The sequence below is a fragment of the Vibrio clamense genome (assembly GCF_050337905.1).
Taxonomy (GTDB): domain Bacteria; phylum Pseudomonadota; class Gammaproteobacteria; order Enterobacterales; family Vibrionaceae; genus Vibrio; species Vibrio cortegadensis.
Genome location: NZ_JAKJTJ010000019.1, coordinates 57,672 through 115,342, shown reverse-complemented (window position 1 = coordinate 115,342; position 57,671 = coordinate 57,672). Strand labels below are relative to the sequence as shown.

Sequence of the window (57,671 nt, the reverse complement as noted above, 5' to 3'; positions counted from 1 at the left end):
GTTCGTTTGCTTATTAACGTATTGACGCTGCTGAGATTGTACTCAAGTCTAATCGCCCCTAACACTTCACCTTCTGGGGCCATATGACAGGCGACACAATTGGTGCCTCTGTAGTTTTCACTTGATTTCATTGGTAAGGCAACGACTAAACCTTTTCCCCAGCTGGCGTTAAAAGGTTCAATAACCATTTCACCTTCGAGCGCTCTACGGTCAATATCATCGATAGGTTGCTGGTTACTTTGCCCCGGTCCATAAAGCTTGCTGACATGCTCGGCTCTCAGTACTCGAACTACTTCAATACCATCTTGAGCGAGTGCCTTTTGGCGTAATGTCTCTTTTTGAGCCATTGTTCCTGTCAGCATCATCATATTAAGGCTATCGAAATAGTTACTCGCCTTATCGTGTAGCTGCTGACTTAATACCGAATTGATCAATTCTCTTTGTTGGAAATACTGATAAGAGGTTGAAACCGCAAGGACACAAGTGAAGACGGTCACTAAAGTAACCAGTATTTTAGAGGTTATGGTCGAGAATATTGGATTAGAGAGCATTAGGTTCTTTAATTATTAGTATGAATAGACGATGTGAATATAAGGTTAAACATAAGTAACACCAAAGAGGTATCGCTAGTAATGTGACCACACACAAACTACGGTTAATGTAAATGTGATGTAGCTAACTTGTGATGTTAATTTGACGTGCAGATGTCATTTGTCTGGCGCATTATTGTGTAAAGAATCGCATTTAGAGCCCCGTTAAGATCTGCGTTCATAGCGATATGGAGAGCTTCGCAACATTCGATGGAAATTCAAAAGCTTGTCTATAGGCGTTGTTTTAAGTAGCATTGCGCGTCTTTTAAAATCCTGAGAATCGAAATGAAAACTGAACTGTACAAAGACTTTATGTTTGAAGCTGCACATCACTTACCACATGTTCCAGAAGGTCATAAATGTGGACGCTTACATGGACACTCTTTCATGGTTCGCTTATATGTTGAAGGTGAAGTCGATCCTCATACTGGCTGGATCATCGACTTCTCAGAAATTAAAGCTGCATTCAAACCGATTTATGATCGCTTAGACCATTACTACTTAAATGATATCGAAGGATTAGAGAATCCAACGAGCGAAGTTCTGTCTAAGTGGATTTGGCAGCAGTTAAAACCAGCACTTCCATTATTAAGCAAGGTTGAGATAAAAGAGACTTGCACGGCGGGTTGCACTTATATCGGTTAACCTGCGCTAATTAGAATAAGCTGTAATTTTAAGTTACAGCTTCCTTTATTGTTATTAACATCGTTTAAATCTATTTTTAACCTCTTATATTCCCCCGTATTATATCCATTCTCAGTTTTATTTATTTACTAATGTTCTTGTTGAGCATTGTTCATTTTTTCATATTTAATATTATTTATTTTCATGATGTGGGGTAAAATTGTGCTTGAGAAATCGTGTGCTATGCTGCTTGACGATATATACTAATATTATTATCAGTATGAACTTTATGGAATGTTACAGATATGTTTAATAAAAATAAGAAAAAAGTTTTAGAGTTAACTGAGCAATTAAAAGCGATGCAAAGCCAACTGGATGCTATTCACCATTCCGTACCGACCATTGAATTTACACCGAGTGGAGACATATTGGCGGCTAATGAACTGTTTTTAGATATTGTTGGATATTCAATGGAAGAGGTTAGAGGTAAGAATCACTCTAGTGTCTGTTTTCCGGAATATACCCGTACTCCAGAATATGCTCAGTTTTGGAGAGATCTTGCGAATGGTGTTATGCAAACAGGGCGTTTCCAACGAGTTCATAAATCTGGTCATGAAATTTGGCTTGAAGCGACATATTTTCCAATTATGCAGGATAATAAAGTTGTTAAAGTGATGAAAATTGCCAGTGATGTGACTGAGAAGCATCAAGAAAGTATTGCTCGTTCAAGTGTTTTACAGGCACTGAATCGCTCTTTGGCGACAATTGAGTTTACTCCTAGTGGGGAGATTATTACTGCAAATGAGAACTTCTTAAATACTGTAGGCTATCGACTTAATGACGTTGTTGGTAAACATCACCGTATATTTTGCAGCGATAAATTTTACCTTGAAAATCCGAGCTTTTGGGATGAATTAGCAAAAGGGCAAATTAAAGCAGGTCAATTCCAACGTAGAGGCTATTCTGGTCAAAATATATGGTTAGAAGCAACCTACAACCCAATTTTCGACTCCAACGGCGTTGTGACGAAAGTTATTAAGTTTGCAACAGATATTACAGCACAGATTGAACGTAACGAAGCGGTGGCTCATGCCTCTGATGTGGCGCATAGTACGTCAGTAGAAACCGCGCAAATTGCCAAGCAGGGTTCTGAACTATTGGCTGATTGTGTGAACGTGTCACTTTCAATTGATTCTAAAGTTGAAGAAGCAGTAGAACAAACGAGAGAGTTAAATTCTCGCTCTCGCGATATTGGTGAAATTGTAAGTACCATTAAAGGGATTGCCGAGCAGACGAATCTTTTAGCATTGAACGCAGCTATTGAAGCCGCTCGTGCTGGTGAAACTGGTCGAGGTTTTGCTGTTGTGGCTGATGAAGTGAGGCAACTTGCGGCGAGAACCGCACAGTCAACCAACGAAATTGAAGCGGTGGTGTCAAACAACCAGACGCTTACTGCGGGAGTGATGCAATCTATGTCTGAAGTTTCTGAAATATCCAATGAAGGAACACAGAAGATTACCGAAGTTTCATCGGTGATGGATGAAATATACAACGGCGCAGAAAATGTGACACAAACAGTAGGGCAGTTGAATAACGATTTGTAGCCTAGCTCGCTGTTGTTCATAAATTTAAGATAATAAAAAAGGCGACATAGTCGCCTTTTTTGTTTTTAAATACTTTAGTTCTTAAATAATTTAGTTTTTAAACACTTTTACTTTTAAAAACTAATGAATATTAGCTATTAGTATTTGAGTATTAGCAGATAACTTTGATTGCCAAGCCACCTTGAGAAGTCTCACGGTATTTAGCATTCATGTCTTTACCTGTTTCCAGCATTGTTTCGATAACTTTATCAAGGGAAACACGTGGTGCAGAAGCACGACGTAGAGCCATACGAGAAGAGTTAATCGCTTTTACTGCTGCAATACCGTTACGTTCGATACAAGGAACTTGTACTTGGCCTGCTACTGGGTCACAGGTTAAACCAAGGTTATGTTCCATACCGATTTCTGCTGCCATACAAACTTGTTCAGCACTGCCACCCATTAGCTCAGCAAGACCTGCCGCAGCCATTGAACATGCAACGCCAACTTCACCCTGACAACCCACTTCAGCGCCAGAGATAGAAGCATTTTGCTTGTAAAGACCGCCGATAGCGCCAGAAGCCGCGAAGTAACGAATGTAATCTTTTTCAGTTACGGTTTGGATAAATTTATCGTAGTAAGCAAGAACTGCAGGAATAATGCCACAAGCACCATTTGTAGGAGCCGTAACAACACGACCACCTGCTGCATTTTCTTCATTTACCGCAAACGCATACATGTTTACCCAATCGATAACTGTCATCGGATCGGTATTGGTTTTTTCTGAAGTTAATAGCTGTTGGCGTAATGCCGCTGCACGACGAGGTACACGTAGAGGCCCTGGAAGTAGACCTTCAGTATTCATACCACGCTCCATACATTCACGCATGGTTTTCCAGATGTTAGCGAAGTAGGTACGTACTTCTTCATCTGCGTAAAGGGCATGTTCGTTAGCCATTACCAACGTACTAATAGATAAACTGTGCTCTTGGCATAGGTTTACCAACTCTTCAGCTGTGTTGTATGCGTAAGGTACTTTAATAGCAGACTTTTGATCTTTACCAAAGTTCTCTTCGTCAACGATGAAACCGCCGCCAATAGAGTAATAAGTTTTAGAGTATGCTTTTTCGTCGTCGATCCATGCGTGAATCTGCATGCCGTTCTCATGTAAATCGAGATTGGTAGTGTGGAAGTTCATCCCACTATCTTTAGGGAACGAAACCGTATGGCAGTGCATGCCTACAGGTAAACGTTCAGTCTCTTCAACGCGAGCAATAAATCCTGGAATGGAGTCGATATCTACTTTTTCTGGGCTATTACCAGCAAGACCCATGATGATAGCGACATCTGTGTGGTGACCTTTCCCTGTCAGTGATAATGATCCATAAACGTCCACGGTAATTTTAGTGATGTCGCGCAATTTTCCCATTGAACGAAGGTCATCAATAAATTCTTTACCCGCTTTCATTGGTCCAACAGTATGTGAGCTCGAAGGACCAACACCAATTTTATAGATATCAAAAACACTAATCATAGTGATTACCTCTAAAGAAGCCTCCGGGGAGGGAGGCTTTTTATTATCATTATTATTTAATTCACCTGAAACGACTTATGGTAATAAGTGGTTGCAGATTATAGAGCGCCGTAGATTACAGAAGTAATAGCTGCGATACCACAAACTGCTGTAAATAGTTGTACAGGAGCTGAAGTTTTAAGCTTAGCCATTGCTGGTACTTTGCGCATTGCATATACAGGCATTAGGAACAGGATTGCAGCGATCATCGGTGCACCCATTGTTTCAATCATACCTAGAATGCTTGGGTTGATGATAGCAACAGCCCAAGTAGTAACAACGATAAAGATTAGAGATACTTTCTCGATTGATTTAACTGGAGCTTTAGAGCGAGACTTACCAAGACCTACTAGACCTTCGTGAGCACCAAGGAAGTGACCGAAGTAGCTAGAAGTGATAGCAGCGAAAGCAACGAATGGACCAAGAACCGAGATTAGTGGAGATTCGTGAACGTTCGCTAGGTAAGAAAGAACACTGATGTTTTGCTCTTTTGCTGTTGCTAGTTGCTCTGGAGATAGAGAAAGCACTACAGAGAAAACGAAGAACATAACGAAGCCCATAAGCATCATTGCTGCACCGCCAGTGATCATGTCTGTTTTCTTAGACGCGTCTTCACCGTAAGTTTGGCGTTGTTCTTTAGCGAACTGGCTGATAATTGGGCTGTGGTTGAAAGAGAAAACAATGATTGGAATTGCAAGCCATACAACAGAAGGCATAGTTGACCATTCTGGAGTAACAGACAGCATTGAAGTGTTCCAATCAGGGATTAGGTAGAAAGATAGTGCTAATAGAACCGCTACTAATGGGTAAACCATAATAGAAGTCGCTTTAAGCATTAATTCTTTACCAAATACTACACCAGCAGTCATTGCAGCGATAAGGCAACCAGAAAGTAACCAGCGAGGAATAGATTCCATGCCAACTTGGTTAACTAGGAAAGAATCTACAGTGTTAGTGATACCAACGCCGTAAATTAGAACGATAGGGTAAATCGCGAAAAAGTAGGCAAAAGTAATAAGGTTCGCGCCAGTTTTACCAAAATGTTCTTCAACAGTATCTGTGATATCAGCGTTAGGATTTTTAGCTGATAAAACAAAACGTGCCAAACCTTTGTGTGCAAACCAAGTCATTGGTGCTGCGATTAGAGCTAGGATAACTAATGGCCAAAAACCACCAGCGCCCGCTTTAATTGGAAGGAAAAGAACACCAGCACCAACAGCAGTACCGAATAATGATAGAGCCCAAGTGAAATCTTTGTAAGTCCACTTAGTACTTGTTTTAGCGGCCGTAGCCGAAGAAGTTGTTGTATTCATGTTAAATTTGCTCATTTTTTGGGAACAGGAAATAAGTCGAGGCGTATTTTGCAGAATTTTCGTCTGCAAAAAATAGATCTAAATCATGTATTGAATGAGCTTATTGAATGTTTTATCAAAAATGCATTTTGGATCACGAAAATGCCGTGCTACAGGTGAGGTTTAGTAATGCTTGGTATTAGTTTTTATAATGCTTGAGTGCTAATTGCTCGTCCGTATTTGTCGCAACCGTTTGCTATATTTAAAGGCAAATCAGACATGGCTTTTGAACAACACGTTAAATTAACAATTAATAAACTAGTGTGTAATTTGTTGCTGTAAAGATTGGATGATTTGAGCCGTCATTCCCCATATAAAATGCTGCTCATATGGAATGGCGAAAACTCGGTGAGGCTCATTTCGAATTGTAAATAAATGGCTAAATAGTTTAGACGTATCGAGTAAATGAGATGCCGGAACCTCAAATAGTGACTCGACTTCGTTAGGATCAATGTTAGCGGTATAACCTGAGTTAATGAAAGCGAGTACTGGAGTCACAGAAAATTGGCTTACGGTCGTAATTTCGGGCAATTGACCTAAAATATCAATATGCTCTGCTGGAATACCAATCTCTTCACTGGTTTCTCTAACGGCAGTATCGAGGAGGGAGTTGTCATATTGTTCGTGTTTTCCGCCTGGAAAGCTGATTTGTCCGGGGTGATGTTTTAAATGCTGAGCGCGCTTCGTTAACACTATATTCAGTTGATTCTCTCGTTCAACAAAGCCTATTAGTACAGCGGCTTTTCTCAGTGTACGGGTATTAAGGTGTTCGACACGCTTGGTTGAGTCAGCATCATAGTCGACCAGTTGATGAAACTGAAAGTACTGAATCAAGGTCTTTTTATTCATTGGTTCACCACTTGAAGATTTGTTTTTGAATTGGATTGAAAAAAATGGTTCTATGAATCATGCTTTTAATTGATATTAACAAGAGTAGTTCAAATTATGAAAGGAATCATATTTACCGAATTTCTTGAATTAGTAGAGGATAAGTTCGGTCTTGACACATTGGATCAAGTACTGCAACTCTCTGCCGATGAAGGCGTGTATACCTCTGTTGGAAGTTATAACCACAAAGATTTAGTGACGCTTATTATCAACCTAAGTAAAATTACAGGCGTATCGGCTGAGGAGTTACAACGCGTTTTTGGCCAATCGGTATTCACAGATCTGTTGAACACACTCCCGCCAGAGGCCAGTTTGCTTCAATGCAATACCACTTTTCAGTTCATCCATCATGTTGAAGACTATATACACGTTGAAGTAAAAAAACTGTATCCGGATGCTCAACCCCCTCAATTCAATTTTATCAGTGAGACAAGTTCTGAGATGGTCATGGATTACCGCAGCGCTCGTTGTATGTCCCATGTCTGCCTCGGTTTAATCGAAGGTTGTGCTGCTCATTTTTCTGAGACGATTATCAGCCAAATGGAACCGTTAGACCCGTCGCAAAGCGTTGTTCGGTTTCACTTACGTATTGATGAGTAGAGAACATGCCAGAAAATTCTCCAATAGAGCGTAAGCTTAAGCGTGAAATAGCATCACGAAAAGAGGCGGAAAAGCTTTTAGAAAATAAAAGCTTAGAACTTTATGAGTTGAATGAAAAATTAGAGATAGCATTAAAAAGATTAGAAGCCACATCTGAATCCAATATCAAAAAGTTAGAGTTTGAAGAGCAGATAGATGCCTTGTTGATCAGTTTTAGTCGGGTTTTTATCTCTAGTGATTTGGATGCCGTAGTTTTAGCTAACTTTTTACAGCGATTAACTAACAACGCGGTAATTGAATCAAGCTACCTGTCTTTGACCAATAACGCTATGAGCGGCTTAAGCGCTTTGGAGTACGGCGATAAATCTATTCGAGAAGTGACTCAAGAAGTCATCGCCCAAGACGTCCCCCGTCCTCAGTGGATCGATAGGCAGTTATGTATTCCACTGGTCATTGAACACAACATCGTTGGCGTGATTGGTTTTGCGGTGAATGCAGAAATCAGCGATCGTGATTTCGTCGAAAAACAACTCGTGCTTGCTGGGGATTTGCTCTGTAGTGCGATTAGTCGCTCGATGATCATGAATCGTCATATTGAATCTAGACAGCGCGCAGAAGAATCGGAACGTTCTACGCGTGATTTTGTAGCAATGATCAATCATGAACTGAGAACGCCACTCAATGGTTTACTCGGTAGTGCTGAATTACTGAGAGACACTCAGCTCGATCAAATACAAACCGACTATATTGATAACCTTAGTCAATCTGGTGAGTTGCTTCGGGCGATTATCAATGACTTGCTTGATTTCAGTAAAATTGACGCAGGCATGATGGAGTTAATTCCTAAGAAGTTTCACTGGCAGCAATTGGAATCGACAATACAAGGTATTTTTAAACCCAAAGCAGCCGAGAAAAGAATTGTACTCAATATTGGCAGTGAAGGAAGAATGCCAACATGCTTCATCGGTGACTTAGAAAGGATCACGCAAGTTCTTGTGAATTTAGTCGGTAACGCTATTAAGTTTACTCATCAAGGTGAAGTCAAACTCCTCGCGGTATGGAGTGACGACCGCATTAATATTGAAGTAAAAGACTCAGGCATTGGTATTGCTCTTCAGCAACAAGAGAAGTTATTTGAACCCTTTACTCAAGCTGATCGATCAAGCAGTCGTCACTATGAAGGAACGGGCCTTGGGTTGGCTATTTGTAAACGGCTGGTTGATTTGATGGGAGGAGACATCTCCTTTACCAGTGAAATAAAGCAGGGCACACGCTTTCAACTATCTCTTCCTTTAACGGTCGCTCAGGAAGAGGTAATTGATACGCGAAACCCAGTTAAAGAATTGTGTGAGAAAGAGTTAAGTCAGCTAAACGTTTTGGTTGTGGACGATATTCGTATCAATCAGGTCATCATCAATCAAATGTTGAAGAAAATGGGCATTAAACCAACTGCCTGCATGAATGGAGTTGAAGCATTAAAAACGGTCGCTTGCCAGTCGTTCGATGTCATTTTTATGGATTGTCGAATGCCAGAAATGGACGGCTTTGAAGCAACAAAAAGGCTGCGTGAATTGGGTTACAATCTACCAATCTTAGCCTTGACCGCAGGCACTACACTGGAAGAGCGTGAAGAGTGTATTCAGTGTGGGATGGATGACATCCTGACCAAGCCTTATACCGCTGACGATCTTAAAGCCATGTTAGAGAAGTGGGGCTAACTTAAATTGCCCCACCTTCGGAATTTGCTCTTTGAGCTTTACTGGTCGGCATTGAGCTCAGTTAAAATCGGCAGAATTCGACATAGTTTGTCTAACGTTTCTTGATATTCGGAATCGCACTGGCTGTCCGCAACCACGCCACCTCCCGCCCATGCGTAAATCATATTCTCTTCAGCGACCAAAGTTCGAATAGTAATACTGGTGTCCATTCTTCCATGGCGGCTGATATAACCAATGCTGCCGCAATACACTGAACGTCTATGAGGTTCGAGTTCTTCAATGATTTGCATGGCTCGAATTTTCGGTGCGCCAGTAATCGAACCTCCAGGGAAGCAAGCTCGTAATAGGTCAGCCGCTTGGTATTGATTATCCAAATCTGCGCGAATGGTGCTCACTAAATGGTGGACCGCCGGAAAGCTTTCAATATCAAATAACTTAGGTACATGCACCGTGCCGGGTTTGGCTACGCGACCAATGTCATTACGCAACAAGTCCACAATCATAAGGTTTTCTGCTTGGTCTTTTTCCGCATGGGCAAGATCATTCGCGTATTCACGATCAAGCTTTTCATCCTTCGAACGAGGTCGAGTTCCCTTGATTGGTTTCGTTTCTATTTTCGTTTGGTTTAATTCTAAAAATCGCTCTGGAGATACGCTGATAATCGCTGCTTCATCGGTGCGAATAAAGGCAGAAAACGGTGCTAAGTTAAACGCTTCTAAACTCTGATAAGCATTCCATTCAGAGCCTAGATAAGGGGCACAGAAACGTTGGGCTAAATTGATTTGGTAGCAATCACCCGCGAGCAAGTAATTTTGGACGTGATGGAATTTTTCACTGTAAGTCGCTTTGGTCATATTTGACTGCCACGGTGCAGTTAATTTGAACGGAGATCGGTCAGAGGAGTCAGGTACCTGTTGGTTCAACCACTGCCAATGTTGCTCGACATTCAGTCCAATAACGTAAGCTTTGCTCTCTTTGTTATCGACGATAACCGCCCATTCATATAGACCTACAGCCATATCCGCACAATCAATATCTTGTACTGCTATGCTATCGACACTTTCGACTCGTCTGCCCAAGTCGTAACTAAAGTAACCCAGCGCACCACCCACAAATGGCACATCTAGCTCACAGCTTTGTGAAGGCAATAAAAGGTTTTGATAGTGGCTAAGGAGTGAGAATGGGTCATCCGTTGATTGAATGGTTTCGTTTGAAGAATAGCCTTGGTCTAATCGCTGAATCTCAGTGATCTCACCTTTGGTTTTCAGTGTCGCAATCGGCTGGGCGACTAAGATGTCAAACCGACTATCGATATGCTCAGTTGAGGCAGAACGTAGCAGCATTGCCCAAGGTTGAGCCTCAATGAGAGAAAACAACTGCTTAGCAAGATCGGGCTGATAGGTAATCGTCTTTATTTGGATTTGGTGCGTTTCGTTATTCATTTGTTTAATTTGTGACAAAGAGTTCAATCACTGCATGGCTTGTGAAGGAAAGCAAGAGTATCATAAAATCATATTAAAGGTGCTACTTCGTTGATTCCTCATACATAAGTCAACCGTATCTATCTGTTCAGATGCATTGACAATAAATAGCTCAACATAATGAGAATTTAACAAGTGGTATTATTAGGAAGCAGAACTATTAAAAGAGGCATGCAATGACGGTTATTCGCAAGCAAGATGTGATCAGCAGTGTCGCTGACGCACTTCAATATATTTCTTATTACCACCCTCTAGACTTTGTCCAAGCACTAGAAAAAGCCTATGAGAAAGAAGAGAGCCAAGCAGCAAAGGATGCGATTGCTCAAATCTTGATTAATTCCCGTATGTCAGCAGAAGGGCACCGCCCAATTTGCCAAGATACAGGTATTGTGACTTGTTTCGTCAATATCGGCATGGACGTAACATGGGAAACCACCGATCTTACTGTCCAACAAATGGTTGATGAAGGCGTTCGTCAGGCATATCTTAACCCAGATAACCCATTGAGAGCCTCTGTCTTAATGGATCCTGCGGGTAAACGTATTAACACCAAAGACAATACTCCGGCGGTTGTTCATATCAATATGGTGCCGGGTGATACCGTTGAAATTCAAATCGCGGCAAAAGGCGGCGGTAGCGAAAATAAAACCAAAATGGTGATGCTAAACCCATCAGATGACATTGCTGAGTGGGTGGAAAAAACCTTACCTACAATGGGAGCGGGTTGGTGTCCACCGGGCATGTTAGGCATAGGTATTGGCGGTACGGCTGAAAAAGCAGCGGTATTGGCAAAAGAATCTCTGATGGAACATATCGATATTCATGAACTCATTGAACGTGGACCTCAAAATGCAGAAGAAGAGCTGCGTTTAGATATCTTCGATCGCGTGAATAAACTGGGAATTGGTGCTCAAGGCTTAGGCGGTTTAACCACCGTAGTCGATGTTAAGATCAAAACTGCCCCGACTCACGCTGCTTCAAAACCTGTGTGTTTGATTCCGAACTGTGCCGCCACTCGTCACGTTCATTTCACTCTTGATGGTTCCGGCCCTGCCGAGCTAACGCCACCAAAACTTGAAGAGTGGCCAGACATCACTTGGGAAGCAGGCGCAAATACTCGACGTGTAAATCTTGATGAAGTAACAAAAGAGGACGTACAAGAGTGGAAAACGGGTGAAACCGTGCTCTTGTCAGGCAAAATTTTAACGGGTCGAGATGCTGCTCATAAGCGCATTCAAGGCATGCTAGAGAGTGGAGAAGGTTTACCTGAAGGTGTCGACTTCAAAGGTAAGTTTATCTACTACGTAGGTCCTGTAGATGCAGTCGGTGATGAAGCTGTGGGTCCTGCTGGTCCTACAACGTCAACACGAATGGATAAATTTACCGATATGATGCTTAATGAAACGGGTATCATGGGTATGATAGGCAAAGCAGAACGCGGGCCTGCAACGGTAGAGTCGATTAAAGATCATAAAGCGGTCTATTTGATGGCAGTCGGCGGTGCGGCTTATCTGGTTGCTAAAGCGATTAAGAAAGCGCGTGTGGTTGCTTTTGAAGATTTGGGTATGGAAGCGATTTACGAATTTGAAGTTGAAGATATGCCTGTGACCGTAGCCGTTGATTCAACGGGTGCGAACGCACATCAAATTGGCCCAGATACATGGAAAGTTAAAATCGCTGAAGCCAACGCGTAACGTTTTAATTAGGAGTCGGTTTGATGTTTGAGTCTGGCTCCTAATTCGTTTTCCTCAAGGGCTATTAGCTTATTCAGCCTTTATTCACAACAAAAGTCAGGAGCTTTTATGACTCGTTTTATTCAATTCGTCCAGCTAGCAGTATTGATCACCATCAGTGCGTTTGTTGGATATGATTTGATTCTTCATGGTATTTCAATATTCAACGATAAATACATTACTATTGCTCTGGTATTGGCTGGGCTGCTTGAGATTGCACTTTTTGTGATTTATAAATTGATCGAAGAAGACTAGCGGATTTTTGCTGTAAACTGGTAGAAACGACTATAAAGCCTCTGATTTTTTCGGAGGCTTTTTCGTTCATCTAGCATTAATGTTTGATATTGCATACTCTTAGCGAATAATTACTGGAGTATGTTGAATGAAAAGATTAACCCAAGAGATGAATGATTTGATCCATCGCGGAATGGACTCCCATTTACGCATAGCGGTAACTGGCTTGTCCAGAGCGGGTAAAACGGCATTTATCACTTCAATGGTTAATCAGCTATTGCACACTTCTACGCACCAAAACCTGCCACTACTGTCTGCTGCTCGCGATGGGCGTTTAATTGGTGCTAAGCGTGTACCACAAACCAATATGATGATCCCCCGTTTTGCTTATGATGATGCGATGGAATCACTACATGCAACGCCTCCTGCATGGCCATCACCAACCCGAGATGTCAGTGAAATCCGCTTAGCGTTGAAATATGCACCAGAGAAACGCAGTAAGAAATTACTGGGTAAATCCGCGACGTTACATTTAGATATTGTCGATTATCCGGGTGAATGGCTACTGGATTTACCTTTGCTCGATATGAACTTTGAAGAGTGGAGCCAAACGCAATTTGAGGCTTTGAAAGGTCGTCGTAAAGATTTAGCCCAGAATTGGCTCACACAGCTTGAAGTGTTTTCAGCACAAGATGAAGCCAACGAAAAACAGCTTGCTGAAATATCAGAGAGTTACACCTCTTATTTGCATGCTTGTAAAGATATCGGTTTGCATTGGGTTCAACCTGGGCGGTTTGTTCTTCCAGGAGAATTAGAAGGTGCGCCAGTGCTGCAATTTTTTCCGTTGCAACTTAGCGAAGAAGAGCAGGGCAAGGTTAGCAAAACAAGTCAATATGCGATGCTTAAAGCGCGTTATGAAGAGTATCAACAGAAAGTCGTGAAAGCATTTTATAAACATCACTTTTCAACATTTGATCGTCAAATCGTTTTGGTGGATTGCTTACAACCACTAAATGCAGGGGCCGATTCATTTCATGATATGCGTCATGCGTTAGAGCAGTTAATGAAAAGCTTCCGATACGGGCGCAGCAATATACTCAAGCGTCTCTTTTCGCCAAGGATTGATAAAATATTGTTTGCCGCTACCAAGGCCGATCACGTAACACCAGAACAGCACCCTAATTTAGTGTCGTTGCTACAACAGATGGTACACCCAGCGTGGCAGAATGCAGCGTTTGAACATATTGATATGAGCTGTATGAGCATTGCATCGGTGCAAGCGACCTCGACAGGTTTTATCTCATCAGGCCAAACCAACGTTCCAGCTTTACAAGGAACCACGGTAGACGGCGTTCCAATGACCATGTTCCCGGGTGATGTTCCTAAAAAATTACCTAATAGCGTATTTTGGGACACGAATGGTTTTGAATTTACCAGCTTTAGACCAATGGAATCGAGTTCTGATGAACCCTGTAAGCATCTAAGACTGGATAAAGCTTTAGAGTATTTGATTGGAGATAAATTGAAATGATCGAGTTAAAAACGAAGCAAGTCTTTGATCAACCTTTGGGTTCAGTAGAAAAAGAGCAAGAGTCCGCGGACTCATCTTCCTCCCCAGAACTGAACGCTCAGTTGCAATTTGAATCAGCGGAAACCTTCATCCCAACAACGGTTGAGGATAATGAAAACGAGTCGCCAATAGAAAGCGAAGATCAATTAGAGCGAGTGATAAGACCAAGTAAAACACGCAGTTGGATTGCAACAACATTAGCTTCGGCATTTTCAGGGCTTGTCGCTTGGCAGGCCATTGATACGGTCATCGTCGCAATTCAAACCGCTGATTGGTTGGCATTAGGTTGGGCGTCATTCATTGCGGGTATTGCCTCTTTGGGTTTAGGAGCCATCGGCAAAGAGCTATGGAAGCTACGTAAACTTAAAGCTCATTTCAGCATTCAAGAACAGAGCGAAACTTTACTGGCCAGTGATAGTGTCGGCAAAGGTAAAAGCTTTTGTCAGTCGTTAGCGAAAGAAGGGGGGATTGCAACGGAGAGCCCAGCTTACGATAAATGGATAAATAGCATAAATCCAGCGCACAGTGATGCTGAAGTACTCGACATGTACGATGCCATGGTAGTGGCTCAACAAGATAAGCAGGCGACCAAATTAGTGTCTCAGCTCTCAGGTGAGGCGGCGTTATTGGTGGCGATCAGCCCACTGGCGGTTGCTGATATGCTACTTGTAGCGTGGCGAAACTTTAAGATGATCGACAAATTAGCGGATATCTATGGTGTTGAGCTAGGTTATTGGTCGCGAGTGAAACTGTTCAAATTGGTTCTGATCAATATGGCGGCAGCGGGCGCGAGTGAGTTGGCCGTTGATGCAAGTATGGATCTGCTGTCTATGGATTTAGCGGGAAAAGTTTCGGCACGCGCGGGTCAAGGTATCGGTGTCGGAATCTTGACTGCAAGGCTAGGGATCAAAGCAATGTCACTGCTTCGACCAATCCCATGGAAAAAAGATCGAGCTGTACGTTTATCAACCATCCGCAAGCAAATCGTGAATAAGGTGCAAACTGTTGGTATAAAATAAGAGAAAAAGCCGCCTCTGTTATGAAAACAGGGGCTTGATGGCTTGACGACACACAGAGCTTAATTCACACTACTGTCAACATTTCCTGACACCTCTACTTAGGATTACTCTGTGCGTTTAGAAGTTTCTTGTGAAGATCGACTTGGTTTAACCCGTGAGCTACTTGATATTTTAGCGACGAAAAGCATTGATTTACGAGGAATCGAAATCGATGTGACGGGAATCATCTACCTAAATTGCCCAGACATTGATTTTGATACTTTTAGTGAATTGATGACAGAAATACGCAGAATTACAGGCGTAAAAGATGTCAAAAAGATTCAATTCATGCCAAGTGAACGACATAACACTGAGCTGATCGCCTTATTGGCAAACTTACCCGATCCTGTTTTAGCGATTGATCTGAAAGGGTCCGTTGATATGGCAAACCATGCGGCATTGAAGCTGTTCGCAAAAACAGAAACGGAAATGCTTGGCGAATTTATCTCAACTCTCATCCCAAGCTTCAACTTCTCTCGTTGGATTGAAGGTAATATTGCAAGACAGCGCCAAACAATCGTTCTAGGTGGCCTGGATTACAATCTCGAAATCATGCCTGTTTATCTCAGCAGCGATTCAAATGAGTCAATGCTAGCCAGTGCGGTAATGACGATTCGCTCTGGGTTGCAGAGTCAAACGATCAATGAAACCTTACCTGAACAGAATAACTTAGGCTTTGAGCATTTCGTTGGAATTTCAAACCGTCACAAAGCCTTGATGAGTCAATCGAAAAAACTGGCGATGCTTGATCAACCTCTGCTGATCGAAGGCGAAACCGGTACCGGAAAAGAGATGCTTGCCAAAGCGTGCCATAACCGTTCTAACCGTTCTTCATGCCCATTCTTGGTATTGAGCTGCGCTTCTATGCCTGATGATGTTGCTGAAACGGAACTGTTTGGGCATGCGCCGGGCTCGTTTAACCATGAACAAGGCCATAAAGGCATCTTTGAACAGGCGAATGGCGGCACCGTATTCCTCGATGAAATTGGGGAAATGAGCCCACATTTGCAAATCAAGTTACTGCGTTTCTTGCAAGATGGTACATTCCGCCGTGTCGGTGAAGAGCTTGAGGTGCATGTTGATGTCCGCATCATCGCTTCTACAAGGCATAAATTGGCCGACTTAGCCGAAGCGGGCACTTTCCGTGAAGATCTATTCTATCGCCTGAATGTGCTTACATTATCGATACCATCGCTGCGTGAACGTTCGAATGATATTGCGCCTTTGCTGGAACTTTTTGCCGCAAAATACGCACAGCAGTTAGGAATGGTTAAACCCGACATTGCCCATGAGCTGATTGAGCAGCTTGCTAATTATCAATGGCCTGGAAACATGCGCCAACTCGATAACATGGCACTTCGAGCACTCACAGAGATGTCTGGGGATACATTAAGCATTGAGCACTTTAACCTTCCTCAAATGGATCCTGTAAGTTCCAATGTAGCGTCACTGAATATTGATGGTTCGCTTGATGACATTATGAAAGATTACGAATCACAAATTTTAGAGCGCCTGTATCAATCTTTCCCATCAAGTCGTAAGTTAGCGAAGCGTTTGAATGTATCGCATACGTCAATTGCCAATAAACTACGTGATTATGGCATTAGGAAGAGCTAATGGATGATCTCAGCTCTACGTTTCAGTTGCATAAAAATGATGGTGAGATTCTTTTAAGAACCGCTCTGCCGACCGATGCGACTTTAATCAGCAATTATTTTATTAAAAATCGAGAGCATCTTCGTGGCTGGGAACCCAAGCGAGAAGCGGCATTTTTTACTGTTCAAGGCTGGGCTCAAAAACTCATTAAGTTGCATGAACTGCATAAAATGGGCTTAGGTTATTACTGCTTAATTACCGATGCCAAAACGGAAGAGATGTTAGGGACGATCTCCTTCAGTAACCTGTCTCGATTTCCATTTCACGCATGCAATGTCGGTTACTCTCTCGATGCGAATGCTCAAGGTCGTGGGATCATGAGAAAGTCCCTAAAAATGGCTTGTGACTATATGTTCGATGTTCAAAACATGCATCGCATAATGGCAGGTTACATGCCACGCAATCAACGCAGTGAAGCGGTTTTACAACAACTGGGATTCACACGCGAAGGGTTTGCAAAAGATTATTTGTTAATTAATGACAAGTGGGAAGATCATAACCTGATGTCATTAATTAACCCTAATTGGCGCGCTGAATAATTGCTATCGCACGCCAGTATTGAACCAATTTAAAGGCCTATCTATTGGATATGGCACATAGCACATTACTTAAAGATGCTATGAATATGGCACTATAAAGCCGAATAAATGAGGAATTTTGATGTCTTACACAACTTTGGATGAATACCAAAGAAAATGGATTTTTACTCATCAATCAATGCCCGTTCCTGAAGAGGATTTAGCGTTGATCAAGCCTATGACTCAATCTAGAGCAGCGCAGTTCTGGAAAGAGAATATTAGCCCACAGAGTCCCGATGCGGAAAGGTTCAGCTCACAAGACTGGCCAAGTAAAGACTCAAACTGGTCTGATAAAGTAGATTGGATGGTTGCATGGGAATCCGATGAGGCAGATTTACCAGAAGGCGTTGAATCTCATATTGATTGGCAAGATGATGTGACCGTGTACTTCTGCTATGAAAAATACAACATCTTGGAAACCAAGTGGTTAATATTCAAGAAGCATTGGAAAAACTTTTTATTCTATGATGATGGCCCAATTCTCCTCGGTCGCCGAAGAAATGAAGCCTTGTGGTTCGATTCTAAAGGTAAAGTAAGATTAGGTGAACGTACGTAATTTTGTGACTCAAATGACCAACAGTTGAATGATATTAATATGCCGAGCCCATTGTGGTTCGGTTTTTTTTGGATTCATTTTTAAGCGTTAACCCTCCCTTAACTCTCCCTTAACCCCCCAATTGGTAATCTTATCCCCATCAAATCTGGAACAAACAACAAATTGGAATACTGCTCAACACTCTAACCAAGAGATCGTCGGCGGTCGTGAGGTTTTCTTAAATTTCAATGTCAAAGACAAGAGTGATCAAAACTGCGATCAAAGTTGAAGATTTTCTCGTTTGACTGCAAATAGAATTATCATAGGTTGCCAATATGTTTCCCTTGAGTTGATTTTGTGTAACCTGCTGTTTTTGCTGAGAACATCGACGAGTTGCAACGTCACATACTGAATAAATATTGTTACCGAAACTTATATTATTTGATCTCACGCTAAACATCTTTCATATGGACTGCAACATAATAGAGATATTGGATGTCATGAGCCTCCCATAATTGTGAGTGAGCTTGGCATCTAAATCTATTAATCTCAGGAAGAGCAGCCGTATTATGCGCCAATACACCAAGTATATAATCCCACTTTTAATTCCTTTTATTATTCTAGTGTTACCGCTTTCCGCATTCCCTTTTGAGGGGATGACGATCATTCAGCAACGAGTCATAGCAATATTTTTGCTCGCGGCTTTATGTTGGGTATTCGAGCCAATTCCCATTTACGCCACATCGGTTGTGATCATTGTGCTTGAGCTTTTGATGCTATCGAACAAAGGCATTTTCTTTTTTAGGCTCGAAGAAGGGCAACCCCATTTCGGTGAATTGCTAAAGTACAACGAAATAATGGCAACCTTTGCCAGCCCCATTATCATGCTTTTCTTAGGTGGTTTCTTCTTGGCGATGGCGGCAACCAAATACCGTTTGGATGTGAACTTAGCGCGTGTGTTACTGCGTCCGTTTGGTCACGACCCCAAGTTCGTGATGCTTGGACTCATGTTGATTACTGGCATTTTCTCTATGTTTATGTCGAATACCGCCACAACGGCAATGATGCTCTCAATTTTAACACCGGTCATCGCGTTGTTTGGGCCAAAAGATCCAGGAAGAATTGCGTTTGCTCTCTGTATTCCTGTCGCTGCCAATATTGGTGGTATCGGAACGCCGATCGGAACGCCTCCAAATGCGATTGCCCTGAAATATCTAGTCGGCGATAACCTGATCACCTTCGGAGAGTGGATGGTGTTTGGGGTTCCATTCGTGGTGATTATGATGGCTCTTGCATGGTTTCTGATTTGCCACTTGTTTAAAGCAGAGCAACAAAGCATTGAGCTGAACATTAAGGGTAAATTCCTTAAAACACCGAAAGCAATTTTGGTTTATGTCACTTTCGCAATCACTATCATTCTCTGGTTAATGGGCTCCGCTCACGGTATGAACTCTTACACCGTTGCACTTATCCCAGTCGCGATATTTTCGCTTACTGGCATTATCAATAAAGAAGATCTGAAGAAGATTTCTTGGGATGTGTTGTGGCTCGTTTCTGGTGGTATTGCTCTTGGTTTAGCGTTAGATCAAACAGGGCTCGCAAGATTGATTGTGAATAGCATACCTTTCGATGAATATTCACCTTATGTAGTGCTATTTGGTGCGGCATTCCTCTGTTTAGCAATGGCGAATTTCATGTCGCACACAGCAACCGCCAACTTATTGATGCCGATAATGGCTGCTTTAGGCTCTTCAATGGCCTCTCTAACGCCACTTGGTGGTGAGATTACATTGATTCTTGTTGTGACCTTTGCCGCCTCATTGGGTATGTCCTTGCCAATTAGTACACCACCAAATGCGTTGGCACATGCTACGGGTCATGTTCAAAGTAATCACATGGCAAAAATAGGTGTGATTCTTGGTGTAACAGGGGTTCTGTTAAGCTTCATTATGGTTTGGATTCTTCATGCTGTTGGTCATATTGGTTAATGTATCAAGCGCGTTATACCAAAGCGTGTTTATACCTAAGCACGTTTGTACCAAAGTGCGTTTATGCCAAAGTGGGCTTATGCCTAAGAGTATCCTACCAAGTAGTTGAGATAGGTTATGTACGAAATTAAATTAGATCGGTTAATCGATGCCTATTTTTGTAATTCTGAGCGTCGGCTTATCGTCAATAGTGGTGACGTTATCATCCATCAAGATGGGCATAACGAGCGCCTCTATTATGTTTGCAAAGGTGAGCTAGAAGGCTTTTTCCAAGAAGAGGGCTCCAACAAACAAACTCATATTTTTACCGCCACAGAAAGAGCATTTATTGGTGTACATAGTTTCTTTTCTGGTAGTTGGGTAGCTTCATCCACTGTCCGAGCCAAAACCGATGTTGAATTGGCTTGGATAGACAGAGATACCGAAGAAGTTGAGCCTGAGACTTTTGGATCGCTTAGTGCTCAGTTTGCTCCTGTTATTGTGGACGAACTTTCTCGGCGACAGCGCAGAGCGACACAAGAAGCGGTAGAGAAAGAGAAGGCACTGCAGAAGTTAAATACTGCTGAGCAGATGACAACATTAGGTCAGTTAGCCGCGGGGATTGCTCATGAACTGAATAATGCGATTGGTGTGGTGAGCAGTAAATCAGAAAGGCTGGAAGATGTGGTGATCCAGTTGCTCGAAGAGGTGCATCCAGAGGCGAGTGGCTTTTTTGATTACGGGTTGGTGCATGGACAAAATAGTGCCTCGTCCGATGTAAGAAAACGAGGCAAACGCTTTGAGCAACAATATGGTTTGAGCAAAAGCCTCGCAAAAGATCTCGCTCGCGCAGTGCCAGAAGATGTGTTGTCGTCGCACTGGTTAAGTAACCCTGAACAGGCGGTGAAATATTGGCAAATTGGACGAGATTTGCATGATATGCGGTTGGCTACACGTCATACCGTTGGAATCGTTAAATCTGTGAAGCAACTTGGCCGTGCCGATGTGCAAACCGAAGAACTGTTTGATGTGAACGATAGCATCAACAAAGCGGTGTCATTGCTGCAAAGTGACCTGCGGCGTGTATCAGTGCGAATGAGCCCTGCGGCTTTACCTCGTTTTAAAGGCTCATCGACGGAGTTGGTTCAGGTCTGGGCAAACTTAATGAAGAACGCCTGTGATGCAATGAACCATACTGATGAGCCTGAAATTGATATACAAACACGAGTAAGTAATCAAAAAATATTAATCACGATTTCAAACAATGGTCCTGAAATCGATGAAGTTACACGTAGAAAAATATTCCAACCAAATTTCACTACTAAAAAGGGTGGTTTGTCATTTGGTTTGGGATTAGGACTATCGATTGTTAAACGAATAATCAGCGGATACGGTGGCACAATTGCAGTAAAAAGCGATTCGAGCCGAACAATTTTTAGAATTAAATTACCAATTGAGGGCGATTATGGAGAAGCTTAACCTAATTTGTGTGGACGACCAGCGTGAAGTCCTGAGTGCAGTTCTGCAAGATTTAGATTCCCTTTCAAATTGGATAAATATTGAAGATTGTGAATCGGCAGCAGAAGTACTTGAGTTGATGGATGATCTCGATGCTTCTGGTGAGTTTATCGCATTGATCATTTCAGATCATGTTATGCCGGGGCAAACGGGCGTCGAGTTGCTGAGTGAAATTTCGCAGGATAGTCGATTCAAAGAGACGAAGAAGATACTGCTCACCGGGCAGGCGACGCATTCAGATACCATAACCGCCATTAATTCGGCAGGTATTAATCAATATTTTGAAAAACCTTGGAGCGGTAAAACGCTGGTGGATACCGCAAGAACCTTAATCACCGAATACATATTTGATAAAGGTTTTGATTACACTGATTACCAAGAAAATTTAGATCAGAATGTCGTGTTAGCTCGACTGCGTTAATACCATCAAAGCCAACCTTCCGATGAAGCGTTGGCTTTGCTTTATGGTGAATCCAAATTGTGCGCGGAGAACAAATCAATTGTGGACTGGCTAGCTCAGATCTGCCMCAAAATTTGTTAGTACCGCTCTTTAACTAAAGTTGAGTACGCAATTTTTACAATACTTGAACTAATGGTATTCAAAGCAAGACCTGACGCTAAGGTTACTGTTATCTACTGGTGAGTGATTGAATCTGAACTATTTCATAAAGATTTCATGATGACTCTCACATTGAGTGACCAAGCTCAGCATTTTGATGGTTGTTAGGCTAAAACTGTCGATATTGAGGTTGGGCACAAAGAAAAAGATTCATATCTACAATAGGTTAAGAAAGATAATTCTCAAGGAATGGAATAATGACAGATATCTATCAAGAAGGAACTGAGGAGTTACTCAAAAGGCAAACGCCCACATATCGACAGGCGTATAGTGATCGCACCGCTTGGTTAATGTCGTGTATGTCTGAACTTGCTTATAAACGCTTCAATGAGTTTATACCAGGAGTCAACCTCCAGCAATTTGTGGAAGATGAACTATCGAAACTCGTTTCCGACAACTCTTCAAATAAAGCAGCAAAGTTTATTTCTATGGTGCAAGGCTTAGCGTATGACCACGAGGAAGAGCTCAATGATCTCAATCAAGGCTTAGGGTACCTTCATGCAGAACTGATCAAGACATTTGATAAGAATGGGACACAAGCAATTCTGGTAAAAACTGAGCAGTTTTATGTTCTGTCATTTCGAGGGACAGAAGCCACGAGTATTCGAGATGTAAAATCAGATGCAAACGCTGTATTGACCAAATGCGAGACAAAGGGCTTTGTGCACTCTGGGTTCAAGCGAGCTTATGAACAAGTAGCGAACGATATCGCCCACGAACTGGATAAGCTTGAGGAGGGAATCAAACCATTGCTAATCACTGGTCACAGCTTAGGCGGGGCAATTGCCACAATCGCCGCTAAGAAACTGAAGTTCAAAAGTGGCATCGCCGCGTGTTATACGTTTGGTTCCCCCCGAGTAGGCGATCACGATTGGATATCAGAAATTAAGACGCCATTGCATCGAATTGTGAACGCTGCAGACTGCGTAACTATGCTTCCGCCAAACGGGGTAGCTGTTGGAGCGCTTTCCATGCTAGTCGCTTGGATACCAAATATTGGCCCGAGACTAAATGAATGGCTGTCATCTAAGTTTGGACGTTACATACACGCTGGCAATATGCGTTTCTTGTCAAACTGCAAGGCCGAGCCATATGAGCATGTTCAACTGCTTTATCATGTTTCACTTCTCTACCGCTTGAAAGCTCTGTGGGTAAAAGGTAGAGCTCCGAATAGCCTACTAAAAGATCACTCAATAAGTGTATATCGCAAGAAACTTAAGGTTGTTGCTGAGAAACGTAAAACTATTGATTAGTTGTGAAACGTATTTCTCGCAGTATTTAAAGTATCCAATATAAAAGGATTAGGCTCTATGAAGAGACTATTAACCATATTGCTTATTCTCGTAACGTTTACGGGCTGCACGACAAAGCTACCAGCTGAGGTTGTGACCTTGTCCAGTAGTATGGAAAAGCAGCTATTAAGCTTGCAAAAATCGCACGTTACGTTGGTTCAGACATATTTTCAAATGGTTCGGCAGCAACGCGAAGGTTGGATTCAAACAACGTGGCTCCAAGAGTATCTGAAAACCTTTATCAAGACTGGACAGCTTGAAGAAACAGTTAGAGGAGAGGTGGTATGGGATGACGTCAACAAACGGTTTGTTGCACCGAGAGCTCCTTATGAAGATGTTCAGAAGTTTGACACTCTGATGATTTGGACAGGGCAGGTTCAAAAGCAACTGGCAAAAAAAAGAGCAGAGTTGATCGACCCTCTTCATATTCAAGAACAAGAGTTACTAGCAAAAGTGAACGCAGCTTATGCTCAGCTAATTGCTAACAATGCAACTATCACCGCTCATCTCGTTAGTATTAAAGATGTTGAGGATGTTCAGACTCGATTGTTAAATAAGGCTGGGATAGATGGGCTAAACGAAGATATTACTAAAACGTTTAGCAATATCTCAGAAGAATCAAACAAGCTAAACCAAAAGCTGAATGAAGCTAATAAAAAGTTAGGGGACTGATATGGATGAATTGGGAAACCAAGCGGCAGCAAAGGCAAACCTCTCACTATCGAGAGAACAGGAACAGTTGTTAGTAAAAACTAGCATCGACCTCAGTGCTTTAATTCCCTTGGTCAGCGGCGAACAAGAACTATTGGAGCTTAGAAATTTGATTAAGGAATCAACAGCACGCAATGAGAACAACGCTCAGTTAGTTGCTAGGCTCAAGAGTACGACGCAAGTTAGTCAGGAAGTGATTGGCAAAGTAGTGAGTTTAATTAAGGGCACCATAGTTTAGCTGTTTGTAGTGGACTAGGTAATTTTGCTACCTGATTGGATAAAACAACTTATAAACAGTTAGTTATAAAAGTATCAGTATTTTCACAGCAACGTTTAAGATTTCAAGGTACTTTTTCTAAACTGGCGCAAGTTGTATAGAGCGATACCACTAACTCACCTTTGTCCAAAGATTTCTCAGGTTGAATTTTTATACATGGCACTTTCTAGCTCGAAAATACCCCTCTCCTTGTTAACAACAGTAAACCGCATCAACTTAATCCCAAGAGGTTTCAATAGATTTTCTAATGACAAACGTGAGTTGGCTTTGTTGCGTAATTCAATTGAGCTTAATCAGGAACTTACGATCTGATCGGCTACATCAGTTAATCATTGTAGCCTTATACCGAAGCCTCGTTACAAAACAACTAACTGGAAGCAGTACAACAAAGCCCTAATCAATCGTGGTTCACTCACTTTCTGGATTGATGAAGAAGCTATACGCGAATGGAAGCAAAGCAAACAGAACAAGCGCGGCAGGCCTCGTCAATTCAGCGACCTAGCCATTACTACCGCACTGTGATGGTAAAACGCGTTTTCTCTATGCCATTGAGAGCGCTGCAAGGTTTTCTTGACCCCGTATTTAAGCTGGCTAACATACCGCGTGTTTGTCCGCATTACACCTGTATAAGCCGTCGAGCTAAGGAAGTTGAGGTTTCATTTAAAACCAAAACCAGAGGCGTGATACAGCATCTGGCCATCGATGTCACTGGTCTCAAGGTTTATGGCGAAGGTGAATGGAAGGTCAAAAAGCATGGTACTGATGGGAAGCGCAGAGTCTGGCGTAAGCCACATTTAGCTGTAGGTACCAGCACCCACGAAATGGTCGCAGCAGAGCTGAGATTTATCTAACGTTACCGATGCCGAAGTGCTTCCCAACCTACTTAAGCAGACACGTCGTAAAATCATTGAGATATCAGGTGATGGTGCTTATGACACAAGACATTGCCATGATGCAATACGTATAAAGCGAGCGGTTCCGCTCATCCCGCCAAGGGAAGGAGCTGCCTTCTGGGAACAAGGACATCCTCGCAATATGGCGGTAGGTTACCAGGAGCTGTACGGCTCCAACAAGAAGTGGAAAAAGTAGTATGGTTATCATAAGCGCTCGCTCTCAGATACAGCGATGTATCGGGTAAAACAGTTGTGAGGTGGGAAACTAAGCCTAAGAAATTACAACGCTCAGGTTGGCGAGACTTACGCTATGATCAAAGCGTTGAACAAGCTTACAAGGCTTGGTATGCCTGAAACTCAGTGTATTGTTTAAGTATCAATCAACATGGGGCGGCCATGTCTTCTCACTTAATTAAGTAACAAAGCCTTGTCAGCCACAAAAAATAAGCAATGCATTACATAGTCTCAACAACCGCACGCCAAGCTTGTCGAAAATTACAAAACACCACATTGACTACATGTGAGTAACCCATAGGCTTACTCCCACCTAAAACCTTTCCATACAATAAGTTATGAAATACATATTAAGTTTCATTGCCTGTTTTTTTGCATGTACAGCCTCAGCGACCAGCTCAGAGAATTTACGGATAGCGACATACAATTCAAAATTCCTTTCTGCGTGTATGAACAAAACCAGAGTTATAAACTACGAAAAAGTAGTAGAGGCTCTGAAAGCGGATGTGGTGGCATTGCAAGAAGTACGTGACCGATTCGCAGTAGAGCGTTTCTTTTCTCCCGATAAATGGGATGTCATTATTGATGATGACAGCACCGACGACATGAACCTTGCCTATGCAATCCGCAAAGAGGTGCAATACAGGCTTACTTCAAGAAATCGCATAAATGCAGATGAAGTGAAAGATTTCGCCATTGATAAGAATAACCAAAACTTTGTCGATCAAAGACGAGTTTTGAAGTTGTACGTTACCTATAAAGGGCATGAGGTTTTATTACTCAACCACCACGCCAAATCAAGATACAACGGTCGCGCAATAACGGATGAACAACGTACGTTGTCAGCGCTGGCTCTGATCTCAGTTATTTCTAACTCTTCGACCCCATATGTTGCATTGCTCGGTGATTTTAACGACACACCTGATGACGCCTCACTCAACACACTAGAAAACGGACAGCTGACTGGCGCAGAAGCAGAAAACCGCGTTGGTGACTTTTTAGTAAACATGACAGAGCCATTACTCAAGGGGGCAACATGTTTCTTATGGCCTAAAAAGCACAGATACGGCAGCAACGATAATAAAAATGGTGGATACATCCGTAGAGAACTCCAGACAAACCAATCTCGACAACTATACGTCCGATACGCCAGTGTCTAAAGCGTTGTACGATCAGATGCTAATCACACCTTCTTTAGCTAGCCTGCTCCAAGGGGGCGTTAGCGCTAGAGTATTTGATGATTTATCTGGTGTAACCGGAAACAATGATACTCGTGCTTCTGACCATTTACTGGTTTTTCTAGATTTCAACATTACTGCCAAACCAAAGTGGCACCGATAAAGGTAACGAAACCATCACCATATTCAATCAAGGTAAAAACTTTAAAGGCCAAATCATCATCCAAGACCAATCCCTTAAAAGCGAAGCTATAGATCTTGATATTGGCGAAAACGAATACGTAACTCATACGATCAAATCAGGAGTAACACTTAATAACTCTGGTGACACGATTAGATTACTGAACCGATACGAATTCATTTTAGATGAAGTAAGTTATTCATCCAGCAAGGAACAAACATCAATACACTTTCAAGGACAAATATGAAAATAGTGAATAAAATCGGAGTCGCGGCTGTTATCTTTTCCAGCTACGCATTTGCCACAAGTGAATGGTCACCAGATCAGGTATATACCTCTGGTGATGTAGTTACATGGAAAGGTGATATATACATTTCCTCACAGTGGACGAAAGGCAGTGAACCAGTAGTCAATAATATTAGCTGGGACGGCTGGGTATTCGTAGATACTCCAGAAATTCAGGATTGGGAGCCGAACAAGGTCTACCAAGGGGGGGGTATTGTTCGACAAAATGCCGATCATTACATTGCGAAATGGTGGTCTAAAGATGATATACCTTCCAACTCATCTGCATGGCGTAAACTGTCTGACTTCAATGTGAACCCACCGACACCTCCAGCGAGCCCTGTTCTTGGAAAGGATGAGGACAACAATGGCATTCGTGATGATTATGAACTGGCTGTGAGTTCCATGTATCCAATGAACAAACAGAAATATACACAAATTGCTATCGCTGCAAGCTATGTATGGAAAAAACAAACTGAGGTTGCTTTAGACAGCAGTATCATTATGTCCCCAGAGTCTGCCGCCTTAGCATATAACGAAGAATTAGCATTGGATCGCTGCTTTGTTAAGCTCAGAAGCGAAGACCCTGACTATGTTGCTCCACATTTGGCCTACTACAACAACCTTGAAAGAGCGTTGATGTCACGCATTGGGCATGAGCGTATCGCAAAAATGATAGGGGACAACACCGAATTAATTCAAATACCTACCGAACCATGCGTTGGGTATAGCAAGGAGGTGAGCTAATGAAAGTATGGACAAAGGCACTTCTATCTATTTTTGCAACAGGTTTATATAACTCTACAGCGATGGCTGATAGTTATTGTGTTCAAAATGTAGACAAACTTCAGCTATTCTACGTGAATGGAATGTTTACAAAGCATTCAGATTACACATCAAACAAGAATGCACTCAACCAATTTCAAGATAACTATTTGTATATGTTCCCAAAAGCTGAAGAGGTTAAAGGGGTCCATAATTTTGATGAAGCATTCTTTAAACAGATTTATGAGGTAGGACTACATAAACTAGAAGACTTAGACGAGAACGATCCAAAGCGAAAGCTTCTAGTATTATTTATTGCGGGTGAACTAAATAAGGCTTCTAAGTACACATTAGGATTCTTAAATGAGTTCATGGAGTTAATCATGGAAGAAAATATTTATGGGATAACTAATGAAACGAATTACGCAAATATGCGAGTTGTATTGAACTCTCTTCTATCAAAATGTAACCGAACTATTTTAGTTACGCATTCCCAAGGGAATTTCTATGGAAACAGCCTGTACTCGGATATCATGGGCACTTACCAATATTATGATGGCTCAACACTTAGTGATTACCCAATGCTTGGTTACATTGGCATTGCAAATCCTAGCTTGAGTGTCGGCGGCGTATTTGGACAACAAAGCCCTTCGATAGCAAAAACGTTCACCAACGAAAATGACCTCATTATGAGTGGCGTACGGAAGCTGTTTGGTGCAATTCCAGCAAATCCAATTAATGGAAGTACATTACATGATTTCTCAGCACACAGTCTGCAACACTCGTACTTAGAAAGTCAGGTTGTACGAGACATTATTGCTGAAATGATGGAAAGTATTACAAAAAACCTGACGCCATATCCGATGTCCGAACAAAACCCTTCTAGTTCCTCAGCGATTAGCCACATGGGTTACTCAAAAATAAGCAATATCCTAGACATCAAATTTAAGTATGGTGGTACTTATCGGTACTTTGATGTTCCTGCTGGTGTTTGGGAAAAATTCTACTATTCAACCAGCCATGGCACATACTTTAATCAGTACATAAAAGATAAGTTCTCCTATGAGAAAATTGAGCCTTAAGATTAATCAGGCTGCTCATCACGAGCAGCCTCTCTCAAAAACTGGCACGCAGACAGCCTCTATAAGATTACCGTCAATAGCCACAATGCCACTATGCATGCTGCTTCTTACAGGGTGTGGGGAAGTCAAGGAACTACACGCCTGCTTTACGCCAATACAAACCAGCGTTGAAGAGATGTTTTTAGATGGCACGGTTCGGGTTACTCCTACATGGAGCTCAAATCATGAAGAAAAGCAATTGCGAGATAGTGGTGTTAAAGGTTATCTAAGTATCTACGCGGATTATAAGCCTATTTCCCGTAGTTCAGCTCTTTACCTTAATGGCTCCGTATTTAAGTTCACTCCAGGTGTCGTAGAACGATATCTGGGAGGAAGTATGCCAAGAGTCCTGTATCGAGCCCGTATAAAAGCCGACCATTACGTTATTCCTGAACATGAATTTAAAACTGGCGCGATACCACCATTAGTGAACTGTAATTAAAATCAATCTGCGAATCTGAGGAACTAAACCTTACAAAATATGCATAGCACTTGCTCGATTTATAGTATGCGCCCCATGAACCCACGGGGCGATCTTGCTAATGTTTGAAGTTCCAAGGTAGGAGTGCATCGATATCTGGCTCTGCTTTCGCCAGCTCTTTCATGCACTTGACCATGTAATCATATAAGATAAGGCCATTTGCTTTGGTAGTTTCGACGATGCTGTAAAGCATCGCGCTCGCGTCAACGCCACTTGTGGTGGTCGAGAACAGCCAGTTATTCCTGCCAATAGCCAGCGGTTTAATTGCGCGTTCAGCACGATTATTATCGATAGATAAGTGACCATCGTCGATGTAACGAATCAGCTTCGGCCATTGCCCAAGCGTATATTTAATCGGTTTACCTAATGGACTAGAGCTTATCACTTGCTGGGTCGTCATCCACTCGTACAGCTCATCCAGTATCGGCTTGGCGTGTATCTTACGTTCTGCTTTTCGTGTTTCGACAGACGCACCTTTTAAGCGTGATTCTAGCCCATAGAGCTTCTGGATTTTGGCCAACGCTTTATCCGCTTTGCCTTTTACTTGAAGCTTCTTAGCCTCCATGAACTTACGCCGTGAATACGCCAAGCAGCCAACATTAGTCACCTGGTGAAGCCCATCATAGACCATAGCCATCCGTTTGAAGATAACCACTATAGTCTCCCAAGAAGGCAACAGGGCAGGCTCTCGCACGACTGTTTTGATAGTCGTACAAGGCGATATTTTTTACATTAGGGAGTGCGGCATCTGGCGAGTCTGCGCCCGAGCAGTAGAGCCACATGTAACAATGCTTATATTCCTTGAGCACATTGAGCGGCGTTTCATCTGCCTGAACCACCACTTGTTGAAGTAAGTGCTCTTTTAGGGCTGCACAGAGTGGTTTGAACTTCTCACTGACTTGGGTAACCCACCTTGGCATAGAACGTTGAGGGATTGAGTTCATTGAGCTTACAAAACGCGAGTGTCGACAATGAACTCGATTCAGATTGTTCGATAAGCGTTTCCCATTTCAAATATCCTCATGGTTGGATACTTGATCTTATTATGCGTGATAGGCGGTTAGAATGCGGGGTTTATGACGCGCTTACGAAGTATCCACCTGATTTCGCAAAGGAGTCCAGTTGTGGTAGATAAGAGAGTTTAGCCAGCACCATGGTTGCAATACTAAAAGTAATCCGAAAGGCTAGAGTGTGCTAAGAATCGTAACACGGAAATGTCCAAAATATTGCTAGAAAAAGAGCAAACCATATTGCCCTCGACAACAAAAACACCTTTAGTTCATTTAGTGGAACAAAAATTATGTGTTGAGTGCGCTTCATCTTCTCCAGTCATCTAACTCAGTTGCTCTACAGGCTTACTACCAGTAAGGTGTCAGCATCAATGACAAAAGGAACCTTGCCATGCCAACGGATAAAACAGATCTTGCCTCAAGTGGGGGTAACTCAAATACCGATTCTTCTGTACAGATCCACTTTGATAATAGCTACTTCAATGAGCTGTCTGGTTTTTATCAATCTCAAGATGCTGAACTTGCGCCATCCCCTTCACTGATTAAATTTAATTATGCGCTTGCTCATTCGTTAAATATCGATGTTCAATTGGCCACTGATGAGCAATTAGCGACTATATTTTCTGGCAATCAGAAACTCGAAGGAGCTGCGCCTTTAGCTCAAGCCTATGCTGGTCACCAATTTGGTCATTATAACCCTCAACTAGGTGATGGCCGTGCTTTGCTGCTTGGTGAGGTGATTGATCGTGAAGGTAAAAGACGCGATATACAGTTAAAAGGTTCAGGGCGAACACCATTCTCGCGTTCTGGTGATGGCAAAGCGGCTCTTGGTCCTGTATTACGCGAGTATCTTATGTCTGAAGCTATGCATGCGTTAAATATTCCGACAACACGCGCTCTTGCTGCGGTGATCACAGGGGAACAGATATGGCGAAATCAGGCCGCAATTGGGACGATTGTCACTCGTACAGCATCAAGTCATATCCGGGTTGGTACTTTCCAATATTTTGCAGCTAACGGAGAGCAAGACAAAGTTAAGCAGCTAGCCGATTACGTTATTGATCGCCACTACCCACAGGCAAAGAAGACGGATTCCCCGTATTTAACTTTACTCACACTTATCTGTGAACAACAAGCCAAACTTGTTTCTAAATGGCAGTTAGTTGGTTTTATTCATGGTGTCATGAATACCGATAATACGACAATTTCGGGCGAAACTATTGACTATGGGCCGTGTGCATTTATGGACAGTTATGACCCCAATACGGTATTTAGCTCTATAGATTCGCAAGGTCGATATGCTTACGCTAATCAACCTCATATTGCGCAGTGGAATCTTGCTCGTCTCGCTGAAACTCTGCTTCCACTTATCTCTGACGATGAAGAAGAGTCGGTCGAACTCGCCACTAACGCATTGCAGCACTATATGGCCTGTTATCAGGAATTATGGTTGGTGGGAATGCGCGCTAAACTGGGGTTGAAAGATCAAGAAGAGGGCGATCTTGAGCTTGTTCAAGAGTTACTAAGTTTACTCAATGAGCAAGATGTCGATTTCACACAGTTTTTCCGTTCTTTGTCGCAAGTGGTAGGTGGTGAGAAAAACGAAACCGAGAAACTAATTAAGCAAACTGAAGAATGGACTGCTTGGAACAAAAAATGGCACCAGCGACTAGATAGAAATCCGATCTCACCTGCCGAGAGAACAGATCTAATGGACAGTCATAACCCTGTTTATATTCCAAGAAACCATAAGATAGAAGAGGCGATTCTTGCGGCAGAACAAAATAATGATTTTCGGCCTTTTGAACGTCTACTCAAGGTACTAGAGAATCCATTTAAAGTTCAGCCAGGTTGTGAAGAGTTCGCACAACCCGCACCAAGTGATTTCGGGCCTTATAGAACCTTCTGCGGAACATAGGTGTTTAAATCAAGGGATTTGTTTTCGTTTGAATCGAATTAGATATAAATAAAAAGCGCAAAGTGGTGATTTACTTTACGCTTTTTGTTTTGAAGAACAGTAAGTCTTAGCTTTAGTCTTTAATCAAAGATAACCCACTTGGAAGCGCATCACCAAAGACGCGTTTCGATTCACTTTCCGATAACTCTTTTACGGTATCAACCAGTTCAATCCAAGAATCAGGCACTTTACTGGATTTGAGTTTGGTTAATACTTGATCACGATAATCGTCCGAAATATCGAATAAGCGATCGCCTGTTTTGCGACAAATCATTACCGTTGCAAAAGCCACCATCGGTTCTTTATTCCAGTTTTGATCGAGTAATTTCTGTAGCCATTGCTCAGCCTGTTCACGAGGAATAACGTTATGCTGACTGCCATAAAGTGGCGTTCGAGAAGCAAGACGACCTAATGCCCACCAATGCGCTTGAGGGTATTGTGGCTGATTGATCGCTTTACTTAAAAACCATGTCGAAAGTAGTACTTTATCTTCAACTTCCAGATGCTCAAGCGAGGCGGCTAAGCGCACCATCGCTTCATATCCTTTATCTTGAGCGGCTTTGGCTGATGCTGGGTTTTTCATTGCTCCGGGGTGAAGGTATTTGGCAATATCGGCAAGGATAGTTTCTTGCTGTTCTTGGTTTAAGCCTCCCGCAATTCGACGCCAAAATACCCACCAATCGCTCCAGCCTTGGTGATTTTCAAATTGAATGTTTTGCTGATAAAGCATCCAAACTTGCTCAATACGCCATGCATCGGTTGGATCACCAAAACCCGGACGCAGAGAGTAACCTGCGAGTCTTAACCAGTTTTTTTCATGCTGCTCTGAACGACGACGGCGCTTACGACCTTGCGAGAAAGTATCGAACAATTGACGTAAGGTGACAAAATCCCACTCTTCACGTTTACCTAAGCGTTTTTCTAACTCTTTAGCGAGCGTTTTGATCTCTTTCGAATCGGCACTTTTTTTGTTGCCACTGTATAAACGTGAGATCAGCTCTTTGCACTCTGGGAGGCGAGGGTGTAAATCTTGTTTCTGCTGTTCATCACTCTGTTTATTTCGAACTTCAAATTCAAGGTTCCAGCGTTTGCTCTCATCTTCGCAGCTTACGCATTCCATTTTCAAAGTGCCGACTTCGGTGAGTTGAAACGCAAGTTGCACTTCCACTCGATCTTTTTGGTTGGCGTGAAGATCGACAGCATCGCCTTCAAGGGTCGAGATATAAGGTGGCAGCGGCGTAAACAGGTCAGCGTCGACTTTAACCACTGCTCCATTTTTCACTATACCTTGCTCCGCTGAAAGAACATCGTGCGTGGATGTGAGCAAATTAAATTTAACGGGTTCTCCAAGAGTCAGAGAGAAACGACGGCCTGAAAGTCGAATTTCATGTCCCTCTTCGGTTCCTTTTGCAAGAAGGCAAAGTGCATTGCCCATCTTGTTTTTCTCTTGAAGATGCAGGAAGTAAGAGCGCGCAGCGCCACCACCAATTTTAAGTTGAGCACCACGTCGAGCTTTACCAAACGCAACCGCGCCCAGTGCCACAGACCAGTCTGGATGTGGATTATCCAAAACCGTTACGGGTTCGCCTCGCCAACTTTCTAGTAACTGAGTAATCCGAGAGGTAACCAGTTCACTGTTGAACACACCACCATTAAGTAATAGGCCAACAGGTATCGCAGCCTTGTCTTGATTCTCAGAGATTGAATCGAGTGAGGCTAGTGCTGCTTGAGAGACTTGCTGGTGCTGAGTTAAGAATTCAGCCACATGTTTACTCACCGCAGGATCGGCCACATAAGGGAGGCCGAACTCTACAACGGCGCTGCGGCGTTTATCCGGCACTTGGTCAAAATCAGTGAGAGGGAAGAATCCATCTAGTGCTATTTGGTGCACTTCCTGCTTCGTTAGACTGACACTTTTTGTGCCACCTAATAGTTTCGAACCACTGCCGAGCATGGTGATTTTAACTTCGTCAGGTGCACCTGTAGAGAGTAAACCTTCTTTGGCTTTACGTGTCTGCTGAATCAGTTTTGTTAAGCTCGATGCATTGAGTTTCTTGCTTTGATTGAAACGCTGTTCAGCAAGGTGAGCCAAGGCTAAATCAAGGTTGTCACCACCAAGCATTAAGTGTTCGCCAACACCAATTCGGTCAAGCCCTAGTTCATCGTCTGAGAATTTGGCTTCGATTAAACTCAAGTCGGTCGTACCGCCACCTACGTCACAGACAAGAATCAATGGCAATTGAGCGAGCTCTTGTGTCGCACTTGTTTGGTGCCTTGCATACCAGTCATAACAAACGGCTTGAGGCTCTTCAAGAAGCACGATTTTGCTTAAACCTGCGATGTTTGCCGCTTCTAACGTTAATTTACGAGCGGTTTCATCAAATGAAGCCGGAACAGTAACGACAACGTCTTGATCCTCAAGTGTGTTACTTGGATTGCGATAGTTCCACGCTTGGCGAATGTGATTAAGGTAACTGGCACTCGCAATAACAGGGGAGACTTTATCGACGTCTGCCGCGCCTGCCCAGGGTAAAATTTCAGAACGACGATCAACCGCTTGATGAGAAAGCCAACTCTTGGCACTTGATACTTGGCGGCCTTCGACTTTTGCGCCCAGTTCTCTTGCCCATTCGCCAACAATAGCGTTACTGATATCACCTGAAACTGGACAATGTTCCCAAGGAAGAGTTAAGTCCGATGCTGAAATTTGACCTTGCGCGGGATGATAGCGAAACGAAGGTAATAATGGTTTTCTTACGACTTCTCCCGGGCCGACAAGTTGGTCGATGTCGAAAAGAGAAACAGGGGAGTGCTGTAGATCATCGGTGATTTCACAAAATGCGACAACGGTGTTGGTTGTACCTAAATCGATTCCGACAAGAAAACGAGGAGATGCCATGAAGAACCTCTCTGATAATGAGCGAGATATACGCTCATGAAACTTAGATGAATGTAAAGTATATCAATTTAAGAGCGAATTAAATGAGATACTTAGAAAAACGGCACCCATAAGGATGCCGAATTTTTATGAATAGTCGATGTTATTCGCTTTGGTTTTGGCTTTCGCTATTTTGCGTAAGCGCTTCGCCTGACGCTTCATCGCGTACATCAAATTCAACGTGCCATTTCTGGCCATTATCCGCTGCAATCGCTTCTAAGTACAAAGTGCCTAGCTCGGTTACACGAGACGCTAAGGTAACAGGAACCACTTCGCCAATGTTACGCCCTTCAGATACAGGTAGCGTCACTTGAATTTCAGGTAACTCTTCCAGCTCTTCTGGCTGCCAGAAATCAAGATGAGTGCCAGCTTCGTCTTCACGGCGAGTCGTTGAACCGAAGAATTGGAAGTGAACAGGCTCGCCAATAACGAGACCGAACTGCTGGCTAGGAACTTGAACGCTTGAGCCCTCTTCCATACCAAATGGAGCAACACAAAGTGCTTCCATTGGTGGTGCCATTCCCGGAATTGCAGGCATCGCGCTTTCAATACCAACATAGTAACTAGACGCGATACCACCACGGATACGAACACCTTGGCCTCGGCGAACAGAACCATAGTAAGAGGCACCACTTGCAACGGCAAGATCCAGATCTAGACCAGAAAGCTGTTTAGCCATTTCTGTATCTGCATAAATTAACCATTCATTAATGGTGTCTGATAGGCGAGTTGCTAGCAGTTTTGATTTCAGAACACCGCCGTTAAATAGCATAGCAGTTGGCTTGATGAAATCGACACTTGCTGGTTCTGCTTCCGGCATGCCTGGCATATTCGCAAACGGGTTGAACTCTTGAGCAGGAGCAGAGCCTGAATCTTGAGCATTCGCTTGTTTAGATAAGAACGCAGCGATGTGGCGTGTAATACCTGCATCTTGAGCGTAAGGCAAACCCATTTGAGTCAGTGCGCCACGCGCTTTTTGTACTGGGTGATCCGCAATACCGACTTGTGGGAAGAAACCATCGACGAGCGTTTGTTGTACTTCTTCTTGTGTCAGTTCTGTCTTCAGTGTTGCTCCTAATAATTTAGAGCCACGGCTTGGGACTACAATCGGCACCGCTTGAAGTTCTGAGTCATTTAACAGTGCTTCTTTTGCATCACGGCATGCGTGAGTCATCGCTTGAACTTGCCAAGGTTGTAACTGCTTGCCATCTTGAGCCAGTTTCATTTTTAAGCGGTAAGCGAGAGCTAAATCCATATTATCGCCGCCAAGTAGGATGTGTTCACCTACAGCGATTCGATTCAGGTTTAAATTACCATCTTCTTCTGTCACAGCAACCAATGAAAGGTCAGTCGTACCACCACCTACATCGACGACTAATACGATGTCACCAACGTTGACTTCATCGCGCCATGTGTCATTGCTGTTGTCGATCCAGCTATAAAGAGCAGCTTGAGGCTCTTCTAATAGTGTTAAATGTTCAAAGCCTACGTTACGAGCCGCTTCAGCCGTTAAATCACGAGCGGCTGGATCAAATGATGCTGGAACCGTAATCGTTACATCTTGTTCAGAAAGCGGGGCATTTGGATTCGCGTGATCCCAAGCTTGCTTAAGATGATCGAGATATAATTCTGTTGTTTTTAGTGGTGATACTTTGCTGACTTCTTCAGGGCTACCTTGTGGTAGGAAGCTGTCGCGGCGATTGACACCGCTATGGCATAACCAAGATTTCGCACTTGCAACCAGACGAATTGGCGTTTTGCTGCCAAGATTACGCGCAATAGCACCGACTAATGCTTTCGGCTCATGAGTCCATGGTAGGGTACGAGAACCTTCGCCCATCTCATGCTCATGAGGTTGATACAAAAATGAACCAAGTTGGCTGCGATTTTCAACGGTGCCTGGTGCGGTCAGTTGTGGAATCTCCATCACTTGAACGCGAGCATCTTCATCGTTGATGTCAAGGTAAGACAGTACGCAGTGTGTCGTACCTAAATCGATACCAACACTAAACTTAGCTTGAGCCTCAGGTTGAGAGTGTTCCATTACAGTTCAACCTCCGCAGGAGCAATGATAGAAGCGTCGTAGTTTGCTGATAGTTTAGGTAAGTTAATTGCCTCAGCTTTCCAGCCTTTATGTACAAGAGTACCGTTGAATGGCGCATTACCTGTAACATTGCCTGTTAAACGAACTTCTTGAGGGTTAAAGCCTTCAGCGACAGTGATGCGAGTCTCTTCATCTTCAGTGCGAATGTGAGATAGCTCAACATACTCTTTCAATACTTTTTGACCGCCGGAGTGGATAACGCGCGCTGCAGCGCCAACTTGTTCATCTGCAAATGAAGTCAGGTCTTCGTTTAGGAAATCGATCAGACGCGCTTCTTGCTGCATAATTGACAGAAGTTGCAAAGCTGAGTCAGTTGAAGCCGTTGCCAGCTTTGATTCAACTTCGATCACTTTCTCTACTACTTTTTCAACTTCGATGATTTTTTCAATCTCGACAATTTTCTCTACTACTTTTTCAACTTCGATAATTTTTTCGACTGGTTTCTCAACTATTTTTTCTATCTCTTTTGATTTGCGAGATACAGCAATGAGAAGCAGTAGTACGCTTGAAGCCAACAGGCCCGCATGTAGCATGTCAAACGTAGTTGGAATTAGGTTTAAATCGACAATCATGGTGAATTCTCTTTGGATTGATTCAATATCACGTTGAGTGTTGGTTATACTCAACGTTTGGCATAAAGGCATTTAAATCGACGGTAATATACCGAAGGCTCGCTCAAAAATGGCTTATTTTTTGCCATGCATAGCCAAAAAATAGGGGCTGAGTCTAGCATATTCAAGGGCTAAGGTTAGAAGAAATGGCCATTTACACTTATTGATTAAGCTTGTTGGGTTAAAAAGACAACAAATGTGGGTCTTTGAAGCATTCCCATATATAATGACAGTTATATAAATAGAATAATTTTAAGAATAACAACTCAGTTTTTTACTATAAATAGTTTGTAGTTAATTTTTTGCCTATTTTGGGTGGTGAAATGAGCAGTCGGAACAACATATTTTCTTTATCTAAACTTTCATCTAGCACGATTGTTTTTATTCTCGCGATGAGTGTAACTTTGGTGTGTGTATTTGTAAGTTATAAAGCGCAGACATTTTACCGTCTAGCGTCGTTCAATGATGCAGCAGAAAGGCATGTGCAGTCTCTACAGTTCGTTGTAAAAAATGATATTCAACACATTGCAGCAAGTGCAATATTTTTCAGTGCTAATGATAGAAGTGATTGGGATAAATTTTCGATCTTTGCCAAACATACCATTGCAAACTCTGAAAGCCTTATTGGTTTGCAATGGATGGAAAAAGTGGAAGTTGACGATATTGAAAAGCATGTTGATCGTGTTGGGAAGACATTTCCTGGGTTTGGTATCTACACAATACCTAAGGATGGCGATGTCACTCATGGTTATATTTTGGAGGACAACGCTCCAATCTATGTTGCAACTGATATCTACCCAAGAACAAGAGAAAACGCACGTTTACTTGGTTTCTATCCTTCTCGTAAACGCTTTGAGCTGATTTTAGATGGAATCAGTCAAGCGGGTGAGCCAAACATCTCAGATAAAGTAAGATTAATACAAGATAGTTTTGATAAGTCAGCGCCTAAAAATGGCATGTTGGTCTATTTTCCTGTTTTCGAAATTGGGACATTTGATTTATTGGGCGTCGTGATTGGAGTCATTAGAACGACACCGTATTTTGAACACCTTGTCCATCGTATTGATTCTGATAACGGGTTGAAAATACGTGTCACTGATGTCGGTTTTGAGTCTGAAGATGCGCCAATTATGTACGAAAGTAAGAGTTGGGATCCGGCTGAAGACAATGTGATCCGCAAATCAATTCCTCTTTATAACCGTGAATGGGTTGTTGAGTTCCAACTTCCAAGCAAAATTACCATTAGCGATGCCGTTGTCCTAGTGGGTATATTTTTTGGTGGCTTAACGATCTCGTTGCTTTTAGCTCATATTGGTAGCCTACAATCGAGAGAAAGAGAGCGTCTCTCAATGATGTTAAAAGAGCGAACGAAAGAGCTTCAGTTCCTTGTTGAGCATGACAGTTTAACCGGCTTGCTCAATCGTCGTGCGTTCAATCGATACATTAAGAAAATGCTGAAACGTAAAGAGTCTTTCAGTTTGGTCAGTTTTGATATCGATCATTTCAAATCTATTAATGATCAACATGGGCATGTGTGTGGTGATGAGATGTTGATACATGTTTCAGATACGGTGACATCAGAACTGCATTCTGGAGATTGTTTCTATCGTGTTGGAGGTGATGAATTTAGCATTATTTGCCAGTTGACGGATGAGAAAGAACTCAAGAATTATCTAGATAGCATAAGGCGAGCGGTGGAGTCGAGTGTGTTGTATTTTCCTGGTATTGAGATTTCATGCACGATCAGCATTGGCGCTGCGCGATATGCCGGTGAAGGTTTAGAAGATATTTTACACAAAGCCGATCGTCAGCTTTACCATAGCAAAGAAAATGGCCGAAATTGTATCTCAGTTGCAGCCTAATTGAGCACTTAACTCGCATGAGGTCGAAGTTTACATTTGGCTCAGGTACAATCCGTCTTCGATGAAAGTAACGTAATTCCGAGACGCAGTAGAAAGGCCAATTATGAATCATAACCGACTTGTTTGTTTTGACTTAGAGATGTGTTGCTGGAGCAACGATGGTGTCGGAACGACGGGCGAAATTATCGAAATTGGCTTAGCTGAAATCGACATTGCGACAGGTAAAATAGTAAAACGCGCGCAGTATTACGTGAAACCTGAAAAGGATGAAATCTCACTGTTTTGTGCGGAGTTAACTGGAATTACACCACGTAAGATTGAGAAACAAGGACGCCCACTGGTTGACGTTTTAAAATCTATGTTGAAGAATTTCGGTGGCCCAAATAAAATTTACGCATCATGGGGAAGAGATGATCAAATCCTTTTCAATGAGTGCAAAGACAAAGGGTTAGATGCTCCATTTAGTGAGTTTATTAACCTTGCGACCTTGTATCGAATGCAAAATCGTTTGAAAGAGAAGCGAATTGGACATAGAGCCGCGCAAGAAGCGAAAGATATTGAATGGGAAGGTCGCCAACATTCAGGTTATGTTGATGCGTATAACTTGGCAAAATTAGCGTTAACGATGTTTTAGCTAAAATCCTCTCTTTGACTATGTTGAATGACGTTATCCAACCTACAATATGAGCCTTTTCCGCTGTAGGTTGGTATGATTTTCTATTGTGTTGAGTACCTATTAGTTATTACCAATCACGTCTAATTTCGCACGAATAAACTCGCTATGATCGACGTAAAGTAATTCTGCTGCTTTGCGAATAACCGAGTCTTCTATCGGGTCAATTTCCCCATCGGCATGCGCTACTTCCCACATTCCTTTGATTAATTCGAAACGTTTATCTTGAGATAGCTCTCTTAAGTGTGATGTGAAATCGTATAAAGAGACCGATTCCTTCACTTTTTCGTTCGCTTCTACGAGCAGGTCTGCGGCTTGCTGAGCATCAATGTTAACGAGACGCTGTAATAGTCCGAGCTTTGCTTGTTGCTCTGCTTCGTTGATCTGATGGTCTGCGCCTGCAACTTCACAAAGTAGTGATGCAATGGCTAAATTTGGTGAGACATTGGCATTCTTCCCAAGGTCTTGCCCTTCCAAAAGTTGTTTGAAAAGCGAGGTAAGAGAATTAAACATGATAAATGCTCCAAAAAAGTATAAATGTGAGCCGTTCATTCACGACTTCTGTTGTTGTCAGTATTAATAAGGCTTCTATTAATAAATAATGCCAATTGTGTTTAATCACAAGGGACTTTGCGAAACTTTACCTTTTTCTGACGTTCATATCAGTACTACTAGGCTCAGCTAGTCATTATCTGTCGGAGGGAAAGTGATCCGATACCCTTCACCTGTCAGTATGGATATGTCGCTCGGCTTTCCATCGGCGTCCAGCTTTAATTCACCGATGGCACTCTGATTCACTAAACGATAATAACGTTGTGAGTCTGGTGAACGTTTGGTGATTTTTAGTCGCTTTCGCTTTGTAAACCAGTTGAGCACAGAGCGCGGACTGTAGAGCAGCCTATCCATGCCATCGCAAAATTTGAGTAGGGCTGATGGGAATTGGTTTTTAATTCCACTACAGGTTATCTGGTAAATGTTCGGGCTCGACTTCCTAAAACGAAGCTTAATGTCATAGGCAAAAGAGTAGTGAACATCACCAGAGAGAATGACGAAATTGGTTGGTGTTTTTGTATGAGTAAATATACTCAGCAGAGTATTGGCGCTGCCGGGGTGAGCCATCCAGTTTTCAGCATCAATCACAAGTGGTTGCCCGATATTGGTCATGCCTTTTTGTAGTGCTTCGATGAACTTCACGCCAAACATAGGCGCAGCAGAGACTAATATCACGGCTGGCTGGTGCATGAGTTCATGTTGCATTTCAATGAGCGCTTCCCAATCCATTAAACCTGATGGCTTATTCATTCGAGATTCTGATCGCCAACGACGACTTCTGGTATCTAACACGACCATCTTAGGCTGAGTGTCGATGGTATAATGCCATTGCTCAAAACGATCTAAATAGTAAATAAAGTCATCTTGAGATTGGTCATTTGGCTGATTGAAAAAACGGTGAGCATAGGCCATAAAATCTGTCGAAAACTTTTCAGGGGCGTTCCCCCAGCCTTGGCATAACCAATAGCTGATAAGCCCATTACCGATAATCCGTTTTGATAGCGGATTTGATTGAGCGGCATGTTCCCAACCGACGGTTAAATTCCAATCGTCAGTAATATCATGATCGTCAAAAATCATATAAGTGGGAATGTGTGCCAATAAACGCTGTACTTGGCCCAGTCCTAAAACGAAATTATCAATATGCTTTGTTTCGTCTCGCCACGCTTGCTGCCACTTAGGGGATAATTGCTGACCACCTTGAGTGAAATTAACATTGAGATAACGGTCTCTATCAATGTGTTGCCATAAGGTTGGAGACCAAACCAATAGATACATGGCGAAAAATTCAGAGAAAGTGATGAGATGGTTTTCACATTCAGTCGAGCTGAAAATTGGGATCCCTTTGTGAGGAAAAAACTTCGCAAGTAAGCCATCTTCTTTAATGTAATGAGGAAGTATGGCATCACGATGGTAAAAATTTTCAGCACAGGAATAGAGTGATTGGCTGTCTGGCACCATGTCGCATGCTAGGTTTTCGTCTGGCAAGCCAAGTATATGAATCACTTGTTGAATGGCATCTAGCATTGGTCCTGCGACATGATCCGCGTAGATCTGGTCACCACTCATCATAAGAAGCGAAGGGCGATCTTCAATGCTTTGAGTCGCTACTTTTGAATCCGCAGCGACTAAACTGTCTCGACTAAAATGGTGAGGGTTACGGCAAGAGCCGTGTAATACATAATCGGCTTTGCTATTAATGCTGAAAGAGACCCGAGATTCATTCGGGTACAACAGTGTTGGACAGTTATGACTTAAAGGTCCGTCTTGAGTGATTAGGTCATACTCTAAAGCGGTATCCGTTGGGAAATGACCTTTGACGTGTGCGAGGACAACCCATGCTTTCGAACCAATTTGTATTTGGCCTTCAGTACAGACATCAGCAGAATAAAAAGGAGTAGAGTTCTTTGGGTAATATAGATTGAATTTGGCTTTTAAGGGCTGAGTGGTGACAAGCCATAAAGTGATCTCAGAGGGTGTCGTTTTGCGTAAAATTGGCCCTGCAATAATGAAAGGTAGTGTCGATGTCTTGCTTGGCAAACAGAACTCCTAAATGAAAATGGTGGTGTCGAATACTCAAACCTAGGTACTAGTCATTGTCGTACTAACTACTGTCATACTAACCAGTGACGTTCTAGCTATTGGCGTACTAGCTATTAGCGTACTAGCCATTGTCATGCGTTAAGTTGTTATCGGGATCTTCAAGGATTTCGATTACATCGGAACTAGAAAGTTCATGTCCCATTAAAAATAAAGCGAGCATGGCGTCAGCTTTTGTTTTGGTGTCGCTAGATTCATCCAGTAATTGTTCGAATCGACTGCGTAGCATATTGATTTCATGTTCAACAAACCCACGGCCTTCTTCATCTCCCTGCGTCTCTTCTGGAGCATTATCAAACTCTAAAAATAACAAACTCTCATTTAACTGAGTATTGATGAGCCTTTCGGGTAGCCACTCTTCCCCCATAACGACATCAGGGTCGTGACCTTCAGGAAGTGATTCGATGATTTTTTTTAATTCAGAAGCTTTCACATTTCTTACATCTGATGGACAATATTCTTTATTGTAACGGTGAAACGTACTGAATCATAAGCAAACATTGTATAAATCGGTAATAATTGAAGGATCATTACGAATTCTGCTGTTTGTTCGAGGGTTTAAAAGAATAATGCATAAACAATATCAATGTAGAGCCTTAACCGCGCTCTTAGCGATGGTGGTTTCTTGCCCATCTTTGGGTACAGAAGAACAAGAGTGGGGAATTGCGGCGATGTATCGCACGACCAGTATCCCATTCGATACAGCGGGAGGCGACCAGACCGTCAGCACCTTTGTTCCTATGATGTTTTTCGAGAATGAGTACGTCTTTGTCGATGGTATTGAGGGCGGAGTATTTCTATATAATAGTGAAGAATCCGATTGGCGGGTGAGTGCGTTAACTCGTATGCGCTTTATCGATATCCCGCAATCGGCACAAAATGCCAATGAGGGCGACACTGCTGACTTCGGTGTGCAACTCCAATATAAAATTGATGACACTTGGTCTTTTGATAGCGAGTTGATGACCGATGATGACTTGCAATTCCACAGCAATTTTCGCTTAAACGGTCAGTACGAATTTGGCGATTGGGAGCTATCCCCTAGAGCGACAATTCGTTATAAAGATGCTGATTTCAACAGTCAGTACTATGTATTTAAAGATGTTACTGGTGAAAGTATCGGAGCTGGAATTGATGTCAATCTAGGTATTGATATTCGATATCATGTGATCTCAAATTTATATCTACTTGGTTCGACTAGTGTCACGCGCTTTGATGACAACGCTTTCAATTCATCGATTGTTGAAGACCGCTATCAAGGTGAGTTCTATCTAGGTTTTGGATTTTTTAACGACAAAACCGCACCGACAAAACCGGAATTGAGCAATAAGCCTTATTTACGAGTCGCGCATGGTTGGGCAACGCCATCGAATATCGGCGACATAATGAAGCTGAATAGCGAGAAAGATAAATATAATAACCAACTGACTTCAGTCTTTTATGGTCACCCGTTGACCGACGAAGTGTTTGGCGTGCCAATTGATATCTATTTCACACCTGGTATCGCGCATCACTGGTCGTCGAAGGTTCAGTCTGGTAGTACGGAATACATCGCCGCAATAAAAGCGTTCTACACGTTTGATTGGCCTATTAAGTGGCGTTTTGGTGTTGCTGAGGGCTTATCTTACATCGACAGCATAACCTATATCGAACAGACCGAGATGGATGAGAAAGGGTATACCGCGAGTCATCTATTGAACTATTTAGACTTCTCATTTGATATTAATGTTGGAGATGCAGTGAACCAGTCCGATCTAGAAAATGTATGGTTTGGGTATTCTCTGCACCATCGTTCCGCCATCTTTGAAAATGCCTCTCAATTTGGGCGAATTAAAGGCGGTAGCAACTACAATACCATTTACATTCAATATGAATTCTAGCTAATTTTTTGACGTTTAATCTTATAAAAAAGCGTGAATGCTCAATACATTCGCGCTTTTTTGTGTTTGTAACGGGATTAATTTGGAGCGGAAGGGTTATCGTATGATTGTTTATAGTTTGGCTGTGATATAATTTTGCCAGTTTTTAGTTAGTAGATATAGGACACGCTTTGACCTCGTCACAGCCCAAAGCAGAAAAAAATCCTTCTGCATCAAATAGCCCGTCAGCATCCACCAATAACGCAACATCATTACGCAAAGCATTGAGCGAATGTATGATGCGCGATCGCTTCCGATTAGGTAAGCGAATCTCTGGCGCGAGTAGAATCAAGAACGAAAAATCCAAACATGCGGTATTTGATGAGATTGCATTAGATATCGCCAAATCAATGATGGTGGCGCAAAGCCGTATTTCTCATCAGCCAACCATTGAATACCCAGAAATTCTTCCTGTTAGTCAAAAACGTGATGACATTGCCAAAGCGATTGCTGAGAACCAAGTGGTGATCATTGCAGGTGAAACAGGTTCTGGTAAAACAACCCAAATTCCAAAGATATGTAGTGAGCTTGGTCGTGGTAAATATGGCTTGATTGGTCATACGCAGCCGCGTCGTTTAGCGGCACGCTCGGTTGCCAACCGCATTGCTGAAGAGATGGAATGCCAACTGGGTGAATTTGTTGGTTATAAAGTCCGATTTAACGACCAGATTTCAGATAACACTCAAATCAAATTGATGACTGACGGTATCTTGCTGGCCGAGATCCAACATGACCGTTATTTAAATCAATACGACACCATTATTATCGATGAAGCGCACGAACGCAGCTTGAACATCGATTTCATCATGGGTTACTTGAAAGAGTTATTGCCTCGTCGTCCTGATCTAAAAATTATCATTACATCAGCAACCATCGACCCTGAACGTTTTTCCAATCACTTCAATAAAGCGCCGATCATTGAAGTATCAGGTCGAACTTACCCTGTAGACACGCGTTATCGTCCATTGGGTGGTGAAGAGAGCAGCGATCAAGATCGTGACCAAATGGAAGGCATCTTTGAAGCGGTTGATGAACTTTGTGATGAAGGTTTAGGTGATATCCTAATTTTCATGAACGGCGAACGTGAAATTCGTGATACGGCAGACGCATTAAACAAACGTAACTTACGTGATACGGAAATTGTGCCGTTGTATGCTCGTTTGTCTGCTGGTGAGCAGAATAAGATTTTCCAATCTCATGTTGGTCGTCGAATCGTACTCGCAACCAACGTGGCAGAAACGTCACTCACCGTTCCGGGCATTCGCTATGTAATTGACCCTGGTACTGCACGTATTAGTCGTTACAGTTATCGAACCAAAGTTCAGCGCCTACCAATCGAAGCGATTTCTCAAGCGAGTGCTAACCAGCGTAAAGGTCGTTGTGGTCGTGTGGCGGAAGGTATCTGTATTCGTCTCTATTCAGAAGATGATTTCTTATCTCGCCCTGAGTTTACCGATCCCGAAATATTAAGAACGAACTTAGCGTCAGTTATCTTACAAATGACCGCGCTGGGTCTAGGTGATATTCAAGCCTTCCCATTTGTTGAAGCGCCCGATCAGCGAAATATTCAAGATGGTGTCAAACTTCTTGAAGAGCTAGGCGCTATCAAAGCTGCAGTTAAGAAAGGGACTTCAGATCCTAAGAAACAGTTAACACCAATAGGTCGTCAACTGGCTAAATTGCCAATCGATCCGCGTTTAGCACGAATGGTGATTGAAGCACCAAAGTATGGCTGTCTGAAAGAAGTGATGATTATTGTATCGGCATTATCGATTCAAGATCCTCGCGAACGTCCATCAGAGAAAAAACAAGCGTCAGATGAAAAACATAAACGCTTCTTTGATGAAGACTCGGATTTCATTACTTTTGTGAATCTTTGGGAACATATTAAAACCCAGCAAAAAGAGCTTTCAAGTAATCAATTCCGCAACCAATGTAAAAAAGATTACCTGAACTATTTACGTATTCGTGAGTGGCAAGATGTCTATTTCCAAATTCATCAAGCGATGCGTGAAATGGACACTAAGCTAAATAGTGAACCGGGTAGTTATCAAAATATCCATACCGCTTTGTTGGTGGGTCTGCTTTCTCATATTGGTATGAAAGATCAAGAGAAAAATGAATACCAAGGTGCGCGCAATGCTCGCTTTCACATCTTCCCTGCGTCTGGTTTGTTTAAAAAGCAGCCTAAATGGATTGTCTCTGCTGAATTAGTGGAAACGTCCAAGTTGTGGGGACGGATTATTGCCAAAATCCAACCAGAATGGCTGGAGTCGATTGCTCAACACTTGATAAAACGTAGTTACAGCGAACCGCATTGGTCTAAAAAGCAAGCTGCGGTTATGGCTCATGAAAAAGTGATGCTTTATGGGATCCCAATCGTTCCGAAGCGTCAGGTTAATTATGGCCCTATCGATCCGGTAGTCAGCCGCGAGATCTTTGTTCGAAGTGCGCTGGTGGAAGGAGAGTGGGAAACGAAACACGCTTTCTTTAAACAGAACCGTAAACTGCTGCTTGAAGTTGAAGAGTTAGAACATAAATCTCGTCGTCGCGATATTTTGATTGATGACGATGAGCTGTTTGATTTCTACGATCAGCGAGTCAGTACTGAAGTGGTGTCTGGACGTCATTTTGATAGTTGGTGGAAAAAAGCGAGTAAAGATAACCGCGAACTGCTTAATTTCGAAAAAGAGATGCTGTTCCGTGGCGATGCCAGTCATGTTACTGATTTGGATTATCCTAACTTTTGGCATCAAGATGGATTAAAGCTGAAATTAAGCTACCAATTTGAACCTGGTGACGATACCGATGGTGTAACCGTTCATGTACCACTGCCGATTTTGAACCAAGTGAGCCAAGCTGGGTTTGATTGGCAGATCCCGGGTTTACGTCATGAATTGGTGGTGAGCTTAATTAAGTCTCTACCTAAAACGCTACGCCGTAACTTTGTGCCTGCACCTAACTATGCGGATGCATTTCTTTCACGCGTGACGCCAATGGAAGCACCACTTCTTGATTCTATGGAAAAAGAACTTCGTCGCATGACGGGAGTAGAAGTACTACGGGAAGATTGGAAGTTAGAGCAGATCCCAGAACACTTGAAGGTGACATTCCGTGCAGTCGACCATCGCAAGCGTAAGCTAAAAGAGAATAAAGACCTGCATGAACTCAAAGAGAGCCTGAAAGATAAAGTTCAACAGACTCTTTCTCAAGTTGCAGATGATGATATCGAGCAGCAAGGTTTGCATACTTGGAGTTTTGGTGAACTGCCAAAAGTATACAAACAAAAACGTGGCGGCTTTGATGTTAAAGCTTTCCCGGCGTTGGTTGATACTAAAGACAGTGTTGAAATAAAACTGTTTGAGACAGAAGAAGAGCAGATCAGTGCAATGAGAGCGGGGCAGCGTCGCCTTATTTTGCTGAATGTTCCATCGCCGATTAAGTATCTGCATTCGAATCTGCCTAACAAATCGAAACTTGGCTTGTACTTCAACCCGTATGGAAAAGTACTTGATCTGATTGATGACTGTATTGCTTGTGGTATTGATAAGTTAATTGAAGATAAAGGTGGCATCGTTTGGGAGCCAACTCAGTTTGAACAACTAAAAGAACATGTTCGAGCGGAACTGGGCGATACCGTTGTTGCAGTCGCTGAACAGGTTGAGACGATTTTAACGACCGCGTTTAGTATTAATAAAAAGCTGAAAGGACGTGTTGATTTCACCATGGCATTTGCGCTTTCTGATGTAAAAGCTCAAGTAGAAAGCCTCATCTTTAAAGGTTTTGCTACCGAATGTGGTTGGAAGCGTCTCCCGGATATTCTTCGTTATATGAGAGCGATAGAGCGACGAATGGAAAAATTGCCAATCGATCCGAATAAAGATCGTTTGCATATGCTCAAAATTGAATCGATCACTAATGACTACAAAGAGTTGTTGAATAAGATTCCGAAAGGGATTGCTGTGCCAGATAATGTAAAAGAAGTGCGTTGGATGATCGAAGAACTTCGTGTAAGTTATTTTGCACAACAGTTAGGAACCCCATATCCGGTTTCAGATAAACGAATTAAAAATGCGATTGATGCCTGTTAGGTATAGATATTGCATACTATAAGTTAATAACAATTTATTGGCAGTTAGGTGGCAAAATGTCGCCATTTAAATTAACTGCCATGTTAAATGAGAAGGTTAAACATGAAAAAGACACTATTAGCTCTAGCTTTGATCGGTGCATCTACGTCAGTAATGGCTGATTCTTGGTTGTACGGTGGCGTTTCTGGTGGTCAATCTGACTTTGATGGTGAAAGCGATACTGCCTACGGTGTCCATGTTGGTACTGGTTTTCTTCCAATCATTGGTATTGAAGCTGGTTTGTGGAACTTAGGCTCTTTCGATAGCGTGTCATACGATGGCGCAGACCGTAAAAATGTTGATGCGACAACGGCTTACATTGCTGTTAAACCAAGTATTGATCTTGGTCCTTTGCATATCTACGCGAAAGGTGGTCTACATTCATACGAACTTAAAGGTGATTCAAGCTTTAGTGAAGATGATGTTGATATCATGTATGGAGTTGGTGCTGAATACTTTGTATTTGGTCCTCTTTCAGTTGGCGCTAGCTACCAAAACTTTAAAATGAAGCATGACAATATCGGTTCATTCACTGTTAATGCAACACTGCACTTTTTATAAGTCCTGATTTGCTTCAAATTGAATTAAAACGCCAGCAAGTATGCTGGCGTTTTTTATAAGCATAACTAATGAATAATGAATAATGAATAATGAATAATGAATAATGAATAATGAATAATGAACTAATTAGCTTACTAGTTGATGTATTGTCTCGCTTGTTGTTCGAGCTTTTGAAACTCTTTGCATTTTGAAACGGAACGGTGCTGATCGCAGATTGACAGTAAGTCTTCAATAAAGAAACCTAATGCTTTTAATTCAATGTTAAAAATACCCTGTTGCAGAGGTTGCGGTAAGTACCCATAAACAGATGCTGCGCCGAAATCCCCAAATATCATGTCTGCTGAGTCATTGACCAAAACGTTATGGGCGTACAAATCACCATGACAAACTTTGTTGCGGTGTAGGTGATGAAAAACATCCGTCATTTGAGTGACGATTTTAGAAATTTCTTCAATCGAAAGAGAAAACCCATCTTCAAACGTATCGCGAGTGCAAGATTGTAAGCTAGGCGGTAGACCTAAATTGAAGAAACTATTCGGAATCAACTCCATAACTAAAGCCAAGCCTGCTGGTTCAGATATTTGAGCCAGTGATTTGATGAGATTATCGTGTGTTCCTGCCTGTAGACACGCTTGCAATTCATCTTCTGGGTAGCCATCGCTGGTTATTTCCCCTTTAAATACTTTCACTGCAACTTCTTCGGGCAGATCAAGGGAGGTATTTTTCCAATCAGCATGAGAAATAACGCCAGACGCACCTTGCCCTAAGACTTGATTGAGTTGCAGATCCTCAAAGGAGACATGAGGAACGGTTTCGAACTCTTTTTCTCGTTGGCAAAAAGGGTTTCCAGAAAATGCAATCCAAGCGAGACGCGGAAGTTCGAGTAGTTGTTTAGGAAACTCGGCTAGTGCATTTGCGGATAAGCGGATCAATTCTAATGCGTTCAATTGATTCACAGTTTTTGGCAACGAGGTCAGTTGATTTCCAGCCAAAGCGAGTTTTTGAAGTCTTGGTTTATTACCTAGGCTATCAGGCAATTCAGCGATCTTGTTATCCGTTAATATTAACCAACGAAGTGTTTCTGGTAGGGAGTTTGAAGGAACATGGCTGATTTGATTCGCTTTAAATCCGACCATTTCAAGTTTTGGGCATTGGCCTAATACTTCTGGAAGCTCAGTAAACAGGTTATTAGAAGCGAAGATAATTCGTAGATTTTTGAGTTGAGATAGCTCATTTGGCAACTGTCTCAGTTGATTATTGGAGAGATCTAATATTTCCAATGTTTCAGCTAATTCAAGGATCTCTATTGGGAACTCTTTTAACTCTTCCGATAATTGGAGGCGGGTAATCCCTTGTAGTTGTCCCTTTCTAAGCTGTTCTAACGTTTGCAAACCGTTTTCCTATATGACCTGTACAATGAAATCGTATTCTACTTGGTATGTAGGGTATTGGCTCTTTTTTTTCTTTATGCTAATTTAATTAATAGCAGTACCGCTGGATGGGTACTGTGTAAAGATACAGTGTTTATTATTGACTAACTAACCGTTACTTCTATACTGTTTATATAAACAGTTAGCTTGGAGGTGCAGTATGTTGTGGGATACATTAGACCGTGTAAATCGTTTACGCCAAGAAGCATTGGCTAATCCAGAGTTTGTTGATTCAGCTAAAGAGCATGAACTTGCACTTGAGGAAGAACAACAAAGTGTCGAAACTAAACCTAAGCGTCGGTATAGAGTGAGAAAACCTAAAGCTCTATCTGATATTTATGATCATGTTGAATTTGCCTCTAACCCAACAGGCATTCAACACTAAGTATGCTCAATACATACCATCGACATTGTTACTTCTAGAGCCACATCGTGTGGCTCTTATCATTTATCGAGTCAAATCCGCTTCACGATTTTTGGAAGCCGCTCTCTTATGAATTCTCACCAATCTCATTTTCCAAAAAAAAGCCCCAGTGATTCACCAGGGCTTGTTATTGTCATTTAAATTAAAGTGTTAGAAGGTAGTTAACTAACTGGTTGTACTCTTCGAAACTCTTAATATTGTCAGGCTTTACGATATATTTGTTGTTAACTAGTACCCCTGGAACTCCTGTTAGCGTACTTGCCTCAAATTGTTTGTCGAAACGCTTCTGCATTGAATTTACGGCAAAGCTATTGTAAGCAGCATCATATTTTTCAGCATCAATACCGTAGTCAATGAAGATCTGACGCAGAGCAACTTCATCTTTTGGTGCTTGGCGGAGTTCATGAATCTGTTTAAACATAGCCGCAACCATCTTGTCTTCGACACCCAGAGCAATCATTGTTGCGTAGGATTTCGCCATTGGAACCGCCATTTTGCTACCCATGAAAGCGACATGCACTTTTTCAAACTTGGCTTCGGTAGGCATTGAAGATTTTAGCTGTTCAATAACGCCTTCGAATTTGTAGCAATGCGGACAGTAAAATGAGAAAAACTCCGTTACTTTTGGATTCGTGGCTTTTTCGACATCAAGAACTTGGTAGTGCGTGCCTTCAGAAAATTGTGCAGCTTGGATAGAGATGCTCATAAATAGAGCGGCAACAAGAGTGAATATTTTATTCATGTGTATTATTTCCATACAAAATTAAATAGATCTCAACCTGTAGTGCTGAGAGATGTTGTTTGTTTGACGTTAGAAATTACACAATTGGAGGGCGATAAACAGAGTTCGCTATGAGTACGGCTTTCTTACTTAACTCGTTGGGAATTAACGCCAAAGAGTGACTACGAGGTGATAAATCTGAATTGGTTCGATAATTTGGTATTTTAATAAGACATATTGAACCACAGCAGTGATGCTCTAAGGTTGAATCACTGATTTTATCGTGTTCAGGACAGTTCGATGCTGAAATGAAACTTGAATATGATTTGTCTAATGAGTTTGAAAAATGGATGGTTTCAGAGTTCGCAAGTGCAGTGCTAAACATGCTTGAGGTCAACATTGCCAATAAGGCTAATGTTGTAATCCAAATTGTATGTATTAGCTTTGGCATGAGAGTTCTTTATATCCAGTGAAAGGTAATTATACATAATAAAACCACGACACCATATCCTATATGAAAAACTGTTAACTTGAATGCTGACAGGGATAAGAGAGTACGCTAAATTCTATACTATAAGTGTAGTTGCAATGAAATAAGGTGAATTTGAGGATGAATTCGAAACTCCAAATAAAACCTGAGGTAAATGCCATTAATAATTCGCTTGAGTATAAATACCCAATGTTTGATTGGTCACTCAACCTTGATACTCGAGAGTTTAGCTACGATTATAACGCATTGGCCTCGTTACTTGATCTAGAAGTGCCAATCGTAACCATCACTGACTTCATGCAGTATATAACTCAAGAGCAGAGAAAAGAGTTAGAACTCGTATTTCTGCAAGCAATCAAGTCTGGTGAAAGACAACATTTCAGCTGTTGTTTCGTTCCTAACCAATCGATATTGGCTTATGTTGAATTTTATTTTGAGTTAACTCAGCCAAGGCAAATCGAGGGAACGGTTCGCCCGGTAATGCTTGTCTCCTCAAAACATCAGATCGCGAACGTATTTCGCAGCTTATTTGAAAATAGCCACCATGGGGTTTTGATCACCGACAGCGAAACTCGAATTATTGCGTGCAATCAACATTATGAAAACCAGATGGGGTTTGAGCATGGAACGCTAATTGGAGTTAAAACTAATATATTCAACGTTGGGAAGTATTCGGATCAGTTCTATGACGACATGTGGCATCAAATCCATACCAATGGTTTTTGGAGTGGGACCTTGCTCACTCGTGATGCTCATAATCAAGTATTCCCTCAAGAGTTAACAATACAGAAGATAGAAGCAACACCAGGAGAGATCTATTATTTAGGGCTCACAGTCGCTCTACCTAAACAGACAACTCAAATTGCGACAAATGAGCTAGGGGGACTCGCACTGTCGAGTAAGCTTCCTACTAAAGATAAATTTCTTAACCAGTTACGTCAATTATGTGGAAAAGATCATCAAGCGAACAGTAAAATTGTACTGACTATTAAGCCGAAATTTGCCTGTGATTGTTACAATGATCATGTTGAACTTTCTGAAGTCATCTCTTTAGGTAATGTTAGCCAAGCGATTGGATATTTAGGCGATCAAATATTTGTGGTTTGCATTGATTGTCAGGCAAGGCATGAAAGTATTGAATCAAGGTGTGTTCGTTCTGCGTTACGTGATTTTTTTCAAGAAATTAGGCTAAATAGTCGAAAAGAAATATATGACGGAGTGATGAATGGGCGTATTGGTGTCTCCATCTTAGGGTTAGATAGCCAGAGCGCCTCACAATTACTGTCTCATGCAACTCAAGCTATGTTGGAACGGCACTCTGGAGAAGATCGCAATATTAGCTTCTACCACAGTACCATCCATAATGAGATTAAAAGGAAGAAAAGATTAGAGGATGGAGTATTACAAGCCATTCAAGAGCGGCGTCTGGAAGTTCACTATCAGCCTATCGTGGATGCGAGGAGTGGTGAAATAACCAAGTTTGAAGCACTGTGTCGTTTTCCTAGTATTGACGAGGAATCAAATGTTCAAGAGCTGATTAATATCGCTGAAGATTTAGATTTAATTAATGAGCTGGATTCTCAAGTTAGTATGATCGCATTAGATCGTCTAGAGGATATTCACCAACAGTTTGGTGAACATGTGGGCCTTACCTTAAATTGCTCATTAAACACCCAAAGAGAACCGGTTTCGGTTTTAAATAATTTGGCAGAGCTAATATGCACTCATGCAAAAAAACCTGAATGTGTCACTATCGAATTGACAGAGAGTGCCTATTTTGACAATGAGGCGAATCAGTCTGATGCACTTAAAGAGCTGCGAAATTTAGGTGTTAGCATTGCTATTGATGATTTTGGTACAGGGTATTCCTCTTTTAGTTACTTGAGCAATAGCCAGTTTGATATTTTGAAAATAGACAAAGCATTTGTATCTGATATTCATCTGCATTCGAACAAATTCAATATTGTAAAAATGATAACTGAGTTGTCACATACTTTAGGCGTTGAAGTTGTGGCGGAAGGTGTCGAGAACTATCACGAGTTTAGAGTACTGCAAAACTTAAAGGTTGATAATGTACAAGGCTTTTTATTCTCAAAGCCTAAGCCATTTTTTGAGTTTAATTCTGGAAAGCCCTATGTGGATCAATTGAAAGAAGTAGGGTTGATTATGAGTGAACAGTCACACGGTACTATCTTAGGTCTATCACGAAACGGTCCACCAAGAATTCATCCATCAGAACCATTATCTTTGGCATTTCAGTACATTAATGAACAATCTATTCCTTATATTCCTGTCGTGATCGACAATCGATGCGTAGGCATTGTTGGCAAAGATTCCCTCAATCTACATTTAACCTTGACGATGGGAACCGATCTTGAAACCACGAAGGAGTCTCAAATTTGGAGAAAAACAATTAATCAAGTGATGCAAGTGAAGTTCACCCAGTTGCAAGATAGTCTGAATATAAATGAGTTGGCGGCATTACTTGATAGCGAAGTGGCTTTTCCATGGGTATTTGTAGACTCAGAAGGAGAGTATAGAGGTATTTTGTATGAATCTGACATCATAAGATATTTTACTTCTTGCTAATTATTATCGGTCGAATAAATAAAAAATGACTCATAGCTGGTTAGACGCCTCATATTAAATGAAAATAATTAACTTTCTTGTTAGTAAGGGGGTTTAGTGTGCAAAAGGAGACTATTATTGATGAACAGCATTATAAAGCTGTTCAAGTATGGTGAGGAGAGTTGTATGAGTTTGAGTGCTCATTGTTTTCAGTCTGCAAATGAAGAGAGGCAACATGTTAATTTGCCATTGGAATTTCTAAATGATTTAGCTCAGTCTCAATCTGTACAAGAGATACTAAATTGCACTTCTTACTGGGTCCGGAAAATCTTTAATGCTGATCGTGCAAGTATTGCATTAGCAAAAAATGAGACAACATTAGAAGTTTTTTCACTGACCGGAAATACTGTCATCCCATTAGGCCGAGTGATTCCAATCCAATCCACTTTGGTTGGTCGTGTGTACCTAAGCCGGGCCCTCGCTATTTGTGAGAATAACCATTCTGCAGAGTATATTGATTGCCAGTGGTTAGCCGAAGGTGGATTGCTATCGTGTATGGATGCGCCACTTCTCAGCCATGACGCCTGCTATGGGACACTCAATGTTGCACATAGCGAGCAGTGCCGTTATCAAGAGAGTGACGCACAGATCCTGACCAGCATTGCGCAATGGGTAGCCGCTCAAATTCGAGTACAAAAACAGATAGAAGACGCAAAAACTTTAGCGGGGATCGATTGGTTAACGGGCGCCTTGAATAGACGGGCGTTTATGGAGATCACCGACGAATTAAGCTTCAAGCCGAGTCTGAAATCTCACTGCCACGCACTGTTGATGATTGACATTGATAATTTCAAAAAAATAAATGATCAGTATGGCCATCTTGCGGGGGATGAAGTGTTGATTATGGTGTCACGAGCTATACGTAGTGCCAAACGAGAAGACGACATTTTTGCTCGTATTGGAGGTGAAGAATTTGCGCTGCTACTGAAAGATGTTCCTCATGAAGTTATTTTAAAGAGAGCAGAACTTCATCGGACTGAAATTGAAAAGCTATTCATCAACCTGGATGATAACAAAATAAGTTGCACAATCAGCGTAGGTGTCGCGACTCCGATAGAGAGCGACGTTTCATTCAGGTGCATATTAGCTCGGGCAGATTGTGCTCTTTATAAAGCGAAAGGTGATGGAAAGAATAGAGTAATAGTTGCTGATTAAGTGGATTAGCCGTAGCTTAAAGCTAGCCTTCGATGTCCAACAAGCACTATAATAAGCAGCTAGATAATAAATAGGTATTTACATGAAAATTTGTGGTGTTGAGATTAAAGGTAACGATGCGGTTATCTGTCTTCTTTCGTTGTCTGACGGTGTGTTCAATATACCTGATTGCCGCGCGTCTAAAGTGTCAATTAGTGACGCGAATGACACTCAACAGATGAAAGATTTCCAGTTTTCTTTTGCAAAGCTGATGGAAGATTACCAAGTTGATAAGATCGTAATCCGTCAACGTCAAACTAAGGGTAAATTTGCAGGTGGTGGCTTTGGTTTTAAATTAGAAGCAGCAATTCAACTTGTAGATGGCTTGGATGTGACCGTTGTCTCTCCTAATGAGATCAAAGAAAACCTAAAACGAAATCCATTAGCATTTAAGTTTAAAGAGACAGGGCTTAAACAGTTCCAAGAACAAGCCTTTACTACTGCTTATGCTTGCCTAATGAGCTAAATCAATCAAAAAGCCTGACTAATATCGATTCGTCAGGCTTTTTATTTTTAACAGGTATCGATAAAGTAAAATACTTTACACTTGAATCTATCTCTATCTCTATCTCTATCTCTATCTCAATGGCATAAATATTTTATAATTATTCCGATGTTCATTCTTGACTTGATACATCGCTTTATCCGCATTTTCAATTAAGGTAAGTTCATCATCCCCATGTTCAGGGAAGATTGAAATTCCAATGCTTACGGATATATCAATATATTCCTGCCCAACTAAAACTGGTTCTAGAAAACAATCCATAACTTTTTTAGCAAATAAAGTGGCATCGTGATCATTGATAATGAGAGGGAGCATGATCACAAATTCATCGCCTCCCAAGCGAGCAACGGTGTCTGTCTCTCTTTGAATTAAGCCTTGTAGCCGTTGAGAGACACTAATGAGTAGTTCATCTCCAGATTTGTGCCCAAGTGAATCATTCACAGGTTTAAAATTATCGATATCAAGTAAAAGTAGCGCTAACTTTTTTTGCTCTCGCTTGCAATGTGCCAAAGACTGGTGAAGATTGTTAAATAACAGGCGGCGATTGGGGAGGTTGGTTAGCGGATC

General features: G+C 42.0%; 46 protein-coding genes and 3 pseudogenes (2 of these 49 cut by a window edge). 32 read left to right on the top strand and 17 right to left on the bottom strand.

Going from position 1 to position 57,671, the window contains the following annotated elements; translation table 11 throughout:
• Positions 1–536: the 5' portion of a methyl-accepting chemotaxis protein gene (locus L4C39_RS03365; protein ID WP_429744816.1), read on the bottom strand. Its footprint begins 1,090 nt before the window's first position; the window shows 536 of its 1,626 coding nt (coding positions 1–536); its start codon is at positions 534–536; the stop codon falls past the left edge of the window.
• Positions 537–875: 339 nt separating this feature from the next.
• Here L4C39_RS03365 and queD point away from each other — a divergent pair, with 339 nt between their 5' ends.
• A complete protein-coding gene (queD, locus tag L4C39_RS03360; RefSeq protein ID WP_170961582.1) occupies positions 876–1,235 on the top strand; it encodes a 6-carboxytetrahydropterin synthase QueD in 360 nt (119 codons plus the stop codon).
• Positions 1,236–1,519: 284 nt separating this feature from the next.
• A complete protein-coding gene (locus L4C39_RS03355) occupies positions 1,520–2,818 on the top strand; it encodes a methyl-accepting chemotaxis protein (RefSeq protein ID WP_429744429.1) in 1,299 nt (432 codons plus the stop codon).
• Positions 2,819–2,969: 151 nt separating this feature from the next.
• On the opposite strand, the gene L4C39_RS03350 is transcribed toward L4C39_RS03355, so the two are convergent.
• From L4C39_RS03350 to L4C39_RS03340, 3 genes are all read right to left on the bottom strand, one after another.
• The gene (locus L4C39_RS03350) at positions 2,970–4,331 is read right to left on the bottom strand and encodes an L-serine ammonia-lyase (RefSeq protein ID WP_017053936.1); all 1,362 of its coding nucleotides are present in this window, start codon (positions 4,329–4,331) and stop codon (positions 2,970–2,972) included.
• A gap of 98 nt (positions 4,332–4,429) precedes the next feature.
• Positions 4,430–5,683 carry an aromatic amino acid transport family protein gene (locus L4C39_RS03345; RefSeq protein ID WP_371711192.1) on the bottom strand — a complete coding sequence of 418 codons (1,254 nt, stop codon included), beginning with the start codon at positions 5,681–5,683 and terminating at the stop codon, positions 4,430–4,432.
• A gap of 297 nt (positions 5,684–5,980) precedes the next feature.
• On the bottom strand, positions 5,981–6,571 hold the full coding sequence (locus tag L4C39_RS03340; protein ID WP_429744427.1) for a CoA pyrophosphatase: 591 nt from the start codon (positions 6,569–6,571) through the stop codon (positions 5,981–5,983).
• Positions 6,572–6,667: 96 nt separating this feature from the next.
• Between L4C39_RS03340 and L4C39_RS03335 the strand changes: the two genes are divergently transcribed.
• Complete coding sequence (locus L4C39_RS03335) at positions 6,668–7,210, top strand: heme NO-binding domain-containing protein (protein ID WP_113797253.1); 543 nt, start codon at positions 6,668–6,670, stop codon at positions 7,208–7,210.
• A 5-nt stretch (positions 7,211–7,215) separates the two neighbouring features.
• The gene (locus L4C39_RS03330) at positions 7,216–8,928 is read left to right on the top strand and encodes an ATP-binding protein (protein ID WP_371711194.1); all 1,713 of its coding nucleotides are present in this window, start codon (positions 7,216–7,218) and stop codon (positions 8,926–8,928) included.
• Positions 8,929–8,966: 38 nt separating this feature from the next.
• On the opposite strand, the gene pabB is transcribed toward L4C39_RS03330, so the two are convergent.
• Positions 8,967–10,370, bottom strand: a complete 1,404-nt coding sequence (gene pabB, locus L4C39_RS03325) for an aminodeoxychorismate synthase component I (protein WP_429744424.1) — start codon at positions 10,368–10,370, stop codon at positions 8,967–8,969.
• 215 nt (positions 10,371–10,585) lie between these two features.
• On the opposite strand from pabB, the gene L4C39_RS03320 reads away from it, so the two are divergent.
• From L4C39_RS03320 to L4C39_RS03235, 18 genes and pseudogenes are all read left to right on the top strand, one after another.
• The gene (locus L4C39_RS03320) at positions 10,586–12,103 is read left to right on the top strand and encodes a fumarate hydratase (protein WP_261888282.1); all 1,518 of its coding nucleotides are present in this window, start codon (positions 10,586–10,588) and stop codon (positions 12,101–12,103) included.
• Positions 12,104–12,211: 108 nt separating this feature from the next.
• Positions 12,212–12,397: a hypothetical protein gene (locus tag L4C39_RS03315; protein WP_429744422.1), complete on the top strand. Its 186-nt coding sequence runs from the start codon at positions 12,212–12,214 to the stop codon at positions 12,395–12,397.
• Between the two features lie 127 nt (positions 12,398–12,524).
• Entirely contained in the window at positions 12,525–13,907 is a 1,383-nt protein-coding gene (locus L4C39_RS03310; protein WP_429744420.1) for a YcjX family GTP-binding protein, read from the top strand.
• Entirely contained in the window at positions 13,904–14,965 is a 1,062-nt protein-coding gene (locus tag L4C39_RS03305; RefSeq protein WP_429744418.1) for a YcjF family protein, read from the top strand. Before L4C39_RS03310 ends, L4C39_RS03305 begins: the two co-directional genes overlap by 4 nt.
• A 111-nt stretch (positions 14,966–15,076) precedes the next feature.
• Positions 15,077–16,621 (top strand): transcriptional regulator TyrR, encoded by a 1,545-nt coding sequence (gene tyrR / locus L4C39_RS03300; protein WP_371711198.1) that lies wholly within the window; start codon positions 15,077–15,079, stop codon positions 16,619–16,621.
• Positions 16,621–17,199: a GNAT family N-acetyltransferase gene (locus tag L4C39_RS03295; protein WP_261888279.1), complete on the top strand. Its 579-nt coding sequence runs from the start codon at positions 16,621–16,623 to the stop codon at positions 17,197–17,199. Before tyrR ends, L4C39_RS03295 begins: the two co-directional genes overlap by 1 nt.
• Positions 17,200–17,320: 121 nt before the next feature.
• Positions 17,321–17,794 (top strand): DUF2947 domain-containing protein, encoded by a 474-nt coding sequence (locus L4C39_RS03290; protein WP_429744415.1) that lies wholly within the window; start codon positions 17,321–17,323, stop codon positions 17,792–17,794.
• 548 nt (positions 17,795–18,342) lie between these two features.
• The gene (locus tag L4C39_RS03285) at positions 18,343–19,761 is read left to right on the top strand and encodes an SLC13 family permease (protein ID WP_429744413.1); all 1,419 of its coding nucleotides are present in this window, start codon (positions 18,343–18,345) and stop codon (positions 19,759–19,761) included.
• Between the two features lie 117 nt (positions 19,762–19,878).
• Positions 19,879–21,219, top strand: a complete 1,341-nt coding sequence (locus L4C39_RS03280) for a sensor histidine kinase (protein WP_429744411.1) — start codon at positions 19,879–19,881, stop codon at positions 21,217–21,219.
• Positions 21,206–21,679 carry a response regulator gene (locus L4C39_RS03275; protein WP_113797234.1) on the top strand — a complete coding sequence of 158 codons (474 nt, stop codon included), beginning with the start codon at positions 21,206–21,208 and terminating at the stop codon, positions 21,677–21,679. The genes L4C39_RS03280 and L4C39_RS03275 overlap by 14 nt, the downstream gene beginning before the upstream one ends.
• Before the next feature lie 395 nt (positions 21,680–22,074).
• Positions 22,075–23,130, top strand: a complete 1,056-nt coding sequence (locus L4C39_RS03270; protein WP_429744409.1) for a lipase family protein — start codon at positions 22,075–22,077, stop codon at positions 23,128–23,130.
• Positions 23,131–23,187: 57 nt separating this feature from the next.
• Complete coding sequence (locus L4C39_RS03265; RefSeq protein WP_429744407.1) at positions 23,188–23,841, top strand: hypothetical protein; 654 nt, start codon at positions 23,188–23,190, stop codon at positions 23,839–23,841.
• 1 nt (position 23,842) lies between these two features.
• Positions 23,843–24,118 (top strand): hypothetical protein, encoded by a 276-nt coding sequence (locus L4C39_RS03260; RefSeq protein WP_429744405.1) that lies wholly within the window; start codon positions 23,843–23,845, stop codon positions 24,116–24,118.
• 381 nt (positions 24,119–24,499) lie between these two features.
• Positions 24,500–25,423, top strand: a pseudogene (locus tag L4C39_RS03255) (IS5 family transposase).
• A gap of 310 nt (positions 25,424–25,733) precedes the next feature.
• The gene (locus L4C39_RS03250) at positions 25,734–26,444 is read left to right on the top strand and encodes an endonuclease/exonuclease/phosphatase family protein (RefSeq protein ID WP_429744403.1); all 711 of its coding nucleotides are present in this window, start codon (positions 25,734–25,736) and stop codon (positions 26,442–26,444) included.
• A gap of 442 nt (positions 26,445–26,886) precedes the next feature.
• A complete protein-coding gene (locus L4C39_RS03245; protein ID WP_429744401.1) occupies positions 26,887–27,675 on the top strand; it encodes a hypothetical protein in 789 nt (262 codons plus the stop codon).
• Entirely contained in the window at positions 27,675–28,775 is a 1,101-nt protein-coding gene (locus tag L4C39_RS03240; RefSeq protein ID WP_429744399.1) for a KTSC domain-containing protein, read from the top strand. The genes L4C39_RS03245 and L4C39_RS03240 overlap by 1 nt, the downstream gene beginning before the upstream one ends.
• On the top strand, positions 28,756–29,256 hold the full coding sequence (locus L4C39_RS03235) for a hypothetical protein (RefSeq protein WP_429744397.1): 501 nt from the start codon (positions 28,756–28,758) through the stop codon (positions 29,254–29,256). The genes L4C39_RS03240 and L4C39_RS03235 overlap by 20 nt, the downstream gene beginning before the upstream one ends.
• A gap of 97 nt (positions 29,257–29,353) precedes the next feature.
• Here the strand turns inward: L4C39_RS03235 and tnpC are convergent.
• A pseudogene (gene tnpC, locus L4C39_RS03230) lies at positions 29,354–30,215 on the bottom strand (IS66 family transposase); the annotation flags it as partial.
• A pseudogene (gene tnpA, locus L4C39_RS03225) lies at positions 30,208–30,309 on the bottom strand (IS66 family insertion sequence element accessory protein TnpA); the annotation flags it as partial. The pseudogenes tnpA and tnpC, both read right to left, overlap by 8 nt.
• A 387-nt stretch (positions 30,310–30,696) precedes the next feature.
• Here tnpA and L4C39_RS03220 point away from each other — a divergent pair.
• On the top strand, positions 30,697–32,223 hold the full coding sequence (locus tag L4C39_RS03220; RefSeq protein WP_429744395.1) for a protein adenylyltransferase SelO: 1,527 nt from the start codon (positions 30,697–30,699) through the stop codon (positions 32,221–32,223).
• A 112-nt stretch (positions 32,224–32,335) separates the two neighbouring features.
• Here the strand turns inward: L4C39_RS03220 and L4C39_RS03215 are convergent, their stop codons facing one another.
• From L4C39_RS03215 to L4C39_RS03205, 3 genes are all read right to left on the bottom strand, one after another.
• Complete coding sequence (locus L4C39_RS03215) at positions 32,336–35,161, bottom strand: Hsp70 family protein (protein ID WP_429744393.1); 2,826 nt, start codon at positions 35,159–35,161, stop codon at positions 32,336–32,338.
• A 142-nt stretch (positions 35,162–35,303) separates the two neighbouring features.
• A complete protein-coding gene (locus tag L4C39_RS03210; protein ID WP_429744391.1) occupies positions 35,304–37,244 on the bottom strand; it encodes an Hsp70 family protein in 1,941 nt (646 codons plus the stop codon).
• Complete coding sequence (locus L4C39_RS03205) at positions 37,244–37,876, bottom strand: DUF2760 domain-containing protein (RefSeq protein ID WP_429744389.1); 633 nt, start codon at positions 37,874–37,876, stop codon at positions 37,244–37,246. Before L4C39_RS03205 ends, L4C39_RS03210 begins: the two co-directional genes overlap by 1 nt.
• A gap of 362 nt (positions 37,877–38,238) precedes the next feature.
• Between L4C39_RS03205 and L4C39_RS03200 the strand changes: the two genes are divergently transcribed.
• Together L4C39_RS03200 and L4C39_RS03195 are read left to right on the top strand one after the other, a co-directional pair.
• Positions 38,239–39,777: a sensor domain-containing diguanylate cyclase gene (locus L4C39_RS03200; RefSeq protein WP_429744387.1), complete on the top strand. Its 1,539-nt coding sequence runs from the start codon at positions 38,239–38,241 to the stop codon at positions 39,775–39,777.
• Between the two features lie 103 nt (positions 39,778–39,880).
• Complete coding sequence (locus tag L4C39_RS03195; protein ID WP_017052752.1) at positions 39,881–40,411, top strand: 3'-5' exonuclease; 531 nt, start codon at positions 39,881–39,883, stop codon at positions 40,409–40,411.
• Between the two features lie 102 nt (positions 40,412–40,513).
• Here the strand turns inward: L4C39_RS03195 and L4C39_RS03190 are convergent, their stop codons facing one another.
• The 3 genes from L4C39_RS03190 to L4C39_RS03180 form a co-directional block, all read right to left on the bottom strand.
• Positions 40,514–40,963 (bottom strand): tellurite resistance TerB family protein, encoded by a 450-nt coding sequence (locus L4C39_RS03190; protein ID WP_429744385.1) that lies wholly within the window; start codon positions 40,961–40,963, stop codon positions 40,514–40,516.
• 168 nt (positions 40,964–41,131) lie between these two features.
• The gene (locus L4C39_RS03185; RefSeq protein ID WP_429744383.1) at positions 41,132–43,042 is read right to left on the bottom strand and encodes a metallophosphoesterase family protein; all 1,911 of its coding nucleotides are present in this window, start codon (positions 43,040–43,042) and stop codon (positions 41,132–41,134) included.
• Positions 43,043–43,166: 124 nt separating this feature from the next.
• Positions 43,167–43,535: a VC1380 family protein gene (locus L4C39_RS03180; protein WP_429744381.1), complete on the bottom strand. Its 369-nt coding sequence runs from the start codon at positions 43,533–43,535 to the stop codon at positions 43,167–43,169.
• Positions 43,536–43,716: 181 nt separating this feature from the next.
• Here L4C39_RS03180 and L4C39_RS03175 point away from each other — a divergent pair, with 181 nt between their 5' ends.
• The 3 genes from L4C39_RS03175 (at position 43,717) to L4C39_RS03165 (ending at position 49,712) form a co-directional block, all read left to right on the top strand.
• Positions 43,717–44,982, top strand: coding sequence for a MipA/OmpV family protein (locus L4C39_RS03175; RefSeq protein ID WP_429744814.1), 1,266 nt, complete (start codon positions 43,717–43,719; stop codon positions 44,980–44,982).
• Positions 44,983–45,152: 170 nt separating this feature from the next.
• Positions 45,153–49,112, top strand: a complete 3,960-nt coding sequence (gene hrpA / locus L4C39_RS03170) for an ATP-dependent RNA helicase HrpA (protein ID WP_429744379.1) — start codon at positions 45,153–45,155, stop codon at positions 49,110–49,112.
• 102 nt (positions 49,113–49,214) lie between these two features.
• A complete protein-coding gene (locus L4C39_RS03165; RefSeq protein WP_017052746.1) occupies positions 49,215–49,712 on the top strand; it encodes a porin family protein in 498 nt (165 codons plus the stop codon).
• Between the two features lie 134 nt (positions 49,713–49,846).
• On the opposite strand, the gene L4C39_RS03160 is transcribed toward L4C39_RS03165, so the two are convergent.
• Positions 49,847–51,103 (bottom strand): leucine-rich repeat-containing protein kinase family protein, encoded by a 1,257-nt coding sequence (locus L4C39_RS03160; protein WP_429744377.1) that lies wholly within the window; start codon positions 51,101–51,103, stop codon positions 49,847–49,849.
• A gap of 199 nt (positions 51,104–51,302) precedes the next feature.
• Between L4C39_RS03160 and L4C39_RS03155 the strand changes: the two genes are divergently transcribed.
• Positions 51,303–51,527 (top strand): hypothetical protein, encoded by a 225-nt coding sequence (locus L4C39_RS03155; protein ID WP_017052744.1) that lies wholly within the window; start codon positions 51,303–51,305, stop codon positions 51,525–51,527.
• 181 nt (positions 51,528–51,708) lie between these two features.
• Here the strand turns inward: L4C39_RS03155 and L4C39_RS03150 are convergent, their stop codons facing one another.
• Both L4C39_RS03150 and L4C39_RS03145 read right to left on the bottom strand, forming a co-directional pair.
• Positions 51,709–52,308, bottom strand: coding sequence for a thiol:disulfide interchange protein DsbA/DsbL (locus tag L4C39_RS03150; protein WP_017052743.1), 600 nt, complete (start codon positions 52,306–52,308; stop codon positions 51,709–51,711).
• A 76-nt stretch (positions 52,309–52,384) separates the two neighbouring features.
• Complete coding sequence (locus L4C39_RS03145; protein WP_429744374.1) at positions 52,385–52,738, bottom strand: hypothetical protein; 354 nt, start codon at positions 52,736–52,738, stop codon at positions 52,385–52,387.
• Positions 52,739–52,897: 159 nt separating this feature from the next.
• Between L4C39_RS03145 and L4C39_RS03140 the strand changes: the two genes are divergently transcribed.
• From L4C39_RS03140 to L4C39_RS03130, 3 genes are all read left to right on the top strand, one after another.
• Positions 52,898–55,366, top strand: a complete 2,469-nt coding sequence (locus L4C39_RS03140; RefSeq protein WP_429744372.1) for an EAL domain-containing protein — start codon at positions 52,898–52,900, stop codon at positions 55,364–55,366.
• 165 nt (positions 55,367–55,531) lie between these two features.
• On the top strand, positions 55,532–56,560 hold the full coding sequence (locus tag L4C39_RS03135) for a sensor domain-containing diguanylate cyclase (RefSeq protein ID WP_171756499.1): 1,029 nt from the start codon (positions 55,532–55,534) through the stop codon (positions 56,558–56,560).
• Positions 56,561–56,642: 82 nt separating this feature from the next.
• Positions 56,643–57,065, top strand: a complete 423-nt coding sequence (locus L4C39_RS03130; protein WP_136993850.1) for a DUF3010 family protein — start codon at positions 56,643–56,645, stop codon at positions 57,063–57,065.
• A 111-nt stretch (positions 57,066–57,176) separates the two neighbouring features.
• On the opposite strand, the gene L4C39_RS03125 is transcribed toward L4C39_RS03130, so the two are convergent.
• Positions 57,177–57,671 carry the 3' portion of a diguanylate cyclase domain-containing protein gene (locus tag L4C39_RS03125; protein ID WP_429744369.1) on the bottom strand. Its footprint extends 369 nt past the window's final position, so only the last 495 of its 864 coding nucleotides appear in the window; the start codon falls outside the window, past its right edge; it ends in the stop codon at positions 57,177–57,179.

Coding starts and splice junctions, on each gene's coding strand:
- L4C39_RS03195 (WP_017052752.1), top strand. CDS start 39,881: ATGAATCATAACCGACTTGTTTGTTTTGACTTAGAGATGTGTTGCTGG.
- L4C39_RS03135 (WP_171756499.1), top strand. CDS start 55,532: ATGAGTTTGAGTGCTCATTGTTTTCAGTCTGCAAATGAAGAGAGGCAA.
- L4C39_RS03140 (WP_429744372.1), top strand. CDS start 52,898: ATGAATTCGAAACTCCAAATAAAACCTGAGGTAAATGCCATTAATAAT.
- L4C39_RS03265 (WP_429744407.1), top strand. CDS start 23,188: ATGAAGAGACTATTAACCATATTGCTTATTCTCGTAACGTTTACGGGC.
- queD (WP_170961582.1), top strand. CDS start 876: ATGAAAACTGAACTGTACAAAGACTTTATGTTTGAAGCTGCACATCAC.
- L4C39_RS03290 (WP_429744415.1), top strand. CDS start 17,321: ATGTCTTACACAACTTTGGATGAATACCAAAGAAAATGGATTTTTACT.
- L4C39_RS03150 (WP_017052743.1), bottom strand. CDS start 52,308: ATGAATAAAATATTCACTCTTGTTGCCGCTCTATTTATGAGCATCTCT.
- L4C39_RS03285 (WP_429744413.1), top strand. CDS start 18,343: ATGCGCCAATACACCAAGTATATAATCCCACTTTTAATTCCTTTTATT.
- L4C39_RS03275 (WP_113797234.1), top strand. CDS start 21,206: ATGGAGAAGCTTAACCTAATTTGTGTGGACGACCAGCGTGAAGTCCTG.
- L4C39_RS03155 (WP_017052744.1), top strand. CDS start 51,303: ATGTTGTGGGATACATTAGACCGTGTAAATCGTTTACGCCAAGAAGCA.
- L4C39_RS03320 (WP_261888282.1), top strand. CDS start 10,586: ATGACGGTTATTCGCAAGCAAGATGTGATCAGCAGTGTCGCTGACGCA.
- L4C39_RS03260 (WP_429744405.1), top strand. CDS start 23,843: ATGGATGAATTGGGAAACCAAGCGGCAGCAAAGGCAAACCTCTCACTA.
- L4C39_RS03315 (WP_429744422.1), top strand. CDS start 12,212: ATGACTCGTTTTATTCAATTCGTCCAGCTAGCAGTATTGATCACCATC.
- L4C39_RS03310 (WP_429744420.1), top strand. CDS start 12,525: ATGAAAAGATTAACCCAAGAGATGAATGATTTGATCCATCGCGGAATG.
- L4C39_RS03240 (WP_429744399.1), top strand. CDS start 27,675: ATGAAAGTATGGACAAAGGCACTTCTATCTATTTTTGCAACAGGTTTA.
- L4C39_RS03330 (WP_371711194.1), top strand. CDS start 7,216: ATGCCAGAAAATTCTCCAATAGAGCGTAAGCTTAAGCGTGAAATAGCA.
- L4C39_RS03340 (WP_429744427.1), bottom strand. CDS start 6,571: ATGAATAAAAAGACCTTGATTCAGTACTTTCAGTTTCATCAACTGGTC.
- L4C39_RS03145 (WP_429744374.1), bottom strand. CDS start 52,738: ATGCCAAAGCTAATACATACAATTTGGATTACAACATTAGCCTTATTG.
- L4C39_RS03220 (WP_429744395.1), top strand. CDS start 30,697: ATGCCAACGGATAAAACAGATCTTGCCTCAAGTGGGGGTAACTCAAAT.
- L4C39_RS03305 (WP_429744418.1), top strand. CDS start 13,904: ATGATCGAGTTAAAAACGAAGCAAGTCTTTGATCAACCTTTGGGTTCA.
- L4C39_RS03210 (WP_429744391.1), bottom strand. CDS start 37,244: ATGGAACACTCTCAACCTGAGGCTCAAGCTAAGTTTAGTGTTGGTATC.
- L4C39_RS03200 (WP_429744387.1), top strand. CDS start 38,239: ATGAGCAGTCGGAACAACATATTTTCTTTATCTAAACTTTCATCTAGC.
- L4C39_RS03350 (WP_017053936.1), bottom strand. CDS start 4,331: ATGATTAGTGTTTTTGATATCTATAAAATTGGTGTTGGTCCTTCGAGC.
- L4C39_RS03250 (WP_429744403.1), top strand. CDS start 25,734: ATGAACAAAACCAGAGTTATAAACTACGAAAAAGTAGTAGAGGCTCTG.
- L4C39_RS03190 (WP_429744385.1), bottom strand. CDS start 40,963: ATGTTTAATTCTCTTACCTCGCTTTTCAAACAACTTTTGGAAGGGCAA.
- L4C39_RS03345 (WP_371711192.1), bottom strand. CDS start 5,683: ATGAATACAACAACTTCTTCGGCTACGGCCGCTAAAACAAGTACTAAG.
- L4C39_RS03205 (WP_429744389.1), bottom strand. CDS start 37,876: ATGATTGTCGATTTAAACCTAATTCCAACTACGTTTGACATGCTACAT.
- L4C39_RS03270 (WP_429744409.1), top strand. CDS start 22,075: ATGACAGATATCTATCAAGAAGGAACTGAGGAGTTACTCAAAAGGCAA.
- L4C39_RS03295 (WP_261888279.1), top strand. CDS start 16,621: ATGGATGATCTCAGCTCTACGTTTCAGTTGCATAAAAATGATGGTGAG.
- L4C39_RS03235 (WP_429744397.1), top strand. CDS start 28,756: ATGAGAAAATTGAGCCTTAAGATTAATCAGGCTGCTCATCACGAGCAG.
- L4C39_RS03165 (WP_017052746.1), top strand. CDS start 49,215: ATGAAAAAGACACTATTAGCTCTAGCTTTGATCGGTGCATCTACGTCA.
- L4C39_RS03335 (WP_113797253.1), top strand. CDS start 6,668: ATGAAAGGAATCATATTTACCGAATTTCTTGAATTAGTAGAGGATAAG.
- L4C39_RS03175 (WP_429744814.1), top strand. CDS start 43,717: ATGGTGGTTTCTTGCCCATCTTTGGGTACAGAAGAACAAGAGTGGGGA.
- L4C39_RS03130 (WP_136993850.1), top strand. CDS start 56,643: ATGAAAATTTGTGGTGTTGAGATTAAAGGTAACGATGCGGTTATCTGT.
- L4C39_RS03355 (WP_429744429.1), top strand. CDS start 1,520: ATGTTTAATAAAAATAAGAAAAAAGTTTTAGAGTTAACTGAGCAATTA.
- L4C39_RS03280 (WP_429744411.1), top strand. CDS start 19,879: ATGTACGAAATTAAATTAGATCGGTTAATCGATGCCTATTTTTGTAAT.
- L4C39_RS03215 (WP_429744393.1), bottom strand. CDS start 35,161: ATGGCATCTCCTCGTTTTCTTGTCGGAATCGATTTAGGTACAACCAAC.
- pabB (WP_429744424.1), bottom strand. CDS start 10,370: ATGAATAACGAAACGCACCAAATCCAAATAAAGACGATTACCTATCAG.
- L4C39_RS03245 (WP_429744401.1), top strand. CDS start 26,887: ATGAAAATAGTGAATAAAATCGGAGTCGCGGCTGTTATCTTTTCCAGC.